Raw genomic sequence first — 57,671 nt, forward strand, 5'->3', positions numbered from 1 at the left:
GAACGAGCTGAGCATGGACACCATGACGTATCCCACGCCGGCGCGCACGCGTGCTGGAGAGGCGCCCAGCGTTAAAAGTACGTAAGACGCGACGAGGAAAACCTCGAATCCGACATAGAGATTAAAGAGGTCACCTGCCAGAAAAGACATGTTGACACCCATGCTGAGCAGCAGATACGTGGGTAAGAAGACCGCCACCGGCTCATCCTTCTCGCCATCGCGAATCCCCTGACCAATCGCGTACCACATCACGCAGAATAGGACCATGGAAGAAACCATCAGCATCAGGGTGGAAAGCCGATCCGCCACCAGGCTAATGCCCACGGGGGCGTCCCATCCGCCGATTTGAAGAGTCTGAATTCCTTCTTGATCCACGACAAAAAGCATGATTACGGCCAAGACAATGAGCGCAAAGAGGGTAAGCGCTGTGACTATGCGTTGGATGCGTAGGTGCCTTGTTGCTGCTAATGCTATGCCCGCTCCCACGGCGGGGAGCACAATGGGGAGCGGTATAAGGACTGGTATTGCGCCAAGGAGGCTTTGAAAGGTAATCATTGGTCCTCCAGAGGGGCTTCGAAACAACGAGGGCCGAATGCATCGCCAAGCTCTGTGACGCGTCCCGTGGCTGGGTCATCAGAAAGATCATGATCGGGGGCTGCTGAAGGCAACGGCGGACGAGCCGCAACTGCAGCATCCTCAACGTCATCTTCCACCACATCTTGAGTGCGATAACGATACTGCCTATACGCAAGGGCGAGGATGAACGCAGTAAGCGCCATGGAAATCACAATCGCGGTAAGGATCATGGCCTGAGCTAACGGATCTGCAACCGTATCTCCGTAAAGGGCAGATTCTCGCCCCTTGATTGGCGGCGAGCCTGGCGCACCACCAGCCATGAGCACAAGGATGTTTACGCCGTTGCCCATAAGCAACAGACCTAGCATCATCTTGGTCATAGCCCTGTCCAACACAAGGTAAGCACCGGCTGACACAAGCACGCCCGCGGTAAGGAGTAATGAGAGGTTGACCAGCATTTAATTCTCCTTTCCTACACGAGCTTTGAGCTTTTTTACACGTTCCCGTGCGCGCTGTTTACGCAGTTCCTCATCCAAATCGAGTTGGCCTCCCAAGGATGTGAGAATGTGCAACACCAATCCGATAACTATCAGGTAGACGCCGGCGTCGAAAAGCAAAGCGCTGACCACATGTATGTCTCCTATTCCCGGGATATGCAGATCCCAGGTATAAGAGGTAAGGGGCGGATCGCCGATAAAAACCGGCCAGATAACGGCGGCAGCAGTGAGCAATGCGCCGATGCCTAGGACTCGGGAAGGATCGACGGGGAAAGTCTGCTCCAGCTCTTCACGGCCGCCAGCAAGATAACGCAGTGCAAGCGCGAGAGCTGCGACAAGTCCGCCTGCAAATCCGCCACCGGGAGCATTGTGGCCCGCAAAGAAGAAATAGGCGGAAAGAACCATCATGACAGGGAACAACAGACGAGTGGATACGTCCACCATGAGCGAGCGGTTACGTGCGGCCTCAGAAGAAAGCCATCCGCCGGAATCGTGCAAAGTGGGGCGGTGGGAATCCCTCTGGAAGCTCTTAGTGCGATAAATCAGGGAAGAAACACCAATGGCGGCGATGATAAGAACAGTACTTTCACCAAAGGTATCCCACGCGCGGATATCCACCAATAACACGTTAACGGCGTTTGCCCCATGACCAATGTCTTGAGCCAAATCAGGGATAACCGAGCTTACGGGAGCCTCTGTCCTGGCATTTATGGCAAATACAGTAAGGACGACGGCGGTAAAACCTACAGCTGCTGCGAGCCATGCGCGCAACCGATTAGCGCGGTGCGAAGGCTGCCACTGAGTACGCGCCGGGAGACGACGAAGCACCAGCATGAATACCACCACGGTGATGGTTTCCACCAGCATCTGAGTAAGCGCGAGGTCTGGGGCGCCATGCAGCGCAAAAATTATGGTGGCGCCGTATCCAGTCATTCCCACCATAATGAGAGCGGAAAGTCGGTTGGATTGGACGGTAGCACCGATGGCCATCACGATCATGATGCCGGCGACGATTGCTTGCAGCGGAGTATCCCACAAGATCATGTGGACGTCGTTGCGCTCTCCGCTGAGTAATGCGACGAGTGGGACAAGAACAAAGACCGCGAAGATAGAGCCTGAGTTAATAACGAGCGAGCCTCTTTGAGTGGATGCGGTTAAGCGCAACGAGGAGGTCCGAAGAATATCTAAGACGCGGTCATACGCCGCGCTAGCGTTTCCGAGAGCCGGCTCGGCGAAGTGCAGCTTGGCAACGGTTTCTCGTTGCCAGTACATGACCGCCCCGATCCCCACGATCGCCGCACTCAACGCGAGCGGAAGGCTAAACCCATGCCACAACGCCAGGTGCGCTTGGGCAGCGAAAATTGAGGTTGTGTGGGCGCTGAGAAGAGTGCCTAACGGTTGAGGGAACACCCCGAGGAGAGCCGTGATCACCATTAATATCGCGGGAGGAAGCCACAAGAATAGCTCGATGCGGTGCATCTTGAGTACTGGTTGGGAAACGATCCCGTCTTTGGTGGCAAACGCCCCGAAGAGAAAGCGAAGGCTATATGCCATGGTGAGAATTGAGCCCGCCACTATCCCCACGAGGGTTATCTGACCTGGCAATCCTACGATAGCGTGTTCATGAAGAACCGCCTCAAGGGCGGCTTCTTTAGCTACAAAACCGAACAACGGAGGGATGCCCGCCATCGACGCGGCGGCCAGCGTGGCTATCCCCATTAAAACTGGTTGTTTGCGCCCCAACCCGGAGAGCTTGCGGATATCGCGGGTGCCCGTCGTATGGTCGATGGCCCCCACGACCATAAAGAGCGTTGCCTTAAACATGGCATGAGCAAAGGTTAGCGTAAGGCCAGCTACCATGGCTGCGTGTGAGCCAATGCCTATGAGTATGGTGATAAAGCCCAGCTGACTGACGGTGCCATACGCCAAAATCAGCTTAAGATCTGTCTGGCGTAAGGATATCCAGCCGCCCAAGAGCATGGTGAAAATCCCTAGAGAAATCACCACCAGGTACCAGACTCGCGAGAAGGCAAAATCGGGAGCTAACCGAGCAATGAGATAGATCCCCGCTTTCACCATCGCCGCGGAATGCAAATAAGCAGATACCGGCGTTGGCGCAGCCATAGCCCCGGGTAGCCAAAAGTGGGTTGGTGCGATGGCGGATTTAGATAACGCGCCCGCGAGGATAAGCACCAGGGCATAAGAGATGTGGTGGGTCCCTTCCAGATTGGCGTTGGCAAGCCCCGACAACTCCCAGATACCCGTCTGGCGACCTAATAAAATGATGCCCACCAGCATTGATAACCCGCCCAAAGTGGTGATCATCAGTGCTTGTATAGCAGCGTGGCGTGAAGACGCTCGCTCTCCGTAGTAGCCCACCAATAAGAAGCTGAGGACAGACGTAATCTCCCAGAAAACGTAGAGCAGCAGCATATTATCTGAGATCACAAGCCCATACATGGCCATGGCAAAACTAGATAGTTGTGCAGCAAAAGGCTGTAACCGGCGGGGTACTGAATCAAAGTAATGCCAGCAATACAACAAGACCAAGCCGCCGATGCCCAAGATGATCAGGCTGAACAAGGCGGAAAGGGAGTCGAGCCGGAACGTCAGATCTAAATGTGTACTGCTCATCCACCCGTAATGCGCTGTGAGAGCTTTTCCGGAAGAAAAATCACCGTTGAGCAGCTTGCCCAGGACCCACGCGAACCCGACGAAGGGCGTAATGGAAAGAAGACCGAAAGCCGGTCTTCCAAAAAACTTAACCGCAATGGGGGCGACAATGGCAGTCACCGCGAGAGCTAGCAGCAATACGAGCACAGGACGAAACGATCCTTTGATGTGGTGGATGTACAAGGCGAGGTAGAAGCGCGTGCAATGTATAAACGCAGCCGGATTGAAAAGTCGTATCGAAGTGTAGTTTTGCGTCATACATCGGCGCAGCTCACTCTTGTTATCTTAGCGCAGCTTTGGGGGAGTGTGAGCTGGGGAATAAAAATGAAGAGTTTTGCCAGCAAACCTTTCTGGGGTAGCTGAATAATTGAGCAAAAACAGGACGCTAAAACTAAGAATTTAATTTACTAATTTTAGTTATTTTAAACATTGTGACATAAATATATAGAAGACATGCTGCATGCCTGTATCTCGGCGAAAAGAACTCAACTAAGGCAAAACTGAAAATGAAAAATCCCTCAAAGGGGCAGACTAAGAGTTTGCTCCAGAGCATTGTGGCAATTGTGCTAACTGCCCTGCTCATAATGTCAGTCTCGGTGTATGCCGGGAAGGTCCCTCAATCTTTAGCTCAGCCAACTTGTGTTGGAAATTGGGAGAACCTTCATTGGGTTGAAGGCGGGGGCGTCCGCTCTAATAGCTATACAAATGCTGGAGAGACTGCTCTTGCTGAATTTGACTGGAAAGTTCCCAACACCGCTAAAAAGGGTGATCAAATCACTTTTACGCTTCCTCCCCAGCTGAAAATGGCTACGGGGGCAGAGCGGAGTTTCACGCTGCGTGATGCCTCTGGTCGTGAGGTGGGAACCGCCGACTGGTCGGGTAAGAATCTGACCATCACACTTTCTGGTTTTGCTGGGACGCACTTTGACGTGCATGGCAAAGTGAAAGTGTCACTTCAATGGGACAGATCGCAGATCGATACTGCGACGGGATATGACTCTTCTGTTCACGGAGCGCTTCGGTTTTCTGGGTGTGGTAACGGGGAATTGGAGGGTGTCTACCCGAAAGACGGGCCAAGTGGAAACACTCATGAAACTCAAAAAGCTGGACATTATCAAGGAAAGAAAACTGTAGGCGGAGTAGATATTTATCTGACCGATTGGACCGTTTGGATTAGTGGGAAGACTAAAGGAAATGAAACTTATGAAGGTGGTTTTCGCGTAACAGATAAAGCACCTGCCGGCCATAAGTTTGCCTGTGATTCTGCAAAGACATCCCCTAGTGCTGCTGTAGAAGTAGGGGTGTGGTCTAATAACTTTTTCTATTCAGGAAAGATCATTAACGCCAATCACTATCCTGATGGTGGGCGCTATGTCGGCTTCCAAGGTCTCCAGAATAATTCTATTGGGCATAACTTTATTGTTACCTGCTCAGAGCAAGAGATAACTTTTGAGTTCCCTTATGGGGTGTCTCCGCAAACCGGGCCGCTAGTTCGCTTCAGTACTTATACAGAGGTTAAGCCAGAGGCTTTTAGTACGCAGTCCAATACTGCCAATGTAAATGGAAAAGACTACACCGGTCACGCAGTGATCCCCGGATCTGGTGGATTTGGTACTGGTAAACTAGGTGGCTTCACAGTACGGAAAGTTGTTATCGGTAGCGGGGTAAATATACCGAAAGAATTTACTTTTGAGTACAAGTGCGAGCAGCCGGATGGTTCTAGAACCTTGGCAGGGGAATTTAAAGTTAAGGGGAACGGGACGGACTACCAGCATTTTAATTCTCTAGAGAAGGGTATGGTCTGTGAAGTTAAAGAAAAGAATGATCAGGTAGGTTCTCCAAGGCCGGAATTGTCATGGATTATCGATGGTCACTCGGCATCCGCAGCTATTTTTACGGTTCGTGACCCTAAAGAAAGCTCAGTAGACCTTATCGCCACAAACACCTACCCCAAGGACCCAGAAGCAGAATTCGGAGTTTTTGGCATTGAAAAGCAATTGGTAGGTGAGCGGAGTGTTATTGATGGGCTAAAAGACCGGGAATTCAATTTCAGCTATTCCTGCGGTGATGAGCCTTCTCAGAGTGTAAAAGTTTCTGCGCACAAGCCGTTCGTCTCTGACAAAAAGTACCCAGTGGGTACCAAGTGCGTTGTTAAAGAGCTTGAAGAGGGCGCAGAGGTAGCGCAACACGTTTGGTCTCATACGCTAACGCCTCGTGATGGGGTTGTAACCATTACACAAGGCCAAACCGCTAAGGTCGTCGCAACTAATATTTACACTCCTGTGCCAAAGGGGGCCTTCACCGTTAAGAAGCTCCTAGAAGGCGACGCTAAGATAATGGCCGATCCTCAATATCAGCGCAAAGAATTCTCGGGTGCATACAAATGCGGAGGGTCTGGTTGGAGGCCGTTTAAGGTATCCGCGGAGAAGCCTTTTGTCTCACCAACGTTCCCAGAAAACACCGAGTGCGAGGTTAAAGAGCTGGCTGAAGACACTGCTATTCCTGGATATGACTGGACCTCTTCTGTAGAAAACAGCAAGTTCACAATCGGCAAGGATAAAAAGCAGAGTATTGATGTAAAGATCATTAATACTTACAAGTCAAAGCTTGGTGGATTTGCGCTGACTAAGACTGTTGAGGGACCTGCGGCTGATGTAGTTAAAGATATTGATTACACATTTAACTATGTATGTGGAGAAAAGACAGGAGTACTTTCTCTCCGCGCAGGCAGCACGGTGGAAAGTCCCAAAGACATCCCGGTAGGAACGCACTGCAAGATCTTTGAGGCTTCTTTCGACTTCCCTCGTGGGACGGGTGTGGGTCGGCAGTATAACCAACAATGGTGAATTCACTGTTGAAGGCGAAAAGACGGTTCAAGTAACTGCAACTAATACTTTTGATTACAGCGAAGGCGGTTTTGCCATCAGCAAGACCGTAGGCGGAGACGCGAAGGACCTTGCTGAGCTGGCAAAGCTTCCTTTTGAGTTCACCTATTCCTGCAAGCCACCTACTGGCGGAGCCGCAATCACGGGTTCGGTTTCAGTTCTCAATGGGCAGACTAAGCATGTTCAGGAAATACCAGTGGGCTCTGAATGTGAAGTGACAGAATCAGAGGTTCACCATGCTGGATCTGAATGGTCGGTTGAGCTTTCTGGTGAAGATATTTCTGTCACCGGCGCAACTGCAAAGTTCACAGTCCCATCTGAGAATGAGCCTGCAATCCTGATTAAGGCGCGTAATACGTTTACCCAGGAAAAAGGTATTTTTGTGATCAGCAAGGTCGTTGAGGCTGAAGAGGGACTAGCTGTTCCTAAAGACTTCAAATTTGCTTGGACATGCGGAAATCTGAGTGGAGAAAGCACTGTTTCCGTTGTCAACGGCCGGGGCTCGGTTGTGATACCTAAAGACATAGCTGTAGGCACGGAATGCGTTGTATCTGAAAAAGATGCATCCATACCGGGCGCGTCTCTTATTACAACCTGGGAGAACCAACGATTTACTATTGATAAGAAAGACCAGGTAGTAATCGTAACGGCTACCAATACCTACAAAGCGAATACAGGTGGGTTTATTATTCGCAAGCAGCTGGTGGGCAGCGCAGCGGATAAGGCAAAAGATAAAGTTTTTATGTTCGATTACGTCTGCACAAAGCAGGACAAAGAAACTGCCAGGGGAACACTCAACATTAAAGGCGAGGGCTCTTCTGATCCTGTAACTGGTCTTGCTGATGGATCAGAATGCGCAATAACGGAACGAGACGCGCGTATCGACGGCACGAATTGGAAGCACACTATTTCCAACGACGGAAAAATTAGTATTGTTGGCGGGAACCCAGAGGTGACTGTCTTTGCGGTTAATGGCTATGAAAAGCCACCGTTCTCTCCGCTGGTTCCACTCATTCCTTTAATACCGCTGATCCCGCTTCTGCCATTGGTGATTACCCCGATAGCGCCGCCTAGCTCATCTGTTGCTCCACCGCAAGCAGAGCCGAAAGCTCCTGAGGTGCAACAGCCCGAGCAGAAGCAGGCTAATAAACCGCGGACTCCTTTGGCTAAGACCGGTGCGAGCGTTATGGGCCTTGCGTTTGCGAGTGCCTTGCTTATCGCTGGTGGCGTGTTTGTTTTACGCAGAGGAAAGAAGAAAAGCTGACCTTAGATTAGCCACTGATTAATTGAGCATGAGGCCCTGATCCTAAAGCATGACGGATCAGGGCCTTTGCCGTGCAAACTATCCGAAAAGAAGCTCAGATGCAGAGCTTAGTGCGGCAGCCGCAGAGTGTTCAGGGCTGCCGCCAAAACCTAAGGCCCAGTGCTGGCGATGGTTGTGAGCGGTCAGCAAAAAAGTCACAGTGGACTCGAATATTTCAAACTGGTGGAAGAAAGAATTTCTGCGCGGCGCCCTGCATCGGCCAAGATTTGGGTGCAGGCGGCGATGGGGCCGGATGCCATGATTGGACGAACTTCCGTGACTCTTCCGCTAGCTGTATGCCGTTGGAGCTCAACGGTATAGGAGATGTGGTTGCCGGGTAGCTTATGTGCACTGGTGATGTGAACGCGGACTTGTGAAGCCGGTGCATAGGTAGCAATGAATGTTCGCCACTGCATACCGCGTGCTTCTTCCCTTAATCCTTTGGGTAATTTATGCCCAAAGCGCGCCTGGAAAGGGTCATCAGCAAATACTCGTGTTGAGCTGGGGAAGGGGCGGGATGGCGTCGAAAGCGATCTGCGGGTATGGAGAGTCTGCGATGAGGTAAAAGTAGGCATTGATTGCGGTCCTTATGTGAAGCGGATAGAGCTTATGGACCGACTTTGGATGCGGACTGTCTCCCGAATGTGGGAGTCAGTCCTCTTATCCCACAGACGGGCACACGGCTGTGGCTGTTGCCAGCACTAGCCGTGCGCTCTGGGGGATAATAATGATGTGGATCACACCTGCGATGCTAACGGGGATGAGAGCAGGGCGCAAGGGTTTTGAGGATCGGGGGGGATAAAAGAGCAGGTCTTCCCCCGATGGACAAACGGGCTATTTTCCGTACGTTAATAGGAAAGAAGCTTCGGCGACTGCAATATCGCGGATTTCATTAGGATCTACAGACTCGTTGGGGGAGTGGATCGTTGATTGCGGCTCTTCCACTCCAAAAAGTGCTAGTTCTGCATGCGGCATGATCCCTAATAGCTCAGAACATAGCGGGATGGAACCGCCGGAACCGATGTGCACAGTGTCATCTTTACCGTAAGCGTTGGCCAGGCAAGCATTGAAAAGGGACATTGCGGGGCCGTCGGTAATGGCCTCAAACGGCTCATTTGCGTCGTCGTAGCTGGCCTCAATATGTGCTCCCCACGGAACATGAGCTTTGAGATGTGCAATAAGCGCTTCTGCAACCTCGGTGGCTTTTAGTCCCGGTGGAACGCGGAGATTGAGCCGTGCGCTAGCTACGGGAGGAACAGCGTTGACTGCCTTTTCTACGGGTGTGGATGTAAAACCTGTGATGGAAATTGCTGGACGCGCCCAGACCATGTCTGCAGGATCATCGTCCTCTGTTCCCATGATGTGCGTGCCGTCGAGCATGGTGGAGTCTGAACGGAAGCTCTCGCGGTCGTAGTTTCCTCCCGGCCACTTTGCAGAGCAGTCGACGCCGTCTATGACGGTGCGTCCGTACTCGTCTTTGAGGGAATCAAGCAGGCGGATAAGGGCGGCAGCTGCATCGGGGGCGGCGCCACCGAAGGAACCGGAATGAACTGCGGCATTCAAAGTTTTAAGCGTTACTGTGATTTGTGCGCCGCCGCGAAGAGTGGTGGTGAGAGTGGGAACGCCCACTGCCTGGTTACCGGAATCTGCGATCAGGATAACGTCCGATTTGAAGAGCTCAGGTTGGGAGTGAATAAGCGAGCTGAGCTCAGCGCCTCCCTGTTCTTCGGATCCTTCTACTAGGAATTTGATGCCTAGATCGGTGCCTCCGAGCTCCTGCACGGCGCGGAGCACGGCAAGATGCATGACCAGGTTGCCTTTGCAATCGGCGGCGCCGCGAGCGTACCAGCGTCCGTTGCGTTCGGTGAGCGTAAAAGCGTCGCTAGTCCAGTCGGCGGGATTTCCGGCCGGGACTACGTCATAATGCGAGTACAGCAGAACCGTCGGAGCATCCCCGACAGCCTCCTTGGTGCCCAATACAGTGGTGGCTCCGCCCTCATAGGGGTATTCGGTTACCTCTAACCCAACTTTGGTGAGCGCATCTACAACCCACGCGCATGCGGCAGCGTGGTCTTCGGCGCATTCTGGGGTGGAGTGCACAGAATTGTAGGACGTAATCTCGCTGAGGTCCTTAAAGATGGCGTCCCTTTGCTTCTCGACGAGCGGACGCACCTTGTTCACGATGTCTGTAATCATGGTGTCTAGTGTAGGCGGGTTCTTGCACTCGCATGGGGAGACTGCTAAAACGGTCTTTAGCACTTTAATGATTCGAGTGCTAGATAAATCGAAACTTTCGAGACATATCAGCGGGTGAGGTTGGTTTACACTCGGCCCACCGTGCCGTCGCGGGCGCCTGCTGGATCGTCGAGACGTGAGTGTCGTCCTATATATAAGGAGCACAAACTTTCATGGCAAAGATTATTGCCTTTGATGAGGAAGCACGCCGGGGCCTTGAAAAGGGCCTGAACACCTTGGCTGATGCAGTTAAGGTCACTCTTGGGCCTAAGGGCCGTAACGTTGTTCTAGAAAAGAGCTGGGGCGCCCCGACTATCACCAACGACGGTGTCTCTATCGCTCGCGAAATTGAGCTCGAGGACCCGTATGAGAAGATCGGCGCTGAGCTGGTTAAAGAAGTAGCTAAGAAGACTGATGACGTTGCTGGCGACGGCACCACCACCGCTACTGTTCTGGCTCAGGCGCTTGTCCGCGAGGGTCTACGCAACGTTGCTGCAGGCTCTAACCCAATGGGAATCAAGCGCGGTATCGAGCAGGCCGTGGCTAAGGTGACCGAGAGCCTTCTGCAGAACGCTAAGGAAGTGGAAACTGAAGAGCAGATCGCTGCGACAGCTGGTATTTCTGCCGCCGATCCAGCAATTGGCGCTCAGATTGCCAAGGCTATGTACGCAGTGGGCAACGGAACCCTGAACAAGGAATCCGTAATCACAGTCGAAGAATCCAATACCTTTGGTGTTGATCTTGAGGTTACCGAGGGCATGCGCTTTGATAAGGGCTACATCTCTGGTTACTTTGCTACTGACATGGAGCGCCTTGAGGCAGTGCTAGAGGATCCATACATCCTTTTGGTCTCTGGCAAGATCTCCAACATCAAGGACCTTTTGCCATTGCTGGAAAAGGTTATGCAGGCTGGCAAACCGCTGCTGATTATCGCTGAGGACGTTGAGGGAGAGGCTCTCTCCACTCTGGTTGTGAACAAGATCCGCGGTACCTTCAAGTCTGTTGCTGTGAAGGCACCTGGCTTTGGTGATCGTCGTAAAGCACAGCTGCAGGATATGGCTATCCTCACCGGCGGACAGGTTATCTCTGAAGAGGTTGGCCTTTCCCTGGAGACCGCTGATATTCCGCTGCTTGGTCGCGCACGCAAGGTTGTTGTGACCAAGGATGAGACCACCATCGTTGAGGGTGCAGGATCCCCCGAACAGATCGAGGGACGCGTCAACCAGATCCGCGCTGAGATTGAAAACTCGGATTCTGAGTACGACCGTGAGAAGCTGCAAGAGCGCCTGGCCAAGCTAGCTGGCGGCGTTGCAGTGATCAAGGTTGGCGCAGCTACTGAGGTGGAGCTCACCGAGCGTAAGCACCGCATTGAAGACGCAGTACGTAATGCTAAGGCAGCCGTTGAAGAGGGCATTGTTGCCGGCGGCGGTGTTGCTTTGCTGCAGGCAGCACATGTTCTTGATGGCGATCTTGGCCTCACTGGTGATGAGGCTACTGGTGTGAAGATCGTCCGCGAGGCACTTTCTGCACCGCTGAAGCAGATTGCTCTTAACGCTGGCCTGGAGCCTGGCGTTGTGGCTAACAACGTTTCTAATCTCCCTGCGGGTGAAGGCCTGAATGCTGCTACCGGTGAATACGTTGACCTAATGGCTGCAGGCATCAATGATCCGGTGAAGGTTACTCGCTCTGCACTGCAGAACGCTGCATCCATCGCAGCTTTGTTCCTTACCACTGAGGCAGTAGTTGCCGACAAACCGGAGCCTGCTGCTCCTGCTATGCCTGGCGCCGATGAGATGGGCGGAATGGGCTTCTAAGCCACTTTATTGCGCCTTATAAAGGCCCGTCCCCGGAGAAGCTTGGGGACGGGCCTTTTGTTGGGCCTCATAAGCTATGAAGGGGTTATAAGTCAATACTAGAGGGATAATGATAATGGATGGGTGCAAAAATACAATGCGGGGGAGAACTTTTTGCAGGCAAAAATGCTTAAAGATCGGTTTATTTTCTAGGAGTTCTGCAGAGAGTTAACCCAAATGGGGGTATTTTTAAGGGCTGGGTGTTTAGATCTGTGTCACCCTCATTGCGGGGTGAGGTATGTTGTCAGACCTATGGCTGTATGAGGCTTTGCGTATCTCTACCTAGGGAAACGTAATCTGCATGGGGAAGTGAAAACGTTACACAGGAAAAATCACTGTTTGAGCTGCTATTAAAAAGTTTTTAAGGGTCTGTGACTTGGCTAGCGCGGTTACTGCTTCGGTGTTATGGTTCATAGCGAGCCATCGGAGGCGGGGGGGTGCAGCCACGTCTCGGTGGGAAAGTTTTCCACCCCGGAACCCTCCGGGATTACTTCTAGGAGTACATATGTCTTCTGAATTGGTTTCTCTCTCTTCGGACATTCTCGGCACTTTTGCTGATTTTAAGTTCGACAAGATCGCTAAGGCTGTGCAGGCTGTTGTAGAGACCGCTCTTGAGTGGGCTCGTCTGAACCCAATCGACAAAGTTTTCAAGTAAATAACAGTCGGCTAAAATACCAAAATTTTTTCTTATCCTAGTAGGAGATAGTAATGAATATTGTTCAGATGGCTAATGATCTAGTGCTCGGCCTGCAGCGTCTTGGTAACTTCTTCGAGGGTTATGACGCACTCGTGAAGCTCGGTAGGTTTGTCTTGAGCGGTGGCCTTGCTGAGCGCCTTGATGACTGGAGCTCTCAGCTTTCTAGCACTCTCTTCTCTTCGCGCTTGAGCTAATAAGAGTCTTTGCGTTAATAAAAATCCCGTTGATTCTCCCAGTTTTTGGGATGATCAACGGGACTTTTATGTGTGCGTTTTCATGGCTGCTCGTTTAAAACGCTCGGTGATTATTTATCCCTATAGCCGGGTTTCTATTGGTAGAGGACAGTAAGATGATGAATATGAGCGCATCTGATAAAGAGTTACCGATCATAGACCTTGCGGCAATCGAGGGCTATATAGTTGATGACTCGGATGAAGATGATCCTGTCCTCCTAGCCCCAGATGGAAATCCAGTGGACACATGGAAAGAGTCTTACCCTTATCCCGAGCGTATGTCTAGAGAAGAGTACGAGCACACCAAGCGTGCTCTGCAGATTGAGCTATTAAAGTGGCAGAACTGGACAAAAGATACCGGGCAGCGGCATATCATCCTATTTGAGGGACGCGATGCTGCCGGTAAGGGGGGTACTATCAAGCGTTTTAATGAGCACCTCAACCCCCGTGGTGCTCGTACTGTAGCTCTAGAAAAGCCCTCGCCACGGGAATCTACGTCATGGTATTTCCAACGCTATATCGAGCATTTTCCGTGCGCTGGTGAAATCGTCTTCTTTGATCGCTCGTGGTACAACCGCTCGGGTGTGGAACGCGTGATGGGCTTTTGTACGGAATCGCAGCACGCAGAATTCCTGAGAGAGGTGCCGATGTTAGAGAACATGATTTTGGGCTCCGGCATCTCGCTTACTAAATTTTGGTTTTCCGTGACTCAGAAGGAGCAGCGGACGCGGTTTGCTATTAGGCAGGTTGATCCTGTGCGGCAATGGAAGCTTTCGCCCATGGATCTTGCGTCCTTGGATAAATGGGACAGCTATACCCGGGCAAAAGAAGAACAGTTCCGCTACACGGACACGGATGAGTCTCCTTGGATTACGATTCGCTCCAATGATAAGAAGCGGGCTCGTATTAACGCGATGAGGTACATCCTGAGCAAGTTTGAGTACACAAATAAGGATTATGACGTTGTGGGCATTCCCGATCCCAATATTGTGATGCGGGGGCGGGACAGGATAGGGGATTAAATAACAAAGGTATGGGCGTGCAAATATTATTTGCACGCCCATACCTTTAACTTTGGTTTAAGAGCCCGGAAGAACTCTTAAATTACTCAGCAGAAAGCCTATCCTTGGCGAAGGAGAAAAAGTTTCCAATGTTGACGAAAATATCCTTGAAGGAATCCCAGCCCACGGAGAAGTAATCCTTTGGCTCGGAAGAGAGGAGGTCAAGATCGAGGACGCTGAGGAGGAAATCGTGAATGGCAGTGAACATGAGTATTCCTTTCGGTCGAGGGTCACGCGGAATGGTGATATGTTATCCCGCGTTCAATGGGCACTTTACCGACTTTTTGGAGGGGAGGTAGCCGTTCCTGGAATTTTTTGGCAAAATTTTATGAAAAACTTCTATTATATAATAAAAATATCACAGGTGACAACCATAGGAAGGTAAAATACCCCTAATGGGATGTGGAAAATTAATTACCCTGTGGGGGTAATGTATGTTCCTGGGTCAAGTGCAATGAGGGTATTGCGCTTGATTTATTGCCTGAAAGACGCGGATGGGGGACGAAGAGTGCCCCTGCTCCCATTAAAACGCCACTGGATGTGACGTCTTAAGCCTTTCATGGTGAGTATCGGATGAGCTACTGACACTGTTACGCAATTTTGCGGAAAATTTGGTGACGTGTGAACAAAAATTGGTTCAGCTGGGGTTCCATGGCTCGATAGGATTTCCTTGCCAGCGAGTGTGGGCAGGCACTTGGTCACCGCGCATGACGAGCGAACCTGGACCGATAGTGGCGCCGTTAGCAAGCTTGGAAGCGGGGAGTGCCACAGAATGTGCGGCTAGAGTAGCTCCAGGCTGGAGAATGAGGGAGTCTAGGCTCATCACACGGTCTTGGAAGAGGTGAGTCTGCGCGACAACACCGGGGCCGATGGTAGCGCCAGCGCCGATCCGGCATAGGTCTGTCTCGGGGAGCCAATACGTCTCAATCCAGGCGCCCTTGCCTATTTTTGCTCCGAGCACGCGTAACCCAATATTCAGGGATCCCGTTCCTAGCGTGTGGTTAAAGAACCAGGGGGCTGCAACTACCTCCACAAAAGTATCTTGAAGCTCATTGAGCCATACAAACCAACTCCAGAGGGGATGGTCGCCTGAACGATGGCGGCCAACGCACAGCCACTTCATCCCAGCGGTGATCAGTAGCGCGGTGATTCCAGCGACTATAAGGACCACGCCGCCGAGCAGGATTGCTGCTCCAATGCCTAGTCTGATCAGCACAATCTGTAGGGTGGCTAGCACGATGGTGGCAAGGACGCCGCTGGTGATAGGGGCGAGCAATCGGAGAGTCTCTATAACACCGCGGAGAATCCGCAGCCGGAGAAGCGGCTTATATGTGCTGTTTTCTGAGGCATCTGTGGTGATGGTGACTCGGCGCATGCGTTCTGGTGGGGATCCCCACCAGTTGGATCCCGCCTTGGATTTTTTGGGGGTGGAAGAAAGTACCGCTACCAGGGAATTTTTGGCCAATTTCCGTTGCGGCCCAGCGATACCAGAATTGCCCACAAAAGAGCGCTTACCTATTTTGGTTGCTCCGGCGAGCATCCAGCCGCCGCCGAGCTCGTAGCCGCCGATGAGGGTGTCGTCTGCAAGGAAGGATCCGTCGCGAATATCCACAAAAGCGGGCACCATCACAGAGGTGGAGATTTCTACGTCTTTGCCTACCGTCGCCCCGAGGCTGCGGAACCACAAAGGCGTGAGCTGTGCTGCGTAGAGAGGGAAAAGGTAGGTGCGAGCGTCATCCATGAGCCTTTGAATAAACCACACTCGCCAACCGGTAGCGGAACGGACTGGTGCAACGCCGGGAGTGAGCCGCAGACTTAAAAGCCGGACGAGTATCCAGATGCAAAGCCCATAAAAGGCGAAGGCTATAAGTGTTCCTGCAGGGGCGGCGCTTAATAAACCTAGAAAAGGGTTGGCGCCGCTGCCCTGAACAGCAGCGATCATTGCCGATCCTCCTAGGCCGACCGCACATAAGGGAAGCGCTGCGAGGAAGAGCGAGGATGCGCCGTAGATAAGAACCCAGTGGGGGCGGCGCGGCGGAGGCGTGTCGGAGAAGCGATGCTTGGATCGCCCCACCTTGTGCGCGGGTGAACCAGACCATCGGGCGTTGGCTTTTACGGGTTTGTCTCCGGTGACCGTAGAACCAGCTTCTACGTGGGCGTTGTTTCCTATGAGGGCTCCCGGCATGAGCACCGAGCGGGCACCGATGCGGGCGTTTTTACCCACATGGATTGCACCGATATGGATATGTTGGGCATCGACCCAATAGCCAGATAAATCCACTTCAGGTTCTATGGAGCAGTTATCCTCTAGCGTCAGAAGCCCCGTAACCGGTGGAATTGCATGCAGGTTCACGCCGTTGCCTACTCGCGCACCAAGTATGCGAGCGTAGTAATTTACCCACGTGGCACCCGCGATGGATCGAGACCCGGAAGCATTGGCAATGCGTTCTGCTGCCCAGACCCGGAGGTGTGTTCGCCCTGCGCGAGGGTAGGAACCTGGCATGATGCCATGAGTGAGCAGCCGTGCGGCGTAACCGCCAACCAATAATCTGCCAGCCGGGGTAACAAAGGCGAGGAATACAAAGACTAGAGGCCATGGAGCATGTCGCGCCCAACTGATCCCCGCACCGGCGGCAATATTATTGATGAGCAATAAGCAAGCTACCCACTGCAGGGATATGAGCGTTACCGCAGCTAGCTGAACCAACCCTTGCACTGCGCGGGCTCGCGCTGATACTAGCTGAACGGGAGTCTCTTGGAGGGCAGGGGCGGCATGGATGCTTTCTACCCGCTGGGCAAGTGCGCCAAGGCGTGGATGATCATAAAGATCGCGTACGGCGATGGTGGGTACTCGCTCGCGGATGCGCCCTATCAACGTAGCGGCCGCTAAAGAGGATCCGCCAAGGGAGAAAAAGTCTGCGTTGGCGTCAGAGACGTCCATTCCCAGCACATCTACCCATATCTTTGCTAGCCATTGCTCGGTATCAGTAAGTCCCACTGCTGTGACGTCCGAATGGATAGGCCAGGGCAATGCGCGCTTATCTACCTTCCCGGATGCTGTAGTGGGGAGCTCCTCAAGTACGCAGAGACGAGGAACAAGAGCCGCCGGCATAGCATTACTGAGAACGCTGCGGGCGTGGTGGTGATCGAATTCTAGGGTTTCATCGGTGAGCGAAAGATAACCGACCAAAACGCTGTCTCCGGCACCAGTTTTTTGCACAACCACCGTGGATTGGCGCACGTTAGGTAACGCGGCTAGATGCGCGTCGACCTCGCCGAGCTCGATGCGTCGTCCGCCGATCTTTACCTGGTCATCTACCCGGCCAACAAAAAGCAAGCCCTCTTCAGTGAGCTTTACATGGTCGCCGGAACGGTAAGCACGCGACCAGCCAAGTTCTGCGGTGTATTTTTCTGCATCTTTTTGGGGATCCAGATAACGCGCTAGCCCCACTCCGCCGATAACAAGTTCACCTATCTCACCGTTTTTTACCGGGACACCCTGCGCATCTACTACCGCGAGGTCCCAGCCCGCGAGCGGAAAGCCGATAGACACGGGGCGGTGAGGGCTCAGTAGCGCTGCGCATGCAACCACCGTGGTCTCAGTGGGGCCGTAGGTATTCCAGACCTCCCGCTCCGATGCAGATAATTTCTCTACAAGTTCTGTAGAGCACGCTTCTCCTCCCAAGATAAGGAGTCTGACGCTCTCTAGGGCCTCGGTGGGCCATAGTCCGGCCAAAGTGGGCACGGTAGAGACCACAGTGATGTCTCGTCGGATAAGCCAAGGGCCCAGATCCATTCCGGAACGCACCAGGGAACGCGGGGCCGGTACTAGGCAGGCGCCGTGTGCCCACGCCAGCCACATCTCCTCGCACGAGGCATCGAAGGCGACAGAAAGACCTGCCAATACTCGGTCGTCGGGGCCAAGAGGCGCGTCCTGTAGAAAAAGCTGGGACTCTGCGTCGACAAAAGCGGCGGCGCTGCGGTGCGAGACAGCCACACCCTTGGGCTTTCCGGTAGAGCCAGAGGTGAAGATAATCCATGCGGTGTCCTCCAACGCGGGGACAGCTGCTGTGATGGGGTCGGCCTCCCGGAGGGAGTGGAAGCCGTGGTCATTATAAAAGCCCTGAATTTCAGCCTCACCAAAAACAAGCTCTGCGCGTTCATCCGGGTCGTCGGCGTCTACCGGAACATAGGCCGCTCCGGCTGCGAGGATAGACAAAATAGCGATATAGAGCTCGCTGTGACCTGATGCCATTCGCACACCAATGCGGCTTCCGGGGCCCACCCCTGCCGCATGGAGTTGCTGTGCACATGCGTGAACGCGCTCTGAGAGCTCGTGATATGTGATGACTGTGCCGTCGTCGATAGCAGCGGCTTCCGGGAACGTGGTTGCCGTTTGAAGGAAGATATCGTAGAGCGTTCGTGGTGCGGGGGCCTGATGAGAACGCAGGTATGCAGAAGAGATCAACTAATCCTCATTTGCCGTGATGATTGCCGCCGCTAGTTTACGCAAGTGCTTGAGCTGTTTTGCCGTTGAATCATCGAGTGCGGCATCCTCTGCCTGAGTGACTACTTCCGCGAGGTGGGGATGAACGGTTTTTCCCTTCTTAGTAGCCTTGACAATCTGGCGCCGCCGGTCATGAGGGTCGCGTTCCCTGGTAGTCCAAGATTTTGCCTCTAGGGAGTCGATAAGCCGAACCATGTCGGAGGCGTCTATCCCTAGGGCATCGCACAAGGTGGCCTGGGTGGGAACATCGCCAGAAACAAGACACGTGAGCACCCAATACTCCCGCAGCGTTACGCCTTCATGCGACAGCGCTTCTTCTACACAGTCACGGGTGCGGCGGCGTAGATGCTCTAGTTGGAAAGAGGGTGATTGGAGAAGAGCAGCGGGAATATCAGCAACCATATAGATAGGTTTATCACAGTCTTAGGGAGTTGGCTGCCCTAATGCGGCTAAACGTTGTTCGGCCCACTCAACTGCCGGAAGGAAGGATGAGGCCAGTACGTGTATGTGGCCGGAAAGCTTATCCAATGCGGGCGATGGATCCTCCCAATACGTGACGTCCGCGCCCTGGGAAAGCCAGCCGTTAACCATAATGCGGGCTTGTTCCGCGGGAATGATGCCGTCATTAAGCCCCTGTGCCACAAACACGGGAATGTCGGGGGCTGTGAGGCCGATTTGTTGCTCGGAAATGGCGCGTTGGAAGACGTCATCGGATATGAGGCTGGTCAAGCGTTGTCCGGATACAGTGAGGATACTGGTATCCGGAAGTGGCATGGTAAGCAAGCTTTCGGGGAGGCAATCGCGGCTTGTTTGATCAAGCCATACTTGCCCTCGTGTGTTGAGGAAATTGTGAATGGGCTCGCGAATCTCAGGGTAAATCTCATACATCCCGGTGATAACGTACCCCAGTGCTCCGGTGAGGGCGGTGCCTTCCAAAGAACTAGACACGGAGAGCAGGTTAGCGGGTACGCCGCCGGCATACGCTAGTACCACGTTCACGTCGGGAGCATAAGCGCGGTGCATTTCTGCTGCCGCTGCGGATGCACCGCCGCCCTGGGAATACCCCCAGGGGATGATGGGGGTGTGATTGTTTACGTCCGGCAGATTCAGCGTGGTGATAGCGCGACCTAGGTCCAGCAGGGCTGCTCCTTGGGCTTTCCTGTTCATATACGTGTGATTGCCGGGGGTTCCCAGACCTTGATAATCGGTTACCGCTACGGTCCAGCCGCGATTAAGCAGGGCAGCGGCGGAAAACATTTCATATTCCCCGCCCATCGTGAGCAGCTTTGAGGGGGCACAGGAATCCCCGGCGCCTTGTGTTCCTGGAGCTAGGAGCGCTACGGGGCGTGGACCTGGGCCGCGCCACGGGGCAGTTGGCAGGAGCACGGCGCCGGTGACGGGGGTGGAAAAACCATTAGGGTGGGTGGACGTGTAGGCGATGCGCTTCATCTTTACCAGTACGTCGAGGACTGGCATCGGGACGTCGCGCTGGCTTAAGACCGTGCCCGGGGTGGTGTTCTCCGCAGAGGGGATAGAAGTATAAAAACCGTCTGGGTCGGTATAGGGAATGACCTGTGCTGTAGCTGGAGTGAATCCCACGCAGAAGACCGCGAGGGCTGCTGTAATGAGGGGTTTAAGGAACGTTCCTTGAAAGCGAGAGGGAAAAAGCATAGACGCGACCACTTCTAGGTAGTTTTGTTCTTAAAAGTAATTAGTCTTTGAATACTAGGCGCCAACAAAGACTCTTTCGGGCAAGACACGCGGCAAATGTGGGGGTATCGGATGGTGGGAATCAAAAGCAATGTTCTTCTATCACGGTTGTCAGGCGTATGTTCTAGCCCATAGGGATACGTGAGACGGATCGCATAAATAGGCAACGTTGCTTAATTCGTAGAACTACGTATTTCCGTTACCGTCATAAGAATTCGAATCGAGGACACCGTGGCTGAACCACACTTGGGAGAAAATCGCCCCCTCCTGCCAGCGAGGGAGCCACAAATTGCCGAGTCGAAGACGCCGAAAGACCGAACTCACTGGCTTTATATAGCAGTGATTATCGCGGTTATCGCAGGTATCGCTTTCGGCCTTATCGCTCCAGACCTTGCCAAAAACTTTAAAGTTATTGGCACGATGTTCGTGTCCTTGATCAAGATGATGATCTCCCCGGTGATCTTCTGCACGATTGTTTTGGGCATTGGTTCTGTGCGCGCTGCCGCCTCGGTGGGCAAAGCTGGCGGATTGGCTTTGACGTACTTCATCGTCATGTCTACGTTTGCTCTTGCAGTGGGACTACTGGTGGGCAATCTCATCGAACCGGGTAGTGGCTTGGACATTGAGGCCACCGCGGGCGAGGGGGCGGCTTTTGCTGATAAAGCCGAGCATGGAACGGGTCTGGTCGGCTTTGTTCAGTCGATCATCCCGGAGACAGTCATTTCTTCTCTCACCTCAGGCTCGGTGCTGCAGACGCTCTTTGTGGCGCTCCTTGCAGGCTTTGCCGTCCAGGGGATGGGCAAGGCCGGCGAGCCTATTTTGCGGGGCATTGCGCATCTGCAAAAACTGGTGTTCAAGATGCTCACCATGATTTTGTGGGTAGCGCCCATTGGCGCATTTGGCGCCATCGCAGGCGTAGTGGGAGCAACGGGATTTGAAGCCGTTAAACAGCTTGCAATCTTGATGCTGGCCTTCTACATCACATGTTTGCTGTTCATCTTTGTAGTGCTGGGAGCTATCCTGCGCATTGGGGCAGGCTTTAACATATGGAAGCTCTTGAAATACCTGGGGCGCGAATTGCTGCTCATCGTGGCCACCTCCTCTTCCGAGTCTGCGCTGCCAAACCTGATGCGCAAGATGGAGCACGTGGGAGTGGATAAATCCACAGTGGGAATTGTTGTCCCTACCGGTTATTCCTTTAACCTCGACGGCACGGCTATCTACCTCACCATGTCAGCCATCTTTATCTCAGATGCAATGAACAAGCCGCTTACCCTGAGCGAGCAGATAGGCCTCTTGGTCTTCATGATTATCGCGTCTAAAGGCGCGGCAGGAGTGTCTGGGGCTGGCATTGCGACGCTTGCAGCAGGGTTGCACGCACACCGCCCAGAGCTTCTCGACGGCGTTGGCGTGATCGTAGGCATCGACCGCTTCATGTCTGAGGCCCGCGCCCTCACTAACTTCAGCGGTAACGCTGTGGCTACGATCCTGGTGGGACGCTGGACCAACACTCTCGACGTACAGCGGGCGCATGACGTACTTGACGGAAAACTCCCTTATATAGAGTCCACCGACGATAGCGATGTGCACTTTAGTAATCCCACAGTGAGCAACCCGGCGCACGCCACGCTGCAACCTACCCCGCAGGTAGACTTGACGCATTACTCTAAATAAAAAAGTCTAGGCCTTAGGCCTAGACTTTTTGTCTTTATTCTGTGGGAAGTCCTGCGCCGACCCAACCATCGGTGCCCTCGGCAACGTTGATGGCTTTGATATCACGGGCGGTGAGATATTCCACCACGCGGGCGCTACGCCCACCAGACTTACAAATCACATACACGTCTTGTTCGGTGTCTACCTCATCGAGACGCACAGTAAATTCGCTCATCGGAATGTTGACGGCACCTAGCGCATGAACCTCGGCGTATTCGTCGGCCTCGCGGACGTCGATAAGCTGGGCGCCTTCGGGGATGTCGCGTACAGAGACTTCCACGTTAAGCTTTAAACCGCTCGATAGCCTCGGCGTGGATCTTTTCTGCCTCAGCCTTATCGCCCCAGCCGGAGCCTGTGACTTCCTTGTTTGGCTCGAGATCCTTGTAGTGAACAAAGAAGTGCTCGATCTCATTGCGCAGGAACTCAGAAACATCGGTGATGTCTTGAATATGATCCCAGCGAACGTCATCGATGACGCAGAGCAGCTTATCGTCGCCGCCTGCCTCATCAGTCATCTTGAACACGCCAACCGGGCGTGCCTTAACAATCACACCAGGAAATACTGGCTCAGGAAGGATGACTAGAGCATCCAAGGGGTCGCCGTCCTCGCCAAGAGTGTGATCGATGAAGCCGTAGTCCAGCGGATACGCCATGGGGGTGAACAGGTAGCGGTCGAGATAAACCTTGCCAGTCTCATGGTCGACCTCGTACTTGTTACGGGAACCCTTAGGGATCTCGATGGTGACTTCCATGGTCATGCGATGCTCCTTAATAGAATCGGAATACTACCGTACTAGGATAGCGGCAATGAAGAAGTGGTGGATGTCAACAGTGGTAGTAACTGTCGCAGTTATAGCGACGGTGGTGTTCGCTGTTGCAAATGTGCTAGTCCATGATCCGGTGCAAGTGGACAAACCGGAACGCGGTATCACGGCTCTTGAAGCTCGAAATGTGGACAATACTGGCTTGAAGGCCACCTTGGACGCAATGGCGCACGACAGGCGTTTGGGCAATTTTGGAGCGATGATCACTGACATCACCACAGGTGAAGTGGTCCTTTCTCAGAACGCGGAGGTCGCCCTGACTCCGGCCTCGTCAACAAAATTACTAACGGCAGCAGCCGCACTCTATGAGCTAGGCCCACAGGACCGGATAGTCACAGAAGTACGGAAGAAAGACCGGACGGTAATAATCAAGGGATCTGGAGACGTGTGGATGACGCACGAGCAGATTGATTCCTTGGCTGCACAAATTGGCACGGGGGTAGACACCGTGCTGGTCAATGCCACCGCTTGGAAAGACAAGCTTCTTCCCGGATGGGATCCCGCTGACGTAGATGCTGGTTTTGTGGCCCCACTGGAGCCGGTGATGCTCTATGGCGGACGGTTAGGAGGAACCTCCGGCGATGTGCCTAGAAGCCACCGCCCGGCCTTTGACGTAGCAGAGGCCCTGGCGCAACGCCTAGGCGCTGGAACCGTCGGTTACACGGATTCCAATGACGGCGATGTGGTAGCCCACACTGAGTCGCCAACACTGCAAAAACGTATCTCTATGATGATGGAAGACTCCGACAACGTGATGGCTGAGGCCATTGGGCGAGAGCTATCTGCGGAACATCCCGTGGAAGCAACGCTGGATGTGCTGCGGAAAAATGGCATAGATGTGAGCGGATCAACGGTGGTGGACAACTCTGGATTGAGCCTGGGCAACCAGATCACTCCAAAGCTGCTTAATCAGGTGGCCGCTTCTTCAGTGCTTGCGCTACCAGTGGCCGGGGGCACCGGAACATTAGAAAATCGGTTTAATAACACACCAGGAGCCGGGTGGGTTCGTGCTAAAACCGGCACGCTCACTGGAGTTTCTGCCCTGGCCGGAGTTGTGCCGTCGAAAAGCGGGCATGTGTATAGCTTTGCCATGATTTCTAACGGCTCGGAGATTAGGCAGGCTCGCGCGGCTCTCGATGCTATAGCGAATGCGGTGCGTGAGTCCTAGATGTTCTGGCCACGAAAAAGCCCCAGATTTATGGCCTGCCGTGTCGCGGTGCGGGCAGTAACCGACCGAGACGTTGTAGTAGGCCTTTCAGGTGGCCCGGATTCTCTGGCGCTGGTAGCCGCGTTGGTTGCGGAGAAATACCAGGTACTAGCGGTGTGCGTGGATCATGATTTACAGCCGGGGTCGAATCGCGTGGCGGAACACGCCGCGGATACCGTACGCAGGTTGGGCGCGCAGGCCACTGTGGTTCGGGTGGACGTAGATAGAAATGGCAGCCTGGAGGCAAACGCGCGCCGGGCACGATACGAGGCGCTGCGGAAGTTTGGAAAGCCAGTAGTAGTGGGGCACACCGCGGATGACCACGCTGAGACACTCTTGTTGGGAGCGTTGCGCGGTAAAGCCGCAGGCATGCTAGTCCAAGGAACCGTATGGCGTCCTTTCTTGACCGTGCGGCGCGCAGATACGGTGGGCGCGTGCGAGGAATTAGGGTTAGAACCGTGGAACGATCCGCATAATAACCAAAAGGAATTTCGACGCGTGGCTATCCGGCAACAGGTGCTTCCGTTGCTCGCTGACATCATTGGTGGGGATCCGGTTCCCGCCTTGGCACGGGCCGCCACCAATATTGCGCACGATGATGAGGCCCTGCACGTTAGCGACGCAACGCTAGAAGAACTAGAAGCAGCGCATCCAGCTTTTCGACGCCGCTACCTCACTGCTTTTCTCCACAAAAACGGTGCCCCTGTCACAGGCGCTAATATCGACGCAATAGAACGCCTGGTCACTGATTGGCATGGCCAAGGTGGCATAGCGGTTGGTAACGGGTTGGAAGTAATCCGCAAAGATGGCAAACTTTTGTCGAAAGAAAGGTGACAGATGCACGACAAGAAGGATTATCAAGTGCCCGTCAACTCCTACGGAGATGATGTTGAAGCCATCCTTGTGAGCGAAGAAGAGCTCCAGACCCGCATCAAGGAGATGGCGGCGCTGGTGTCTGATAAGTACCGCGAGGAAGAGGACGATCTGGTCTTGATCTGTGTGCTCAAGGGCGCGGTATTCTTCCTTACAGACTTTGCCCGGGCCCTTGACATCCCCTGCCAGATGGAATTTATGGCAGTTAGCTCCTACGGCAACTCCGCCACGTCTTCTGGCATGGTGCGGATTCTGAAAGATCTAGACCGCAACATTCAGGGCTGCAACGTAGTAATTATTGAGGACATCATTGATTCCGGCCTTACTCTGAAGTGGCTGATTCGCAATCTCAATGGGCGTAAACCAAAGTCCTTGGAGATCGTCGCGCTACTACGCAAACCCGAGGCAGTGAAGACGGATATAGACTGCCTTGATATCGGTTTTGATATTCCCAATGAATTTGTGATCGGTTACGGTCTAGACTTCGCAGAAAAGTACCGCGACTTACCGTTTGTTGCTTCGCTGCATCCTAAGGTTTACAAGTGAACAAAAAAATCCTGAAGTATTCGGTGATTGCCGCCATCATCTTGATGGCCATCTATGTTTTTACATTGCTAGGCAATGACTCTCGTGGCTATAAGCAGGTAGACACGTCAGTTGCTATCACCCAGTTGGACAAGAAAAACGTTAAAGAAGTCCAAATTGATGACCGCGAACAGCGAATCCGCATCAAGCTTAAGAATGCCATCGACTACGAGGGCAACGAGGTTTCAGAGATCCTGGCTCGTTACCCTGCCCGTACGTCCCCTGAGATCTTTAGCAAGGTAGAAAAGTCCGAGGCGGAGAAGTACTCCACCAACGTGAACAAGGAGAACTTCCTTGTCTCCATACTCGGATACATCCTGCCGATGCTGATCGTTTTTGGCCTGATCATGTGGATGTTCTCCCGTATGCAGGGAAACAACATGTTCGGCTTTGGTGGCTCCCGGGCTAAGGAGCTCAACAAGGACATGCCCACCAACACGTTTGCAGATGTGGCGGGCGCAGAAGAAGCCGTGGATGAGCTCCATGAGATCAAGGACTTCTTGGAGGACCCATCCAGGTATGAGCAGTTGGGCGCAAAAATCCCACGTGGTGTTCTGCTCTACGGGCCTCCCGGTACCGGTAAGACCCTCTTGGCCAGGGCTGTTGCTGGAGAAGCCGGCGTGCCGTTCTACTCAATTTCTGGTTCTGACTTTGTAGAGATGTTTGTTGGCGTGGGCGCCTCCCGCGTGCGTGACCTCTTCAGGCAAGCCCGTGAGAACAGTCCCTGCATCATCTTCATTGATGAGATCGATGCCGTGGGCCGGCAGCGTGGGTCCGGCATGGGTGGCGGACACGACGAGCGTGAGCAGACGCTCAACCAGATGCTGGTAGAGATGGATGGTTTTGGTGACCGCGAGGGCGTGATCATCATGGCCGCTACTAACCGACCAGACATTTTGGATCCGGCTTTGCTGCGCCCTGGTCGTTTTGATCGCCAGATCCCTGTGAGCAACCCCGATCTCAAGGGACGCGAACAGATCCTTCGGGTTCACGCCAAGGGCAAGCCTTTTGCACCAGACGCAGACATAGAGTCGCTGGCTCGTCGTACCGCTGGTATGTCCGGTGCAGACCTGGCTAACGTGCTTAACGAGGCCGCTCTGCTCACAGCGCGCATTGGCAAGACCGTGATCACTGCCGACGCTCTGGAAGAAGCCACAGACCGAGTAGTGGGCGGTCCGCGCCGGTCCAAGGTCATTTCTGAAAAAGAAAAGAAAGTCACTGCTTACCACGAGGGCGGGCATACTCTCGCCGCATGGGCACTGAAGAACATTGAGCGGGTATACAAGGTCACTATTCTGGCGCGCGGTCGCACCGGCGGACACGCCATGACCGCACAAGAAGACGACAAAGGCATGTACAACCGTGATGAGCTATATGCGCGCCTCGTCTTTGCCATGGGTGGACGTGCCGCTGAAGAACTTGTGTTTGGCGAGCCCACTACTGGAGCATCCGCCGATATCGAGCAGGCAACCAAGATTGCTAAGGCCATGATCACCGAGTACGGCATGTCGCCGACCCTTGGAATGGTCAAATACGGTGAGGAACAAGGCGATCCCTTTGCCCGCGGTGGCGGCGGGGTGCTGGAGTACTCGCCAGAGATTGCGGCGCAGATTGACCGTGAGATGCAGTATCTACTCGATCGCGCGCATACCCAGGCGTACATGATCCTCGCGGAGTATCGCGACTATCTAGATCGTTTGGCAGAAAAATTGTTGGAGAAGGAAACTCTCCGCCGCCCAGATTTGGAAGACCTCTTCCACGGTATCGTCCCCCGCGAGGTAGGGGATGTCTTCCCAGATGAAGACGCCCGCTTCCCGCGTCAGGCAGGACGTGAGCCGGTAAAGACTCCCACGGAGTTGGCCATCGAGCGTGGCGAAGAACCTCCGAAGCCGTTCACGCTTCTCGACGCCTCCAAGGCTGAGCGGGCGCGTCGTCAAAGCGAAAGGGTCGATCGTGTTTGATCGCGTTCGCGCGGAAGCAGCAGTCCGGGAACTCCTCATTGCGGTGGGCGAGGACCCGGAGCGTGAAGGACTAAAAGAAACACCGGCACGCGTGGCCAAGGCCTACGCAGAGGTCTTTGCTGGTCTGCACACGGATCCTACGGAGGTCTTAAACAAGACCTTCAGCGAGGATCACCGTGAGCTAGTGCTGGTCCGAGACATTCCGATCTACTCAACGTGCGAGCACCACCTGGTGCCCTTCTTTGGCATCGCGCACATCGGATATATTCCGGGGGAGTCTGGCAAAGTGACGGGTCTTTCTAAATTGGCCCGTTTGGTGGACCTCTACGCCAAGCGCCCCCAGGTGCAGGAGCGGTTAACCTCCCAGGTGGCCGATGCGCTGGTGGAAAAGCTGGAAGCCCAGGCCGTGATCGTGGTGCTCGAATGCGAGCACCTATGCATGGCAATGCGCGGCATACGCAAACCAGGAGCCACTACCACAACGTCTGCGGTTCGAGGCGGTTTCCAAACTAATGCGGCCTCCCGTGCGGAGGTTCTGAGCCTTATTCGGAGCTGACATGACGGAAGTAATGGGAATCGTCAACGTAACCACCGATTCCTTTTCTGATGGTGGGAAATACCTTGACGTAGATTCCGCCGTGGCCCATGCCAAAAAACTTGTGGCAGAGGGCGCAGATATCATCGACGTGGGTGGGGAATCCACCCGACCAGGTGCTACTCGAGTGAGCGAAGAAGTAGAGCTCGCTCGAGTTATTCCTGTCATTACAGCTCTGCACGCTGAAGGAATTAAAACATCGGTGGACACCATGCGAGCCTCAGTTGCGGCTGCCGCCGCTGAGGCCGGGGCGGGCTTGCTTAATGACGTCTCCGGTGGCCTTGCAGACAAAAATATGTATTCAGTTATGGCTGATACCGAGCTTCCGGTGTGCCTGATGCATTGGAAGACAACAACCTTTGGAGATGCCTCAGGAGCGCACCATACCGATGTGGTGCGCGATGTCCGTGAAGGCTTGAACGTGCTCGTTGACAATGCCCTTGCCGCTGGTGTTGACGCGCAAGCTATTGCTATTGACCCAGGTCTCGGTTTTGCTAAAACTGCAGAGGACAATTGGGCCTTGCTCAATGCCCTTCCAGAATTTATGAGCAACTATCCGGTGTTGCTGGGGGCGTCGAGAAAGCGCTTTTTAGCTAGCCTAGGCGTAGACACAGACGCTGCTACTGCCGCAGTCACCGCAATCGCTGCTCATCATGGAGTGTGGTGCGTCCGGGTGCACAATGTGGCGCTATCCCGTGCTGCCGTAGATGTTGCGGCGAAATGGAGGAATCATGGATCGCATTGAACTTAAAGGTTTGAAGGGTTATGCCTACCACGGCGTCTTTGAGCATGAGAAACGTGAGGGGCAGGAGTTCCTCGTAGATATCACGTGCTGGCTTACCTTCCCTACCCAGGACGATCTCACCCAGACGGTTCATTATGGTGAGCTTGCGCAACTGGCGTATGGGATTCTTACTGGAGAGCCACGCGACTTGATCGAGACAGTCGCATCGGAAATCGCAGATACCGCGATGGAGACTTTCCCGATTTCACATATTGAAGTGACAGTCCATAAACCGCACGCGCCCATCCCACTGGAATTTGCTGATGTTGCTGTAGTCGCAAGGAGATAACATGAAGGCAGTTTTATCCATCGGGTCTAATATGGATGACCGCTATGCTTTGCTGAGGTCAGCGTATGAGGAATTCCTGCCTGATCTGGTTGCCGCATCCAGCATCTATGCCACCCCACCGTGGGGCGTAGAAGACCAGGATGAGTTCCTTAACGCGGTGCTCATCGTAGACGTGGATGAGACCCCGATGGAGCTGCTTAAACGCGGTCAAGCCCTAGAACAGGCCGCGGAGCGCAAGCGGATTCGACGCTGGGGGCCCCGGACACTCGACGTAGATATTGTGTGCATCGAGGGCGTTACATCGGATGATCCCGTGCTCACATTGCCGCACCCTTATGCCCACGAGCGTAATTTTGTGCTGGTGCCGTGGCTTGAGGCGGACCCTGATGCGACGCTCGATGGACGCCCATTATCGGAGCTGATCACGGGAACTTTTCCGATTGTGGGGACCTTATGAAACAGACCTCCATTCTGGGACTAGTAGGGGTTTTTCTCTTCTGTGTTATCGCATCCTTTATCTTGGTGATGCGATTCTATGGCGTGATGTCTTCGGTTCCTTTTGGAGTTGCTCTCTGCCTGTGGGGGATGACAGCGCTGTGTGTGTTATTGGCAGTGCGAGTGCGGTCGCGCATCAAAAATGACCAAATTGGGCAAGACCGCTCGCAGCTTAACCCGGTGACAGCTGCGCAATTTTTGGTAATAGGCAAAGCCTCTGCATGGACAGGCGCCATCTTTGGAGGAGGCTACGTGGGGCTAGGGATTTTTGTTCTGACGTCGCGTATTTCCGCACAGGATTTGCCCATAGTGATCGCCTCTGCGCTAGGTGGAGTAGCAATGTCCGCGGCAGGATATTGGCTAGAACGATCGTGTACGGTGCCGCCCACGGATGCAGTGCGGTAGTTTGGATGGCATGAAGGACAACGGGCAGAAGTTACTCATTGCGCTTGTCGTGCTGTCTTTGGTGGCAAGCATAATTATGCTGTTCACTGGTAACCAGGGAGTGCTCAAGCTCGCATTACTTGCGGCGCTCTGGGCAGCTGTCCTCGGATTCTTTTTGGTGGGCCGGTACCGTGCGCAGGCAGAAGCTCTGGAGCAACGGGTCAAGGAGCAGGAAACCTTGGCTCAGATTAGGGAGCAGGTGGAACAAGTCCGGGCTCAACTGGAAAACCTCACCGGACAAGTATTTGTTGAGCCGACGATGATTCAAGCGCAGGCTACCCGGATTCCAGAGATTGAGCAGGCTAGTGATCAGGAAAAGGCTGAGGAACTGCGTGCTGCCGCGTTTAGGAATGCCGTGGCTTCTGAGACCAATAGCTTTGCCAAGGTAGATTGGGTCCCCACACAGCCTGAACCGCATGGCCGGCGCCGACGAGAAGAACGATCAGATTCGGTCTCCGTCGCTGACTTGTTAAAGCGCAACCGGTGAGGCCGGTTCTTTCGATCAGCGGAAACAATGAGCTTGTTACCCAGCTGGTCGCGGTAGGGCATCGTCGGGTACACGAAGACGCAGAATTAGCTTTTGATGAGCCCGCTTGGGACGGCATCGTGGGGCGACTCCCCGGCATGTCCTTTGTTATTAAGGAACTAAAGCCGGAGATTTATGCTGTTTCCGCTACACATGAGGTTGCTGCGACCGTCGCGGAGCTATTACTTGCAGAGCTTGGTATTCAGGCTATCCATGTGGCACAGGATAAGTGGCCCGAGTTTCTTGCTGGTCTTGTACAAATACAGCAGTTAGAACAGATGCGTGATTCAGCGCGCGCGTTGCTTCAGCCCATGTTGGGCGATATTACTGAGGAATTGTTGTAAGGGAATTATGTTTCAATTTGGCCAGGCGCAGGTTTTTGATGATATCGCGATGCTGAGTCGTGCTTTTAAAAAGCAAGGAAAGCCCGTTGTGATGGTCTCTATCGGCACCCAGGTGCATGCCGGCCATGTAGCGCTACTCCGCACGGCAAGACGAATCCCGGGAGCAGTGGTGGTGGTTGTGGCGCGAGAAAACCAGCCAACGTTCGCAGCAGAGCGCGTCGATGCCGTCTACATTGATCGTGACGAGCCAGCGCGCACGCTTATCGACGCCAATCCTCGGCTGACGCGTCGGATAGCGTTGCTTAATCTGGTAGGCCCTACGGATGTTATTTACGGCGAGGATGATTATGCATTCTTGTTGCACACGCAGCGCGCAATCACCGATCTACGCATACCGGTAAAGGTCCACTCAGTCCCCACGGTGCGGATGCCAGATGGGATAGCTATTTCTTCCCGTAACTCCCTTATCCCCACCGAGGACCGACAGAAAGCATTAGCGCTTTCTGCTGCGGTCACCGCGGGGGCGTTACGGGGCGTCGAGGCTGCAAAGCAGGTGCTTGCTGCAGCGGGAGTGGAGCCAGATTATGTCCGCTGTGAAGATAACCGCGTGTATGTGGCGGCTACCTTTGGCGGAGTTCAGCTGATCGATAGTGCTAGTGATCTGAACCAGGAATAACAGTCGTGTGATCGCGAGGCTCTTCCACGTAGAGCGGCATGTCCTTCTTGGCCTGGTAGAAAGGCTCGTTGATCGGCGCGAGAGGTTCCACGCCCTTGATAAGGTCGGCGGCCTTTTCCGCCATCATGATGACAGGCGCGTAGATATTTCCATTAGTGATGATTGGCATGACGGAAGCGTCACAGACATAGAGTCCTTTTATTCCGTGAACCTGCATAGTGTCCGGATCCACAACCGCGTATTCATCGTCAGCAGAACCCATTTTCGCAGTACAGGACGGGTGTAGTGCGGTTTCGGCGTCGTTACGCACCCATTCCAGGATCTCTTCATCGGTCTGCACTTCTGGGCCGGGGGAAATTTCTCCGTCTGTAAATTCCTTCATTGCCGGGGTATCTAGCAACTTGCGGGAAGTTCGGACGGCTTCTACCCACTCACGGCGGTCCTGGTCAGTGGCCAAGTAATTAAAGATAATTTCTGGCTTTTCCTTGGGATCCGGTGAGGTGATGTGAACGTGACCGAGGGTATCGGAGTACATCGGCCCGACATGGAATTGGAAGCCGTGCTCGCCCTCCGGCTGGGTGCCGTCGTAGCGAATTGCCATCGGCAGGAAGTGGAACATGAGGTTGGGATAGGCCTCGTCATCATTGGAACGGGCAAAACCACCGGCCTCAAAGTGGGAGGATGCCACAGGGCCCTTCTTAGTAAGCAGCCACTGGAGACCAATCTTGGGTCGGTTGATCATCTTGTAATACGGTTGTGAGCTCACCGGCTGGGTGCAGTTGTACTGCACATACACCTCAAGATGGTCTTGAAGATTAGCGCCGACGCCGGGAAGATGCTTGAGAACTTTTACTCCGGCTTTCTCCAGGACTTTACGGTCACCAATGCCGCTTACCTGCAATAACTGGGGTGTATTGAAGGCGCCGCCGCAAAGAATCACCTTATCCGCGTGGACTCGGCGTGTCTTTCCCTTCCACTCATATTCCACTCCGGTGGCTTGGTCGCCGGTGAAAAGGATGCGAGTGGTGAAAGCCCGGGTGCGCACATCGAGGTTCTTGCGAGACTTGATCGGATGCAAATAAGCGCGAGCTGCGGAGAACCTCTTGCCCTTGAAAATGTTGCGATCAAAGGGGGCAAAGCCCTCTTGGCGGTAACCATTGACATCATTAGTCAGCGTGTATCCGGCTTCCTGTACGGAACGGAAGAAGGCCTGGAAAAGCGGATTTGTGGCGGGACCACGGGTAAGCTTCAGCGGCCCATCATGGCCGCGGCGTGGGTCCTTTGGATCGGCTGCTAGCGCGGTTTCCATCTTGTTAAAGTAGGGCAGTACGTGCGCATAGTCCCAGTTTTGCATGCCTGGGAGCTTTCCCCATTTCTCATAGTCCATGGGATTTCCGCGCTGGAAAATCATGCCATTGATAGAGCTGGAGCCGCCGAGAACTTTGCCGCGTGCGTGGTAGATGCGGCGCCCGTTCATTTCCGGTTCTGGTTCGGACTCATAGGCCCAGTCGTAGTACTTGTTGCCGATCGGGAAAGAGAATGCCGCGGGCATATGAATAAAAAGATCCCAGAGGGAATCAGAACGCCCGGCTTCTAGCACCATCACCGAGGAGCCATCTTCGCTGAGTCGGTTAGCTAGGACAGAACCCGCGGAGCCGCCACCCACGATCACCACATCACGATGCCGATCCTCAACCGTTTCTCCAGCCGTATCATGCGAAAACAAAAGGTGTCCTTTCTGAATCGTTTCTGTCCAGTCTGCCAGCGTTCGAATATTCCGGCCACGGCTCTGTGTATTCTCGGGTCAGACCCACCTCGCGGAAAAATATGCAGTTCACCGCAATATTTCGGGTGGAAAACTATTGGATAGTGGCAGGTCATACGGTGTAGTTCCTGTCGAATGGAAGAAATTATTGAGGAGTTATCCGGTCATGCCAAACGCAGCATTGGGGGATGAGAATGGAAAAGACTCTCCACCCATAAATGGGGGTAAAGTTCTTGTTGGCTCCTACAACGTAGGAACTAGCGGGGTCCCTCCCGCGCGGACTAATTGGCCCGTCTTCCTCGCCTCAGCGGCGGGCATCCTTGCCGTTACGTTGTGGGCGTTTATTGGTAGAGAATCCGCGGAAAAAGCACTTGGGAGCATTACTACGTGGATTGCCGATAATTTTGGATGGTTTTACATCCTGACCGCCACGGTAGTGATCGTGTTTATTCTGGGGGTAGCTTTCTCGGGTGCGGGAAAGATCCGACTAGGCCCGGATCACTCTCGCCCGCAGTTCAAACTATTCTCATGGTCGGCGATGCTCTTTGCCGCTGGCATTGGCGTGGACCTCATGTTTTTCTCCGTTGCAGAGCCAGTAGCTCAGTACTACGGGGCCGCCCGTGGGCAGCGGTGAAAACCGCGAGGCGGCAAAAGAAGCGGTTGTCTGGGCGCTATTCCACTACGGATTTACCGGGTGGGCCATGTACTCGCTGATGGGGATGGCATTTGGCTATTACGCGTACCGGTTGAATATGCCGCTTGCTATTCGCTCGGCATTGTATCCGCTCGTCGGCAAGCGTATCCATGGCCCGATCGGTGATTCTGTAGACGTGGCGGCCATGCTGGGAACAGTGTTTGGCATCGCGGCATCGCTGGGTATCGGCGTGGTGCAGCTCAATTACGGCATCAAAGTGCTCTTTGGGGTGGAAGAGGGTGCTACGTGGCAGATTATCCTAGTTGTTGTTTCCGTGGCTATCGCGACGCTGTCTGCCGTATCCGGCGTGGATAAAGGCATCAAAATGCTCAGCGAAATCAATGTGGTTTTGGCGATTGCTCTGATGGTCTATGTTGTTGTTGCTGGCAAGACGGCCTTTCTTCTCGACGCTCTGGTGATGAACATCGGGGACTACGTGGCCTCTTTGCCCGGCATGACTATGGATACCTACGCCTTTACCGATGACCCTGAGCATACAAAAGCCTGGTTGGGGTCCTGGACGCTGTTCTTCTGGGCATGGTGGGTAGCCTGGGCTCCTTTTGTTGGCTTATTCCTTGCTCGTATCTCTCGGGGACGCACCTTGCGTCAGTTTGTCTTTGGAACGTTGAGCGTGCCTTTTCTCTTTATCCTGTTGTGGATGAGCTTCTTTGGTAATTCTGCGCTCGACATCGTAAGAGGCGGCAATGATGAGTTCGGACATGCTGCGGCAGAGGAACCGCAGCGCGGATTCTATGATTTGCTGGCTACATATCCTGGAGCTACTGCCATTATCGCCCTGGCCACCTTGATTGGTCTGCTGCTTTATATCACTTCTGCCGACTCGGGTGCATTAGTGATGAGTAATTTCACCTCCACCACTACGCATTCGAGTCAGGACGGGCCCGTATGGTCGCGCATCTTCTGGGCGGTGCTGGTTGGTGCCCTTACCGTGGTTTTGCTGCAAATCGACGGCGTGAGCACCGTGCAGTCTGCGACAGTGGTTATGGGACTGCCGTTTACCGTGGTGATGTATCTGATTATGTTGGGGCTAGTGAGGTCTTTTAGATTAGAGCGCGCCCAAGTAGATGCGCGGACGATCTCCATGCATGGGGCTATGTCCGGGCGCAGTTCTGATGGCAGCACGTGGCGCCGGAGGCTCAGCCGCGCCAACACCTGGCCTAATGCGGCAAAGGCGCAACGGTTCCTGGAAGAGGTAGCCACCCCGGCGCTCAAGCAGGTGGCTCAGGAGCTATGCGATCGCGGCCTAGACGCCGCGTTGGTTGCCACCGATGTTCCAGAATCCCCGGTAGGAAGCCTTGACCTCACGGTTAACCTGGGCGACGAGCAAAACTTCCGCTATCAGCTCTTTGCTGTTTCTAACCCCGTGCCGTCCTTTACCAAGAACCCCGGAAAAGAACACTATTACCGTATCGAGGTCTTCGATCTCACAGGATCCCTCGGCTATGACGTCTTTGGGTACACGGGTGAGCAGCTGATTGATAACGTGCTCGATTTGTACGAGCGACATTTGGAATTTCTACACATGCAAAAAGACCTGCCAGGAAGCTCTGATCTCAGCGACGGCGCACAGCCGGTACGCTTCTGGCGCGAAGACCAATAAGGAGAATTTATGCTTTTTGATCCAACCACATCCTCCCTGCTCAAAGACGCTTATGCTAACGGGATCGCGACACTTTTTATTGATGGCCAGTGGGTTCCAGCACTGGATGGTGAGACCCGTGTGATTACCAATCCTGCTGACCGCAGCGTGGTAGGGACTGTTTCTGAGGCATCTGAGGTGGATACAGAGAAGGCGATTAGCGCCGCGCGCCGGGCTTTTGACACTGGCGAATGGGCGCCCGCAGCGGAACGCGGCAAGATCCTTTTAAAAGTGGCAGATGCGATCAGGGAGAACAAAGATCAGCTGGCGCGCGCAGAGTCTGCGGATACTGGCAAGCGGCTCGTGGAATCTGAATTAGACATGGATGATATTGCCAATGCCTTTGATTACTTTGGCACCCTGGCTCAGCATTCTGCAGGACGAGTAGTGGATCCAGGAGATCCAAACGTGCGCTCGCGTATCGACGCCGAACCTATAGGCGTGTGCGGTCTTATCACCCCGTGGAATTATCCACTGCTTCAAGTCGCATGGAAGGTTGCTCCGGCATTGGCTGCCGGTAACACTTTTGTGTTAAAACAAGCCGAGCTCACCCCGCACACCGCCATGATGCTTATGACCATCCTGACACAGGCGGGCGTTCCGGCGGGCGTGGCCAACCTGATCACTGGGGCCGGGGCACGCTGTGGAAACCCACTATCTGTGAGCCCAGACGTAGATATGGTTTCTTTTACCGGCGGGCTTGAGACCGGAAAAATTATTGCGCGCAATGCTGCTGAGACCGTCAAACGCGTGGCCTTGGAGCTGGGCGGTAAAAACCCCAATGTGATCTTTGCCGATGCCGATTTTGATGCCGCAGTGGATAACGCTCTTAACGCTGCCTTTGTGCACTCAGGGCAAGTATGCTCGGCAGGCTCACGGCTTATCGTGGAGGAATCGATCCACGATAAATTTGTTGCAGAGCTGGTCAATCGTGCGGAAAAAATTCGCCTGGGTGGGCCGCTGGATAAGGACGCAGAGACCGGGCCACTCATCTCGGCGGAGCATCGTGAAAAAGTGCATGCATACGTTGAACACGCTAAAGAGCAAGGAGCGCGGGTTCTCACCGGAGGGCTCCCCGAGGAGATGGGTGGCGAGTTTTATCTGCCCACAGTCATCGACGGCTGCACCCGCGAGATGGATTGCGTGCACGATGAGGCATTCGGGCCTACCGTGACCGTGGAGACCTTCCAAACGGAAGAAGAAGCCGTAGAGATTGCCAATGATACAAACTACGGATTAGCCGGAGCCGTGTGGACGCGTGATGCCGGCAAGGCAGAGCGCATGGCTCGTGCGATGCGCCACGGGACTATCTGGATAAACGATTTCCACCCCTACCTGCCGCAAGCGGAGTGGGGTGGAATGAAACAATCAGGGAACGGTCGGGAGCTTGGTCCTACGGGCCTGGCCGAGTACCAAGAACTTAAACACGTGTACCACAATATCGCGCCGGGTGTTACCGGCTGGTTTGCTGGTTAGACGGAGACCTTTTCTTCAGCGACGGTGCGTTTTGCGTTGAACTGGACGGCGTCGAGAAGCTTTTCTTGCTTTGCGACGATAGCCGGGACAAGTACCTGGCCCGTCACGTTCACTGCGGTGCGACCCATATCAACAATCGGCTCGATGGCGAGCAAGAGACCAACGCCTTCCAGGGGAAGTCCCAGGGTAGACAGCGTCAGCGTCAGCATTACGGTAGCGCCCGTGGTGCCGGCGGTGGCTGCTGAGCCGAGGACGGAAACGACGGCGATTAAAACGTAATCGGTGAAGTTAAGTGGAACGCCGTAGAACTGAGAAACAAATATTGCGGCTACGGCAGGGTATACAGCGGCGCATCCATCCATCTTGGTGGTTGCTCCCAGCGGCACGGCAAAGGAAGCATAGTGCTTGGGAACGCCGATGGCCTCTGCGGTCTGCTCGGTGACTGGCATGACTCCCATGGAGGAGCGAGTGACAAGGCCTAGGGAGGTCACTGGCCAGACACGACGATAGAACTGGGCGACGTTAAGGCCGTGGAGCTTTAAGGTCACTGGATAGATTACGAGCAAGACGATAGCTAGGCCGACATAGACGGTGAGAACAAATTTGCCCAGGGCTCCCATGGCGCCGAAACCATAGGTGGCCACAGCCTTTCCAATCAACGCAGCGGTGCCGATGGGTGCAAGTCTAATAATCCACCACAGCACTTTCTGGATGATCTCCAGCAGGGAGCGGTTGAAATTAATAAATGGCTCGGCCTTCTCGCCGACCTTTACTGCCGCAATCCCTAGGGCGATGGCTACTACCAGAAGCTGCAGCACATTGAAGCTTAGGCTGGTGGAAGCCACCCCATCTACCACTTTGGTGTGGGCTTCTAATCCCACGAGGTTGGTGGGAACAATTCCTTCGAGGAATGACCACCAAGATCCGACGGAAGAGGGAGCTGCTGAAGTGTCTTGTAAACCGGAAGTCTCGCCGGGTTTAAAGATCAAACCAACGCCTATGCCCGCAAGGACGGAGAAAAACGCGGTGATGGCAAACCAGACGAGGGTTTTTACTGCTAAACGCGCGGCATTGGTCACCTGGCGCAGGTTAGCAATGGAGGTGATAACGGCCGTCATAACTAGCGGCGGGATTAAGACCTTTAAGAGAGTGACATAATCGCCGCCCACGGTGGTGAGTGCGGTGGTGAGCCAGTTTCCCTCTGGCATTGAGCTGGCTATAAGGCCGAGGATGACCCCGGCGATAAGGCCGTAGATCACCTGTGCTCCAAAGCTAGTCCACTTCATGATTCCCCTTTGATTGTTTTTGTTTCCTCTGGCACAACGTTAGTACAGGAATGTCTATTCCCAAAAGACAGGTTAGTCTATAAAACTAAAGGGGAATTGCAGGGAATTGGCGTTTTTACTGGCAAGACGTAACTCTGTACAGAGCGGTCTGGGGCTAGCTCGGGGTTGATTTTTGTGGCCTGCCGGGCTTGGGGATTTCTCCGACATTTTTGGGAAGCCGTCCCGCTTTGCGGAGCTGGTCGCGCAGCATCACCTCGATCTGCGCATTGACGCTGCGCGCCTCGTCATGAGCCCAGCGGGCGATTGCCTCGGCCACTGCCGGGTCAATGCGGAGAGGAATGCTTTTTCTGGGCATTAGGTGTATAAGCTGCCTGTATTAATCATGGGTTGGGCGTTGTTGTCGGAGCATAGAACTACGAGCAGATTGGAGACCATGGCCGCGCGGCGTTCTGGATCGAGTTCCACAATATCGCGTGATTCTAGCTGAGCAAGTGCGCTCTCCACCATGGAGACAGCACCTTCCACGATGGTCTCGCGGGCGTCGACAATCGCGTTTGCTTGTTGGCGTTGAAGCATGGCCTGGGCAATTTCTGGAGCGTAGGACAGGTTGGAAATTCGCGCCTCAACGATTTCTAATCCTGCAACCGCAACCCGGGCGGCGACTTCGTCGGCAAGCTCTTTGGAGACGAGCTCGGTAGATCCTGATAGTGAGGGGAGGTTTGTTGTTCCGCCGTCGTAGGGGTGAGTGGTGGCTACGTGGCGTAGCGCGGACTCTGCCTGTGAGTGGATGAATTCATCCATGTCCTCCACAGCAAAGGTCGCCTTGGCGGTATCGGCAACCTGCCAGACGATGATTGCGCCAATGTTAACGGGATTGCCGTTGAGGTCATTGACCTTGATTTCATTGGTCTCAAAGTTGCGCACTCGGACTGAGACCTTGGCGGAGTTGCTGAGCGGCGGGTTGAGGGAGAGGCCGGTTGCTCGGTTTGTGCCTAGGTATCGTCCAAAGAACTGCACGACCAGGGTGTGGCCGGGGGAGATGACCTTGATCATTCCGGCAAGGATGGAGAACAGGACAAGGAGCACGATGCCGCATATCAGCAGGAATGCGCCACCACTGTTTCCTTGGTTGAGGTGGTGAATGCCAAGTGCTACAAGCGCCATTGATCCGGGAAATCCGATGACAGCGGCGACTGCGGCGATGGCCGCGATGTTGCTGCCTTCCACCCAAGGAGTTTTTTCGGTGATATCAACTTGGGCACCTTCATGGCCTACTGGGCGATCGGTGACTGTTGTCATGCGCTTCCTTTCAGTGAGGGAAAAGTGATATCAGATTAAAAAATGTGATATCACTTTGTCAACGGGGGAGGGTTGGTTAGGTTACTGCACGTGGACTACCCTTATATCCCGTGAGCGAGCAAAAAAAATCCCCAAACGTACCAGAACAGCTACGTATTCGTCGCGATAAGCGCCAGAAGCTTATCGACGCCGGCGTGGACGCCTACCCGGTGATTGTTGATCGGACTACCTTGATTACCGACCTACGGAAGAAATATCAGGTCCTTGGGGAAGATGAAGCTGGCAAGGAGGGGGGAGTTACCTACCTCACTGCTGGTGATGAAACCCACGATGAGGTCGCTATTGCAGGCCGAGTCCTTTTTGTTCGTAATACTGGCAAACTGTGCTTTGCGGCTCTCCAAGAAGGTAACGGTGAGCATATTCAGGCAATGCTCTCTCTAGCGGAGGTCGGTGCCGATGCCTTGGCTGATTGGAAAGCCCACGTGGATCTCGGCGACATCGTCTCTGTTCGTGGACGAGTTATTGCCTCTAAGCGGGGTGAGCTCTCTGTAATGGTTCAATCATGGCAGATGGCATCTAAGTCTCTCAGACCACTGCCCGTTGCCTTTGCGGATATGAGCGAGGATACCCGTATCCGTCACCGCTATACCGACCTGATCATGCGAGAAGAAGCCCGTAACAACGCTCTAACTCGCATCAAGGTGATGCGTTCTCTACGCAATTTCCTGGAGTCGCGTGGCTTCCTGGAGGTGGAGACACCGATGCTCCAGACCCTTCATGGCGGCGCAGCGGCGCGTCCCTTTGAAACCCACTCGAATGCTCTGGATATTGACCTCTATCTGCGTATTGCCCCTGAGCTCTACCTCAAGCGTTGCGTGGTGGGCGGCATTGAGCGGGTCTTCGAGGTAAACCGGAATTTCCGCAATGAAGGCGTGGATTCTTCCCATAGCCCGGAGTTCTCCATGCTGGAGACCTATCAGGCGTACGGAACTTACGATGACGGCGCAAAGCTGCATCAAGACATGATCCAGTACATTGCTAAGGACGTGTTTGGCTCGACCACGGTCACGTTGGCGGACGGCACGGAATATGACCTTGGTGGTGAATGGCCTTCTATTGAGATGTATCCGTCCCTTAATGAGGCGCTTGCCCGTAAGTTCCCGGGGCAGCCAGAGGTTACAATCCACTCTACTGTGGAGGAACTGGGCGGTATTGCCAAGGCCATTGGGCTAGAACCGGGCAAAGGCTGGGGCCACGGTAAGTTTGTAGAGGAAATTTGGGAGTTTCTGTGTGAGGATCAGCTGACTGGTCCAATTTTTGTGCGTGACTTCCCCGTGGAAACCTCTCCGCTCACTCGCGATCATCGCTCTAAAGAGGGCGTGACTGAAAAGTGGGATCTTTACGTCCGTGGTTTTGAGCTAGCTACCGGTTACTCTGAGCTGGTTGATCCAGTGATTCAGCGTGAACGTTTTGAGGATCAGGCTCGTCTTGCCGCTGGCGGTGATGATGAGGCTATGGTGTTGGATGAAGACTTCCTTACCGCGATGGAACAGGGTATGCCCCCGACCTCTGGTACGGGAATGGGAATTGACCGGCTTTTGATGGCTCTTACGGGTCTGGGTATTCGTGAGACCGTGCTTTTCCCGATGGTAAAACCGGAAAACTAAAACCTTTAGAGAGTTGGTCCCCTAAAAATGCCTCATAACGGGTGCTTTTAGGGGACCAACTCTATCTTGTGGGACTGGCCTTCTGTGGTCCAATAGGGATGACTAGGTGCCATGTGACATAGTGTGGTTATATAAAAGTATTCTATGCTTCAGGACGATATTTATTATCTCCAGTTAATGTTCTTATTGGTCGTGATGGAGATTATTGGGGCGTAGACGCACTGTATCCTAGAAAGAGAGTGGCCAAAATGACTTCTGATCAAAAGTTATCGTTCAATCGCCAGATCATAGTACGCGTTTTATACATCATTGCATATTTCTTCCTGGTAGCGGGCCTACCTATGATCGTGGGAGACGATTGGGGCGAACTGGCCGTCTACATTGGTACAGGCGTAGCAGCTGTTCTCGGATTATTTCTCTTTAGGGATCGGGTAATCGCCGGTTTGAAAAGTCTGAAAGAAAAGCGCCTAAAACTCGTGCTTTCTGTTATAGGTTTCATTGTCTTTCAGGCTGTTGTAGTTGCTATCGCGACAAAGGTTGTTCCTGGTTTTGGAGATAGTGCAAACCAGTCGGCCGCTAAAGATGCCATCAATGGCTCTCTCATGGTAGCCACGATTCTGACTCTGGCAGTGTTTGCACCGATTGCTGAAGAGCTAGTATTCCGCGAGGCTATGATGGGCTGGGCTCCGGGTAAAGTCTCCTTAACTATTGCAACGCTCGTATCGGGTCTCCTCTTTGTGTATCTCCACGCATCGTTCACCCTCACAGGGTTCATTTATTATCTCCCGGGCACGGCCTCGCTTATTGCTATATACCTTCTTTTTAAGAGGAACATAGCAGCATCAATGATCGCCCACATCGCGTTCAACTCATTGTCGGCCATCGGCGTGGTCACTGCTGGAATGGGCTAAGCCGCCTCGTAGTTTTAATATGAAATTCCGTCACGTTTCCGTGGCGGAATTTTTGTATTCTGCTGGTTAAACCTGCTGCTCCAGCCAATTAAGCATTGTCTTCCTGAGCTCTGGTGCCTCGGGCTCGTTGAATATTTCATGGAAAGCCCCGTCGACTGTGATGAGCTGGGTATGCGCTAGGTTTGCCAGGGTTTCTGAGCCTCGAATGTCTGCGAGTTTGTCGGCTGTGCCATGCGCAATAAAAAGTGGCACGTGTGCGGGCCAGGAGTGGTGGAGTACTTGTGTTCCTGTGATCGCTAGGGAGGCAGCAGTAAGCAAAGGAACAGGGCCACGATAATTGAGCGGATCGGAATCATAGTCGGAGACAATGGCGGGGTCGTGGGAGATGTCGGCACTGGAAAGTTTGACTGTGGGGAGATTGGGGATGGCTGTGGCCAGTAGTCGCAGTGCCTTTGCCAAAGGTAAGGGAACAGCTGGGAATTGACGTAACGCCGGAGCAGAGAGCATGACTGCAGAAATTCCAGAAGGATCCTTTTGCGCAGAGGCTGCTGTGATTACCCCACCCATCGAATGGCCTAAAAGGGCGAGGCTATGGGTGCGCATGTTCTGGGAGACTGCTGCGCGGACGGCGAGGTGGTCGTCGATAAGCTGGGCAACGTCAACGCATGCTTGTGGCCGCGCTGTGTCGTATGCAGTGCCATGTTGCCGTAGATCGTAGGAAGCGACGTCGTAGCCGGCGTCAAGAAAGGCCTTGATAAGCGGTTGATACCTGCCGGAATGTTCCGCGTATCCGTGAGTAATCAGGACTGTCATCCGGGGCGAAAGTGGCGTGTGGTGATAGCGGATATCCATACGTAAAGTATGGCAGCTTATGCGCACAGGAATGTGCGCGCGATCTGGCTTGCGCAAAAATGCAAACGATTTCCTCCACGTCAAAGGGGGTAAGAGAGTGGCAACCTTCACAGGGTTCTTCTTATGGATATAACCAGTGACGCGCTAATGTGTGGTGCAGCGAACATTGCTAGATCACGTACTAGGGAGTCACCTTGAAAAAGATCATCCTCGACTGCGACCCGGGGCATGATGATGCCATTGCAATCCTGCTTGCTTGGGGAAGTCCCGATATTGACCTCCTTGCGGTTACCACCGTGGCTGGGAACCAGACACTGGAAAAAGTAACTACAAATGCTCGCGCGATGGCGCGGGTAGCGGGGATTACGGGGGTGCCTTTTGCCGCTGGTGCAGATCATCCTTTGCTCGGGCCACAGCTCATTCCTGAGGAAATTCATGGTGATTCTGGCCTAGACGGCCCTCAACTCCCAGCCCCGGGAGTGGAACTTGATCCACGCCACGCTGTGAACCTGATCGCGGATGTGGTTAAAGAACATGAGCCAGGAAGCATCACTTTGGTTCCCACGGGAGCGCTGACCAACATTGCTTTGTTTGCACGGATGTATCCGGAGCTGGTTGAGCGCGTGGCTGGAGTAACCCTCATGGGCGGGGGACACCATACCGGGAACATGACTCCTGCGGCTGAGTTTAATATCCTTGCAGACCCTGAGGCGGCACGGATTGTTTTTGAAGCCGGGTGGAATATAACCATGGTGGGTCTGGATGTTACGCACAAAGTACTGGCGGTTCCCGAACGCCTTCAGCAGCTTGTCGACGTCAACACCGACGTTTCTGCTTTTGTTGCGGAACTTATCGACTTTTTTGGTGCTTCCTATAAACGTGAGCGTCGCTACCCCGGGCCACCGATGCATGACCCTCTCGCCGTTGCGGCGGTGGCCAATCCCTCAGTTATCCGTACTGTTGCAGCCCCAATTTATGTGGAAACCCAAGGCGACTATGCCCGTGGGCAAACGATTGTGGACTTGCGTAGAACATGGACACACTCAGATCCATCGACGCTGGCCCAGCTCGACGATTTTGAGGAAACCCCACGGCATCATGTTGCAGTCGACGCTGACTGTGACCTGTTCTGGTCGATGTTGACGCAGGCGCTTGCCAACGTCGGAAATACAAATTTTGCGGATTAAGCGGACTAATCCGTTCTTTAATTACACAGGTAACTTTATGACTCTCCAAGACCCAGTAGATACCTGCAAGGGCGGTATCGCCCTTCTTATGACGGTTCTGCTTACAGCAGCAATCGCCTTTCAACTTAATGCCTCAATGCTATCCCCGGTGCTCGCCACCATGGCAAGGGAACTCGGGACCGATGAGGCAACTGTTGGCCTCACCCAAACGGCCTTCTTTACCGGCGGGGCTATGTGCGGTCTCTTCCTTCCCCGGCTGTCCGACATCGTGGGGCGCCGCAAAATTCTTGTGATCATGCTTGCCGTTATGGCTATCGGTGGCCTTATGGCGGCTCTTGCTCCCAACATCACGGTGTTGGCTATCGCTCGTGCCCTGCAGGGTATTTCTGGACCAACTATCCCTATGACCCTGATTATTCTGCGGAGTCAAGTGCGTGACCAGGTGCGGCTGGGAACCCTCATGGGAATCATTGCAGCTGTCAACGGCGGCATCGCAGGCATTGACGTTATTGCCTCGGGATGGATGGCGGAGCACCTCGGATTCCGCTCGGTATTTTGGCTTATTGCCATCGTCGGCCTTATTGCCACCGTTGTTGTTGCTCTTTGGGCACCAGAATCTAAGCCATCCGACAACGTGAAAATGGATTGGGTGGGCGCCGCAATTCTGGTGGTTTCTGTCCTCAGCATTACTTTGGCAGCCAACGAGGCCGGTAAAGCTGCGGCCGCTAACTGGATGCTCGTTGTTGGCCTAATTCTTTTCGGGCTCGCAGTATTTGCAGTGTTCTGGAAATGGGAGAACAAACACGACCAACCTATGGTTGCTCCCAAGTATCTGGCGCGTCGGCAAACTTGGGGTTTGCTACTAACCACCGTTCTCACCATGACGGGTGTCTTTGCTGCGGTGAACGGTGTAGCTATTTCACTTGCACAGAACCCTGACGCCGGCTTTGGTCTTCCGGCTGACCTAGCCAGCCTGATGTTGCTTACGCCTTATGCCCTCATCGGCTGGCTCGTGGGGCCTTTTGCAGGACGTTGGGCGCCGCGCATAGGCTACAGCCGACTTCTCCGGATTGGTAATGCTTCCTCCGCAGTTCTCCTGCTTGTCTTGGCCCTGGCTGGAAGCACATCCAAGGTGGTACTTATCGCGTCAGTGGTCCTGTTAGGTATTACGTACGCCGGAATTGGCAATATTGTGTTGAATAACCTGGGCGTGGTGAACTCGCCTGCGGATAATGAGGGATTCCTCCCCGGTATGAACTCTGCGGCCTTTAACCTAGGCGCTGGAATTTCCTTCGCGGTGCTTCCGGTATTCATGGTTGCGGGCTCGCCAGCAGGGTCGGACTCTACCGCCGGATACACTACGGCGTTTATCGTGGGTGCGATAATTCTTGGTTTGTCTGTGGCTACGAGCTTCTTTATCCCTAAGCGTGTCGACGCTTAAAACAAAAACCAGTGTGCCCCGGTGTCATATGACACCGGGGCACACTTTTATGCGTATGCGCGGAGTGAGGAGGTGCTAGAGCGAGGACGCGGCGATCGCTGCGGCAGTTTTGGTGCGGCGCCTTAGCCATAAAATCAAACGCTCAAGGAACGCCAAGACTATGGCCAGGATAAAGAATCCTAGGTAAACGCCGGCCATATTGCGCAGGGCTATGGGAAGCCCAAGATTGGTGGCATCAATAAAGAAGTACGGATACCAGCCGGTGGTAGCACCGCGATAGAAAGTCAGAATCGACCAGATCACTGGTATCCCCAGCGCGCCGATGATGGAACTGAGCTGGAACGTGGGGCGTCCGCGGATGGTGAGCAGCCAGTAAAGGGGGACTGCTATAGGCATAAAGGTGTGCTGGATGGGGCTGCTAATTGCCCAGAGTCCGTGCAATTCTCCGCCAAGAAGCGTGTTATAAACCACCCCGGTGACCACCAGCATGGATACGGCGTCGACAGTCAGCCAGCGGGGAGTTCGGCCCGCGCGCAAGAGATAGAAGGTGCCAACGATATTGGACCACATTGTGAAAAAGGAGAACTCAGCGATGAGGGCTTTGGCTGGGGTATCAAAAGCGGGCCAATCAGTAAAAGGCTCCGTTGCAGTCTGGTAACCCGCAATCACGATGCCAATAAGGCCAACAAGACCGAGAAGACGTCCGAGTGTATTCACCGGCAAAACTATACGCCTTGTAAGAGCTAATTCAAGTGAACACATTGGGCAAGGCGTTATATGACATCGCCATGTGTGTTCGCTACCGGCGTACACCTATAAAAGTGCAGGTTAACTGAGTTATTGCAGGGTGATAAGGGGTGGTTTTGCTTGCTAGTGCAAGGAAATGTCAAGGCACAGCGTTACAGTGGGTGACATTAGCGGGGCAAACTATGAAAAAGAGGTGCAACCATGTTCGAGAGGTTTACTGATCGTGCACGTCGCGTGATCGTCCTGGCGCAGGAAGAAGCGCGCGGCCTTAACCACAATTACATCGGCACTGAGCACATCCTGCTCGGACTTATCCATGAGGGTGAGGGCGTTGCTGCAAAGGCCCTCGAGTCCATGGGCATCTCCTTGGAAGCGGTTCGCCAAGAAGTAGAAGAAATCATCGGGCATGGTTCCGAGCCTCCAGTTGGGCACATCCCTTTTACCCCCCGTGCAAAGAAAGTCCTTGAACTTTCCTTACGTGAGGGACTACAGATGGGACATAAGTACATCGGTACTGAGTTCCTGCTGTTGGGCTTGATCCGAGAAGGCGAAGGCGTCGCGGCTCAGGTATTGGTAAAACTTGGTGCAGATCTACCGCGGGTGCGCCAGCAAGTTATTCAGCTGCTTTCGGGCTATGCGGGCGGGGAGAGCCCCGAGAACAATGAGTCTGGCGGAGAGGCTGTTGGTGCTGGTACCGGTGCAGCCCGTGCCGGCCGCGGATCCGGCGCTGGCGATCGTTCCAATTCTTTGGTCTTGGATCAATTTGGTCGGAACCTCACTCAGGCTGCCAAGGACGGCAAGCTGGACCCGGTTGTAGGCCGCGAGAAAGAAATCGAGCGCATCATGCAGGTTCTTTCGCGCCGCACCAAAAACAATCCCGTTTTGATCGGTGAGCCCGGTGTGGGAAAGACCGCCGTGGTCGAGGGACTGGCGCTAGATATTGTCAACGGCAAGGTGCCCGAGACTCTGAAGGATAAGCAGCTGTATTCCTTAGACCTAGGCTCCTTGGTCGCGGGGTCTCGTTATCGCGGTGACTTTGAGGAACGCCTGAAGAAGGTCCTCAAAGAGATTAATCAGCGCGGCGACATCATTTTGTTTATCGACGAGATCCACACCCTGGTGGGCGCCGGTGCGGCTGAAGGCGCTATCGACGCTGCTAGCCTGCTTAAGCCAAAGCTTGCTCGCGGAGAGCTGCAGACCATCGGAGCGACGACTCTCGACGAGTACCGTAAGCACATTGAGAAGGACGCTGCCCTTGAGCGTCGTTTCCAGCCAGTCAACGTGCCGGAACCAAGCGTGGAAATGACCATTGAGATTCTCAAGGGCCTGCGCGACCGCTACGAGGCACACCACCGCGTGTCCATCACAGACGGTGCGCTCGCTGCCGCGGCACAGTTGTCAGATCGCTATATCAATGACCGCTTTTTGCCTGATAAAGCAGTTGACCTTATAGATGAAGCCGGAGCGCGTATGCGCATCCAGCGCATGACCGCCCCTGAGTCGATCCGCAAGGTCGATGACCGCATCGCGGAGGTACGTCGGGAAAAAGAAGCTGCTATTGATGCGCAGGACTTTGAAAAAGCCGCTGGCTTGCGTGACACCGAGCGGAAGCTGAACGAGGAACGCGCGGAGAAAGAAAAGCAATGGCGTTCTGGCGATCTGGAAGAAATCGCTGAAGTCGGCGAGGAGCAGATCGCGGAGGTTCTGGGCAACTGGACCGGAATTCCAGTGTTTAAGCTGACGGAAGAAGAGTCTTCTCGTCTGCTGCGCATGGAGGATGAGTTGCACAAGCGCATTATTGGGCAGGAGGACGCAGTTAAGGCTGTATCCCGTGCTATCCGCCGTACGCGCGCCGGACTGAAAGATCCGCGCCGTCCTTCGGGCTCCTTCATCTTTGCTGGCCCATCCGGTGTGGGTAAGACCGAGCTCTCTAAAGCATTGGCTAATTTCCTCTTTGGTGATGACGATGCGCTGATTCAGATCGATATGGGCGAGTTCCATGATCGTTTCACCGCCTCGCGCCTGTTCGGTGCGCCTCCCGGATACGTTGGTTATGAGGAAGGCGGCCAGCTTACAGAGAAGGTACGTCGCAAGCCTTTCAGCGTTGTGCTTTTCGACGAGATCGAGAAGGCCCACAAGGAGATCTACAACACGCTGCTGCAGGTGCTTGAAGACGGACGGCTTACCGACGGCCAAGGGCGCGTGGTGGACTTCAAGAACACCGTTCTGATCTTCACATCAAACCTGGGTACGCAGGATATCTCCAAGGCCGTGGGCATGGGCTTTAGCTCAGTCGGCGAGCATGATGCGGATGGCCAGTACTCCCGAATGAAGCAGAAGGTTAATGATGAGCTGAAGAAGCACTTCCGCCCTGAATTCCTTAACCGCATCGATGAGGTCGTGGTCTTCCATCAGCTAACTCAAGACCAGATCGTCCAGATGGTGGACCTATTGGTTAGCCGCGTGGCAAAGGCCTTGGCTCAGAAAGACATGGGTATCGAGCTCACCGAGAAGGCAAAGAGCCTCTTGGCACGTAGAGGATTCGATCCGGTACTGGGCGCGCGTCCATTGCGTCGCACGATTCAGCGTGAGATCGAGGATGCGCTCTCTGAAAAGATTCTCTTTGGAGAGGTCGGCGCCGGCGAGATTGTCACGGTAGATGTTGAAGGCTGGGATGGAGAATCCAAGGATACGGACAAAGCTGTTTTCACATTCGTGCCGCGTCCTAAGCCACTGCCGGATTTTGCTACGGAATCTCCTGAGGTAGTGGAGGCTCAGCAAGCTGTGGTCGACGCTGCAGATGACCCAGAGATGGTTCCTGAAGCTGATTTTGACGTAGAGGAAGCCAAGGAATCCTAACCATGGGTATTACGTATCGTAAGCGCAAAAAGATCGGTAAAAACAGTTGGCTGAATCTTTCAGGTTCGGGAGCATCGGCCAGCACCAAGATAGGTCCGGTAACGCTGAATAGCCGTGGCGGCGTGTACGTAAAGCTGCCGGGTGGGCTTAGCTTTAGAGGCCGTTGGAAGTAACAAAAGTGAGGTAGCGTCAGTCCTTTGGGCTGGCGCTACTATCGTTTTATGAACGATCGCAATCAGTACCGAATGGAAATGGAAGCGGACGCTGTGATCCGTTTGGGCATATTACTGATGAGCGCAGGGACTAGCGGCTATCGGGTAACCCGGGCGATGAAGCAAGCCGCACGGGCTCTGGGATTTGATCGAATTGACGCGGTGGTGGGGATTACACAAATTACCTCGACTTTTCATCGAGGCGATAATTTTCGGACAATAGTGGCACGTGCTCAGAGCCCGGCTGTGGATGCCTCACGGATCGAGGCACTAGAGTCTTTGTCCAATAGTTTGTACCGTCAAATCACTGCGGAAGATCTCAATTCCGCTCTGGATAAAATCGTTAATAATGTGGGCAGTCGTTGGAGCATACCGGTAGTTTCTTTAGCCTCTGCATTGGCCTGCGCCAGTTTTGCGATATTGAACCATTTTGCGGTTGTGGAGGCCCTCCTGGTGGCTGTCTCTGCAGGCCTAGGGCAGGCGGTTCGAACAATACTCCTTCAAAAGCGCATACATCAGCTTGGATGCGTAGTCGCAGCGGGGGTCGTTGCATGCCTAACATTCTTTGCCATCGCGCGTATCCTCGCTCATACCGATGTGGGGGAAACTCCGAATTTTACCGCCGGTTATGTGGCTGCGGTGCTCTTTTTAGTACCAGGTTTTCCGCTGTTCTCCGCGATGATTGACCTTGGCCGTTTTGACTTTGATGCTGGTGTCTCCCGGTTAGTCTATGCGGTAACGGTTACCTTAACGGCAACTTTTTCAGTAGCGATGATCAGCAGGGCTACCGGCCTTGACCCAGTCCCAGTGATGGTTGAGCCGGGTGATAGTTGGTTGATTGCGCTTTTTGCCAGTTTTATCGGTATCGGGGGCTTTGCTCTCCTTTTTAATAGTTCACGACGCATGGCTTTGGTAGCAGCCGCGGTGGGAACGACGGCGAACATGATAAAGCTATTGTTGGAGGCGAATAACGCTACTGACTATGTCTCAGTGTTCATTGCGGGATTGATTGTTGGTTTGTTGGGAGCGTTGGCGTCGAAAAGCGTGGGCCTGCCCAGGATCACAACGATCGTGCCGGCAGCCGTGATCTTGATACCCGGTACCGCGATGTTTAGGGCTGTGTACTACCTGAACAAAGGCGATATGGATCAAGCCCTGGTCAACACTGCCACCGCGATGATGGTGGTTCTATCCATTTCGGCGGGGCTGGGGTTGGCACGATTGCTCACGGATAAAACATGGGCGTACGGAAAACTCGCGGAGTTTGACAAGCTAAGCCATAATTAAGCGCCTACCTGGGCAGATGGAAAAAACCGTCTGAGTTTTGTTCAGCGAGGCCATCTTCCAACAAAGAAAAAAGTGCGCGGGATCGTTGCGCAGCATCCGGCCATACTACGTCGATACTGCTGCGGGGGACAGGCGATTCAGCAGATCGCAAGAGTGCCATGATGAGGCCGCGAACCTGGCGGTCGGTGCCCACAAACTTTTGTACGCGCTTCTTTTTAGCTGCCAGCTCTTCTTCACTGGGCCGGGGAGCGCCCGCGGCTATCCATGCACATTGTGAGCGCACTGGGCAGACCTCGCAGGCGGGCGTGGGAGTGCAGATAAGCGCACCGAGTTCCATGAGCGCCACAGAAAACTCAGGAGCATTGTGCTCTGGCAATAAGGCTTGTACCTCTGCGATTTCTTTTTTGGAGGGATTTCCCGCAAGATAGCGACCAAGATAAAGGCGGTGGTAAACCCGTCTGACGTTGGTGTCCACCACAGCTACTCGCTGTCCAAAGGAAAAAGCTGCCACTGCGCGAGCGGTGTAATCGCCAATACCTGGCAGCGCAAGAAGTTTTTCCACATCTGCTGGGACTTCTCCGTCAAGAACTGCGACTATCTGTTGAGCACATTGATGTAGTCGCAACGCCCGGCGTGGATAACCAAGGCTGCCCCATGCTCGAAGAACCTCGTCCTTGGGGGCTTGCGCAAAGTCCCGAGGAGTGGGCCATTTTTCCATCCACTGCGCCCATATGGGTTCAACGCGCGCCACGGGAGTTTGCTGGCTCATGACTTCACTGAGAAGAATTCCCCACGGAGAGGTTTCGGGGGTACGCCAAATAATTGCACGGGCGTTAGCACGATACCAGCGCAAAAGTGCTGTGATGATGTTGTTTTTCTCTGATGCATTCATATTCGTGGGTATCCAGTGTAACCCCCTACCTGAGTGCAATGTCACATTTATGAGGCGAGGAATGCAACAATATATGGCATGTCGTACGGATATAACCCTCATTCCCCTCGCGATCCTGAACAAGCGTGGGCTCTGCTTCTTGAGGGCAATGCGCGATTTGCCTCGGGGAATCCTCAGCGTCCTAACCAGGACGTGGCGCGTCGAGATGAAATAAAAAAAGGCCAGGCCCCGAGGACGTGTGTTTTTACGTGCTGTGACTCGCGTGTCCCCGTGGAAATGCTTTTCGACGCCGGCTTTGGAGACATCTTTGTTATCCGAACAGCGGGTGAGGTGATTGACACCGGAGTATTAGCCTCGCTTGAATTTGCCGTTGCCGGACTGGGCGTGGAAGTAGTTGTGGTTTTGGGGCATGAATCGTGTGGCGCCGTGGCGGCTACCGCAAAAGTTATCGAGGGCGATGGGGCACCGGCTGGTTTTCAACGTGCGTTGGTTGGACAGATCGCACCAAGCATTTTAGAGTCTAAAAACGCAGGTAGTAGCGATCATGCGGATTTTGAGCGCCACCATGCTACAGCTACGGTCACGCGAATTCTCCAGACTTCCCCGGCCATCTGCAAAGCGGTGGAAGAGCATCGCACGGCTTTGGTTTCCGCGCGGTATCGGCTATCCGACGGCAAGGTGGAAACCCTGCATACGATCGGATTTTAAGAAAGACTCGTGAAGACACGCCACGATGTTCCCCAGATGACCACGGAAAACACTTAGTCTGAGTACGTGGATCGACGAAGCGAACAACATGAGAACCGGAGGCTGCCCGAGGTCTACTATCAGCGGCGTCGAGCAGCCGCCGTGGTGGCACTTGTGGTTGTGGTTCTCCTCATTGTGTGGGTTCTTTCAACCATCGGTGGAGGAGACACCGAGAACACCAATGTAGCCGAATCCGGGGCCTCATCCTCAGCGACGGCAACCAGCTCTGCACGAGCCTCTGAGACATCCGGCCGCAGCTCAGAAAAGAGCACAGAGTCAAAGAGCACGGAGTCGCAAAAGCCGTCTGCTGAACCCACTAGCAGCGTTGCCGCTGACGCGAAGACAACGTGTGCAGTAGAGGACCTTGTTGTTTCCGCGGCCAGCGATCAGGCGAATTATGATGCTAAGGCACAGCCAAAGTTCTTTATGACGGTAAAAAACCCGACTAAAGCAGACTGTGGGATTAACGCAGACGAAAATCCGCTGCGGTTTGAGGTTTATAACCTTGCAACAAACCAGCGAATCTGGTCAGACATTGACTGCAATCAGCCTGTAGCTAAAGGAAAGACCACCTTCAAAGCCGGCGAAGAACGCTACTTTGAGGCGATCTGGTCTAGGACAGGTAGTGCGCCAAAGCAATGTTCGGGCCGGCAACCAGTGCCTGCCGGAAGCTATTATCTCCACACTGTTATTGGCGGTAACCCCTCCCCGGCCTATACCTTTAACCTTCAGTAGTATCGATCCTTAAAACGCGGCATCCAGGGCTTCTTGGATGTCGCGAACTTTTTTAATGGCTATTCCTGTTGTCTTGACGGTGCCGGCCGGGATTATGGCGGAGGTGTATCCGAGCCGTTTTGCCTCTGCAAGACGACGATCAATATTAGGGACCGGTCTGATTTCCCCGGCCAGCCCTACTTCCCCTAAAACAATTGTTTTAGGAGGCAAGGGGGTGCGCATGAGTGCGCTAGCAGTGGCAAGCGCAATGGCCAGGTCCGTGGCGGGTTCTCCAACCTTCATGCCTCCGACGGTGGCCACATAGACCTCATTATTATGTGTTTTCTTGCCCGCCCTGGCGGCAAGAACCGCAAGAACCATGGGGACTCTCGTAGGGTCGAGTCCGGTGACCGCGCGACGAGGATTTTTAGCTTCAGTGGGGACCACAAGGGACTGTACCTCAGCAACTATAGGGCGCACCCCGTCCATGGCCACTGTGACGGCTGTGCCGTCGGGTGTGGTGCCGTGATGTGAAAGGAATAGCCCGGAGGGGTCGGGTACCTCATGGATCCCATCAGATTGTTGCTCAAAGCAGCCGACTTCATCGGTGGCTCCAAAGCGGTTTTTGATTCCACGCAGCATGCGGAGGCTGGAATGCCTATCGCCTTCAAAATTCAGCACTACGTCTACAAGATGCTCTAAGACACGGGGACCCGCCACATTTCCATCTTTAGTAACGTGCCCCACCAGGAGGATAGGAATTCCTGTGGTCTTTGCAAGGCTTGTTAAAGCAGCAGTTACCGCGCGCGACTGCGCGACACCGCCAGCGACGCCTTCCACGCCTGCGGCTTGCATGGTCTGTACAGAGTCTACGATAAGTAGGCTCGGTTTTAGCTGTTCTACATGGCCAAAAACGATATCAAGGTGGGACTCCGCAGCAAGATAGAGGGTTTTCTGCAGCGCTCCAGTGCGTTCCGCTCGCATTCTCACTTGTCCGGCAGATTCTTCTGCTGTGACATAGAGTGCGATTCGGGTGGAGTCACCGTCGGGTTGTTGGGCCCACTTACTTGCGACTTCTAATAAAAGCGTTGATTTACCCACGCCGGGTTCGCCTGCCAGCAGCACCACTGACCCTGGAACAATGCCGGTTCCTAATACTCGGTCAAGTTCGCTGATGCCAGTTGAGCGAGTAATTGATGTATGCGCATTAATGCTAGTGATTGACACGGCGGGTGAAGTTGGCGTGAGACCCATGGGCCTCAATGAGACACTTGGGGCGCTTGTGGGAGTGCTCAAGCGCTGTTCCTCCATGGTTCCCCAGGACCCACATTCGGGGCAGCGTCCTAACCATTTGGGGGAGGAGTACCCGCATTCTTTGCATGCGTGAATGCTGCGCGCTTTTTTAGCCATGAGAACACCATAGGGCACCTCCATGACATTGGTGCCCCTGGATGTTCGAATACTGCGCGTTACATGAAAATGACTTGAAATAACATCTAAAAATGCATAATTACTGGTAGCTGCATTGTGTAGATATTAAAAAAATTTAGATGGCAGGTTTCCTAAAATTAAAATTATAGTTTCCTAAAGGATAGATTTGTTGAAAATTATGCTGATGGCAGCCTCTTTGACTTTTGTGTGTTCTGAGCAGCAGATGTTGGTTTGCGGAAAATGTGGAAAGAGTTTTCGCTATTTGAGAATGGCAACTACTATGAGAGGAGTAAATTAAAAATAGGTTTAGGGAAAAGCTTAGGATTTATTCGGCTTGCTGTGGGGTCTCCGCAAAGCTGGATTTAGGTAGAGGTATACATGGGTGCGAGAAGAGTGCGAGATGCTGTAAGGGCGAGTTTTGCCTGCTCGTTTACTTGCATGGCGGTCGCGTTCTCTGCCCCGGCTATGGCACATAGTGCTCCTGAAGTTATAAGTGTTTCCTCCTCCCAGGCGGGATCTTCCTCCATGCTAGGGCTCCCTGCGCGAGTTGCCCCGCGGGATTTGAGTGCTTCCATTATTGACGTGAAAGTTTCTCCGACGGATGGGCAATCCAGCCGGGAGTTTCACATAGGGGAGGGGCAGCGTGTCAGCGTTGCTATCGCATGGAAGGACGCTGTGGGGGTCGCTGAAGGGGACGCGATCCACTACCAGTTGCCCAAGCAATTAGATATTGGGGACCCGCTTACTTTTGAGATCCCCGATCGTGCGTTGAATAGAGTGATCGCGCAAGGCGTTATTGACGCAAACAACCACCTAAGCATCACCTTTAACAAGGAAATAGCGGGCCAGACTTCCTCCGGTAGCGTTACGGTGAATGCCGCTGTGCTACAGCCGGATTCGGGCCCGGTCACCTTTGACTTGGGGCGATTTGGTCAGGTGCTGATACACGTGGATCCTAAGTCTCAAGAAATGTCTGATTTAGCGTTTCAGAGGTCTTATTTCTCAGGCCTAGAGGAGAGCTGGCTTCCTGATGCTGAGAAAACCGGCACTGAAAAGCCCGGTGATGATCTTCCTATAACTGATACTTTTTCAGAGGATCCTTTTAAGGATGTGACCGGCCCTAATGAAGGGCAAACAGAAACGCCGCAAGATCCCGAAGATACTCCCCTGAAGCCTGTCGGCGACCCTCCGGAAGACGAAGATGATGAGGAATATCTTCTCCCTATTTTTACCGAGGGCAAACCATTCCCCCTAGCCCCGCAAAAAAAGGAGCCGCAGGCGCCTGCGGAGGTAAAGGTTGAAAAAGCCTACAGTATCTGACCTGGACGTATCGGGGCTGACTTCTTTGCTTGACCTGCTGGGGGAAGAAGACGCGAAGGAAACTCGCACGGAGCGTGGAGTCGCGCCGACTGTGCCTGAGGTGCGCAAGCCTGAGGGGCATCGCGTTCAACATCCGGAATCGCATGTGCATCGAGATGCTCCTAAACAAGAGCTTCCTGCTGCCCCTGCTCCCCAACGGAAAACGGCTCGAGGAGAACGACCAGGCCACAGTGACGTGAGCGTTCAGGTGAATGCCGGCAGAGATAAGAGCGGGAAGCCAACTAAAGAGGTCAAAGTTGTGGATAAAGAGCCACAGCATACCGCTATGGCTGAGCCGCACCCACACCCACAGCAACTTGCCGATGGCCCATGGGTATTCCCCGGTGAGATGCATGGTATGCATGAAGCAGAAGGAGAGTTTATGGGAGGAATGCTTCCCACAGCCTTGGCTTTTAATGCCATTGGGTTCTTAGCTATAGCTGGCGGTATCGCAGTGCTGCGAAAGGTTAAGTAGAAAAAGTTAAGTAGAAACGCGTAAGGGCTTCCCCGTCATTATTAGTGGGGAAGCCCTTACGCGTTATGGTTAGCGATTAATGAGCGGCGGCGTGGCCACCGACCTCGCGATCCTGGGTGCCGGATTCAACAACCGGAGTGGAGATCGTTGCGGTGGTGGTGATGGTGCCGGAATCAAAGGAGAATACAACCTCCTTGTTGCCGCCGGCGGCCAGGCCGGTGTTAGCAATCGACGTGGAAACATGCTCGATGCAGATGTTCTTTGGCTTGGTGAGCTTAGCCACCTCAGAGGGAACATCTCCAACCAGCGAACAGTCCGAGTTGATTGTGGTATCGCCGGTGATTACTGCTTTTTCTCCGCCAACGGTGATGGACTTCAGGGTGTGGCGTGCGCTGCTGTTGTCTTGGTTGATGGCGGTGAACTTCACGCCAGCTTCGCCCTTGTCGGTGAAGTGAACAGTGACGTCGCGGACTGCGATGGTGCCGTTCTCAGTATCGGCTTGAGTTCCGTCCACGGCTGCGACCTGTGAAGAGGTCTGAGTGATCTGTCCTGCGCTGCAGGCTGCCAGGGCGATTGTGGAAACAGCAGCGACGGAGATCAAAGCGCCACGACGGGCGACAGACTTCATGGACTTCACTTGTTCGTCCTCCATAGGGGTGAGACTGTAGGGGGCGTGACGATTTTGAACAGAGGTTCGCCACATTTTTCGCTCTTCACTCTAGTATCTAGTGCTGCTGTTCACACACTTATTTGTGCAGGGTTGGAGCCAAACGGGGGGAAACTTTAGAACCATGGGAACTTTTTACTATGCAGTGGGGATCAGTCGAGTATTTTGCATGTTTCGCCGCACATTTTTCTAAAACAGAATCATTTATCGTTCAGACTGGGTAGAAATATTGCGCTCGGCTAAAAGTGCTGGTTGGAGTCATGGTAGAATACGGCGGTTAAACCCGAACGCTCAAGGAGTTTAGATGGAATTCAAGGTCGGCGATACCGTCGTTTATCCGCATCATGGTGCCGCAGTGATCGAGGCGATCGAACAGCGTGAAATGAACGGTGAGACCTTGGAATTCTTGGTCCTCCATATCAATCAGTCCGATCTCGTGGTTCGTGTCCCCTCCAAAAACGCTGAGTTGGTGGGCGTGCGTGACGTTGTAGACGATG

Annotated in this window: 51 protein-coding genes and 2 pseudogenes (2 of these 53 running past the window's edge); 33 read left to right on the forward strand and 20 right to left on the reverse strand. The window is 53.9% G+C overall.

The genetic code is table 11. From position 1 onward, the window contains the following. The 3 genes in view from CpATCC19410_RS04025 to CpATCC19410_RS04035 are tightly spaced (each overlapping or abutting the next) and all read right to left on the reverse strand, a layout consistent with a single transcriptional unit that may run on beyond the window. Window positions 1-555: the 5' portion of a Na+/H+ antiporter subunit D gene (locus CpATCC19410_RS04025; protein ID WP_013242666.1), read on the reverse strand. Its footprint begins 1,116 nt before the window's first position; 555 of the gene's 1,671 nt are visible here — the first part of the coding sequence; it begins with the start codon at window positions 553-555; its stop codon lies off the left edge, out of view. Then, on the reverse strand, window positions 552-1,034 hold the full coding sequence (locus tag CpATCC19410_RS04030; protein ID WP_013242665.1) for a Na(+)/H(+) antiporter subunit C: 483 nt from the start codon (window positions 1,032-1,034) through the stop codon (window positions 552-554). The genes CpATCC19410_RS04025 and CpATCC19410_RS04030 overlap by 4 nt, the downstream gene beginning before the upstream one ends. Further along, complete coding sequence (locus CpATCC19410_RS04035; protein ID WP_014401394.1) at window positions 1,035-3,893, reverse strand: Na+/H+ antiporter subunit A; 2,859 nt, start codon at window positions 3,891-3,893, stop codon at window positions 1,035-1,037. It abuts the gene before it with no gap. A 392-nt stretch (window positions 3,894-4,285) separates the two neighbouring features. Here CpATCC19410_RS04035 and CpATCC19410_RS04045 point away from each other — a divergent pair, with 392 nt between their 5' ends. Beyond that, the gene (locus tag CpATCC19410_RS04045) at window positions 4,286-6,592 is read left to right on the forward strand and encodes a DUF5979 domain-containing protein (RefSeq protein ID WP_257122209.1); all 2,307 of its coding nucleotides are present in this window, start codon (window positions 4,286-4,288) and stop codon (window positions 6,590-6,592) included. Beyond that, a complete protein-coding gene (locus CpATCC19410_RS04050) occupies window positions 6,552-7,895 on the forward strand; it encodes a DUF5979 domain-containing protein (protein ID WP_013242662.1) in 1,344 nt (447 codons plus the stop codon). The genes CpATCC19410_RS04045 and CpATCC19410_RS04050 overlap by 41 nt, the downstream gene beginning before the upstream one ends. A 78-nt stretch (window positions 7,896-7,973) precedes the next feature. On the opposite strand, the pseudogene CpATCC19410_RS04055 reads toward CpATCC19410_RS04050, so the two are convergent. Both CpATCC19410_RS04055 and CpATCC19410_RS04060 read right to left on the reverse strand, forming a co-directional pair. Beyond that, window positions 7,974-8,509, reverse strand: a pseudogene (locus CpATCC19410_RS04055) (acetyl-CoA acetyltransferase). A 259-nt stretch (window positions 8,510-8,768) separates the two neighbouring features. Beyond that, on the reverse strand, window positions 8,769-10,130 hold the full coding sequence (locus CpATCC19410_RS04060; protein ID WP_014401390.1) for a dipeptidase: 1,362 nt from the start codon (window positions 10,128-10,130) through the stop codon (window positions 8,769-8,771). A 212-nt stretch (window positions 10,131-10,342) separates the two neighbouring features. On the opposite strand from CpATCC19410_RS04060, the gene groL reads away from it, so the two are divergent. The 4 genes from groL to ppk2 all read left to right on the forward strand — a co-directional run bounded on the left by groL (window position 10,343) and on the right by ppk2 (window position 13,974). Beyond that, complete coding sequence (gene groL, locus CpATCC19410_RS04065) at window positions 10,343-11,983, forward strand: chaperonin GroEL (RefSeq protein ID WP_013242659.1); 1,641 nt, start codon at window positions 10,343-10,345, stop codon at window positions 11,981-11,983. 544 nt (window positions 11,984-12,527) lie between these two features. Then, window positions 12,528-12,677: a hypothetical protein gene (locus CpATCC19410_RS04070; RefSeq protein ID WP_013242658.1), complete on the forward strand. Its 150-nt coding sequence runs from the start codon at window positions 12,528-12,530 to the stop codon at window positions 12,675-12,677. 53 nt (window positions 12,678-12,730) lie between these two features. Further along, window positions 12,731-12,913 carry a hypothetical protein gene (locus CpATCC19410_RS04075; RefSeq protein ID WP_013242657.1) on the forward strand — a complete coding sequence of 61 codons (183 nt, stop codon included), beginning with the start codon at window positions 12,731-12,733 and terminating at the stop codon, window positions 12,911-12,913. A gap of 155 nt (window positions 12,914-13,068) precedes the next feature. Then, window positions 13,069-13,974, forward strand: a complete 906-nt coding sequence (gene ppk2, locus CpATCC19410_RS04080; RefSeq protein ID WP_013242656.1) for a polyphosphate kinase 2 — start codon at window positions 13,069-13,071, stop codon at window positions 13,972-13,974. A gap of 82 nt (window positions 13,975-14,056) precedes the next feature. On the opposite strand, the gene CpATCC19410_RS10820 is transcribed toward ppk2, so the two are convergent. From CpATCC19410_RS10820 to CpATCC19410_RS04095, 4 genes are all read right to left on the reverse strand, one after another. Continuing rightward, on the reverse strand, window positions 14,057-14,221 hold the full coding sequence (locus tag CpATCC19410_RS10820) for a hypothetical protein (protein WP_014300959.1): 165 nt from the start codon (window positions 14,219-14,221) through the stop codon (window positions 14,057-14,059). A gap of 429 nt (window positions 14,222-14,650) precedes the next feature. Continuing rightward, window positions 14,651-18,481 carry a Pls/PosA family non-ribosomal peptide synthetase gene (locus CpATCC19410_RS04085; RefSeq protein ID WP_014401388.1) on the reverse strand — a complete coding sequence of 1,277 codons (3,831 nt, stop codon included), beginning with the start codon at window positions 18,479-18,481 and terminating at the stop codon, window positions 14,651-14,653. Next, a complete protein-coding gene (locus CpATCC19410_RS04090; protein ID WP_013242654.1) occupies window positions 18,482-18,922 on the reverse strand; it encodes a MarR family winged helix-turn-helix transcriptional regulator in 441 nt (146 codons plus the stop codon). Between the two features lie 21 nt (window positions 18,923-18,943). After that, complete coding sequence (locus tag CpATCC19410_RS04095; protein ID WP_013242653.1) at window positions 18,944-20,191, reverse strand: lipase family protein; 1,248 nt, start codon at window positions 20,189-20,191, stop codon at window positions 18,944-18,946. A 270-nt stretch (window positions 20,192-20,461) separates the two neighbouring features. Between CpATCC19410_RS04095 and CpATCC19410_RS04105 the strand changes: the two genes are divergently transcribed. Beyond that, a complete protein-coding gene (locus CpATCC19410_RS04105; protein WP_013242652.1) occupies window positions 20,462-21,904 on the forward strand; it encodes a C4-dicarboxylate transporter DctA in 1,443 nt (480 codons plus the stop codon). 34 nt (window positions 21,905-21,938) lie between these two features. On the opposite strand, the gene CpATCC19410_RS04110 is transcribed toward CpATCC19410_RS04105, so the two are convergent. Together CpATCC19410_RS04110 and CpATCC19410_RS04115 are read right to left on the reverse strand one after the other, a co-directional pair. Then, window positions 21,939-22,223, reverse strand: a complete 285-nt coding sequence (locus CpATCC19410_RS04110; RefSeq protein WP_013242651.1) for a rhodanese-like domain-containing protein — start codon at window positions 22,221-22,223, stop codon at window positions 21,939-21,941. A gap of 1 nt (window position 22,224) precedes the next feature. Then, a complete protein-coding gene (locus CpATCC19410_RS04115) occupies window positions 22,225-22,701 on the reverse strand; it encodes an inorganic diphosphatase (RefSeq protein ID WP_013242650.1) in 477 nt (158 codons plus the stop codon). Window positions 22,702-22,750: 49 nt separating this feature from the next. Between CpATCC19410_RS04115 and dacB the strand changes: the two genes are divergently transcribed. From dacB to CpATCC19410_RS04175, 12 genes are read left to right on the forward strand one after another with little or no spacing between them, the layout of a single operon-like run. After that, on the forward strand, window positions 22,751-23,935 hold the full coding sequence (gene dacB / locus CpATCC19410_RS04120; RefSeq protein ID WP_014300957.1) for a D-alanyl-D-alanine carboxypeptidase/D-alanyl-D-alanine endopeptidase: 1,185 nt from the start codon (window positions 22,751-22,753) through the stop codon (window positions 23,933-23,935). 30 nt (window positions 23,936-23,965) lie between these two features. After that, window positions 23,966-24,808 carry a tRNA lysidine(34) synthetase TilS gene (tilS, locus tag CpATCC19410_RS04125; protein ID WP_014300956.1) on the forward strand — a complete coding sequence of 281 codons (843 nt, stop codon included), beginning with the start codon at window positions 23,966-23,968 and terminating at the stop codon, window positions 24,806-24,808. 3 nt (window positions 24,809-24,811) lie between these two features. Next, window positions 24,812-25,393, forward strand: coding sequence for a hypoxanthine phosphoribosyltransferase (gene hpt / locus CpATCC19410_RS04130; protein WP_014300955.1), 582 nt, complete (start codon window positions 24,812-24,814; stop codon window positions 25,391-25,393). Then, window positions 25,390-27,393, forward strand: a complete 2,004-nt coding sequence (gene ftsH, locus CpATCC19410_RS04135) for an ATP-dependent zinc metalloprotease FtsH (protein ID WP_013242646.1) — start codon at window positions 25,390-25,392, stop codon at window positions 27,391-27,393. Before hpt ends, ftsH begins: the two co-directional genes overlap by 4 nt. Beyond that, window positions 27,386-27,949, forward strand: coding sequence for a GTP cyclohydrolase I FolE (gene folE, locus CpATCC19410_RS04140; protein WP_013242645.1), 564 nt, complete (start codon window positions 27,386-27,388; stop codon window positions 27,947-27,949). The genes ftsH and folE overlap by 8 nt, the downstream gene beginning before the upstream one ends. Window position 27,950: 1 nt before the next feature. Then, complete coding sequence (folP, locus tag CpATCC19410_RS04145; protein WP_013242644.1) at window positions 27,951-28,733, forward strand: dihydropteroate synthase; 783 nt, start codon at window positions 27,951-27,953, stop codon at window positions 28,731-28,733. Continuing rightward, window positions 28,720-29,061: a dihydroneopterin aldolase gene (folB, locus tag CpATCC19410_RS04150; RefSeq protein WP_013242643.1), complete on the forward strand. Its 342-nt coding sequence runs from the start codon at window positions 28,720-28,722 to the stop codon at window positions 29,059-29,061. The genes folP and folB overlap by 14 nt, the downstream gene beginning before the upstream one ends. A gap of 1 nt (window position 29,062) precedes the next feature. Then, window positions 29,063-29,518: a 2-amino-4-hydroxy-6-hydroxymethyldihydropteridine diphosphokinase gene (gene folK / locus CpATCC19410_RS04155; protein WP_014300954.1), complete on the forward strand. Its 456-nt coding sequence runs from the start codon at window positions 29,063-29,065 to the stop codon at window positions 29,516-29,518. After that, entirely contained in the window at window positions 29,515-29,961 is a 447-nt protein-coding gene (locus CpATCC19410_RS04160; RefSeq protein ID WP_013242641.1) for a DUF3180 domain-containing protein, read from the forward strand. Before folK ends, CpATCC19410_RS04160 begins: the two co-directional genes overlap by 4 nt. A 10-nt stretch (window positions 29,962-29,971) precedes the next feature. After that, entirely contained in the window at window positions 29,972-30,487 is a 516-nt protein-coding gene (locus tag CpATCC19410_RS04165; RefSeq protein ID WP_014300953.1) for a DUF6779 domain-containing protein, read from the forward strand. After that, a complete protein-coding gene (locus CpATCC19410_RS04170; RefSeq protein ID WP_014300952.1) occupies window positions 30,484-30,870 on the forward strand; it encodes a hypothetical protein in 387 nt (128 codons plus the stop codon). Before CpATCC19410_RS04165 ends, CpATCC19410_RS04170 begins: the two co-directional genes overlap by 4 nt. A 7-nt stretch (window positions 30,871-30,877) precedes the next feature. Further along, a complete protein-coding gene (locus tag CpATCC19410_RS04175) occupies window positions 30,878-31,546 on the forward strand; it encodes a pantoate--beta-alanine ligase (RefSeq protein ID WP_013242638.1) in 669 nt (222 codons plus the stop codon). Here the strand turns inward: CpATCC19410_RS04175 and betA are convergent. Further along, a complete protein-coding gene (betA, locus tag CpATCC19410_RS04180) occupies window positions 31,524-33,272 on the reverse strand; it encodes a choline dehydrogenase (RefSeq protein WP_013242637.1) in 1,749 nt (582 codons plus the stop codon). The genes CpATCC19410_RS04175 and betA overlap by 23 nt on opposite strands. Window positions 33,273-33,477: 205 nt before the next feature. Here betA and betT point away from each other — a divergent pair. Together betT and CpATCC19410_RS04190 are read left to right on the forward strand one after the other, a co-directional pair. Beyond that, window positions 33,478-35,626, forward strand: a pseudogene (gene betT / locus CpATCC19410_RS04185) (choline BCCT transporter BetT). 9 nt (window positions 35,627-35,635) lie between these two features. Further along, the gene (locus CpATCC19410_RS04190) at window positions 35,636-37,141 is read left to right on the forward strand and encodes an aldehyde dehydrogenase family protein (protein ID WP_013242635.1); all 1,506 of its coding nucleotides are present in this window, start codon (window positions 35,636-35,638) and stop codon (window positions 37,139-37,141) included. Here CpATCC19410_RS04190 and CpATCC19410_RS04195 read toward each other — a convergent pair. The 3 genes from CpATCC19410_RS04195 to CpATCC19410_RS04205 all read right to left on the reverse strand — a co-directional run bounded on the left by CpATCC19410_RS04195 (window position 37,138) and on the right by CpATCC19410_RS04205 (window position 39,726). After that, the gene (locus tag CpATCC19410_RS04195; protein WP_013242634.1) at window positions 37,138-38,427 is read right to left on the reverse strand and encodes a dicarboxylate/amino acid:cation symporter; all 1,290 of its coding nucleotides are present in this window, start codon (window positions 38,425-38,427) and stop codon (window positions 37,138-37,140) included. The genes CpATCC19410_RS04190 and CpATCC19410_RS04195 overlap by 4 nt on opposite strands. 154 nt (window positions 38,428-38,581) lie before the next feature. Continuing rightward, window positions 38,582-38,782: a type II toxin-antitoxin system antitoxin gene (locus CpATCC19410_RS04200; RefSeq protein ID WP_013242633.1), complete on the reverse strand. Its 201-nt coding sequence runs from the start codon at window positions 38,780-38,782 to the stop codon at window positions 38,582-38,584. Then, the gene (locus CpATCC19410_RS04205; RefSeq protein ID WP_013242632.1) at window positions 38,782-39,726 is read right to left on the reverse strand and encodes an SPFH domain-containing protein; all 945 of its coding nucleotides are present in this window, start codon (window positions 39,724-39,726) and stop codon (window positions 38,782-38,784) included. Before CpATCC19410_RS04205 ends, CpATCC19410_RS04200 begins: the two co-directional genes overlap by 1 nt. 110 nt (window positions 39,727-39,836) lie before the next feature. On the opposite strand from CpATCC19410_RS04205, the gene lysS reads away from it, so the two are divergent. Further along, on the forward strand, window positions 39,837-41,393 hold the full coding sequence (gene lysS / locus CpATCC19410_RS04210) for a lysine--tRNA ligase (protein WP_014522471.1): 1,557 nt from the start codon (window positions 39,837-39,839) through the stop codon (window positions 41,391-41,393). A gap of 248 nt (window positions 41,394-41,641) precedes the next feature. Beyond that, window positions 41,642-42,304 (forward strand): CPBP family intramembrane glutamic endopeptidase, encoded by a 663-nt coding sequence (locus CpATCC19410_RS04215; protein WP_013242630.1) that lies wholly within the window; start codon window positions 41,642-41,644, stop codon window positions 42,302-42,304. Between the two features lie 66 nt (window positions 42,305-42,370). Here the strand turns inward: CpATCC19410_RS04215 and CpATCC19410_RS04220 are convergent, their stop codons facing one another. Next, a complete protein-coding gene (locus tag CpATCC19410_RS04220) occupies window positions 42,371-43,267 on the reverse strand; it encodes an alpha/beta fold hydrolase (protein WP_014300949.1) in 897 nt (298 codons plus the stop codon). Between the two features lie 83 nt (window positions 43,268-43,350). On the opposite strand from CpATCC19410_RS04220, the gene CpATCC19410_RS04225 reads away from it, so the two are divergent. Both CpATCC19410_RS04225 and CpATCC19410_RS04230 read left to right on the forward strand, forming a co-directional pair. Beyond that, a complete protein-coding gene (locus CpATCC19410_RS04225; protein WP_013242628.1) occupies window positions 43,351-44,343 on the forward strand; it encodes a nucleoside hydrolase in 993 nt (330 codons plus the stop codon). A gap of 37 nt (window positions 44,344-44,380) precedes the next feature. Then, window positions 44,381-45,784: an MFS transporter gene (locus tag CpATCC19410_RS04230; RefSeq protein WP_014401380.1), complete on the forward strand. Its 1,404-nt coding sequence runs from the start codon at window positions 44,381-44,383 to the stop codon at window positions 45,782-45,784. A gap of 75 nt (window positions 45,785-45,859) precedes the next feature. On the opposite strand, the gene CpATCC19410_RS04235 is transcribed toward CpATCC19410_RS04230, so the two are convergent. Next, the gene (locus CpATCC19410_RS04235; protein WP_013242626.1) at window positions 45,860-46,546 is read right to left on the reverse strand and encodes a Pr6Pr family membrane protein; all 687 of its coding nucleotides are present in this window, start codon (window positions 46,544-46,546) and stop codon (window positions 45,860-45,862) included. A gap of 186 nt (window positions 46,547-46,732) precedes the next feature. Here CpATCC19410_RS04235 and CpATCC19410_RS04240 point away from each other — a divergent pair, with 186 nt between their 5' ends. The 3 genes from CpATCC19410_RS04240 to CpATCC19410_RS04250 are packed head-to-tail and all read left to right on the forward strand — an operon-like array spanning window position 46,733 to window position 50,889. Next, entirely contained in the window at window positions 46,733-49,390 is a 2,658-nt protein-coding gene (locus CpATCC19410_RS04240; protein ID WP_014522470.1) for an ATP-dependent Clp protease ATP-binding subunit, read from the forward strand. 2 nt (window positions 49,391-49,392) lie between these two features. Beyond that, window positions 49,393-49,563, forward strand: a complete 171-nt coding sequence (locus tag CpATCC19410_RS04245) for a DUF4236 domain-containing protein (RefSeq protein WP_013242624.1) — start codon at window positions 49,393-49,395, stop codon at window positions 49,561-49,563. A gap of 48 nt (window positions 49,564-49,611) precedes the next feature. Next, on the forward strand, window positions 49,612-50,889 hold the full coding sequence (locus tag CpATCC19410_RS04250; protein ID WP_014401378.1) for a threonine/serine exporter family protein: 1,278 nt from the start codon (window positions 49,612-49,614) through the stop codon (window positions 50,887-50,889). A 4-nt stretch (window positions 50,890-50,893) separates the two neighbouring features. Here the strand turns inward: CpATCC19410_RS04250 and CpATCC19410_RS04255 are convergent, their stop codons facing one another. Continuing rightward, window positions 50,894-51,781 carry an HhH-GPD family protein gene (locus CpATCC19410_RS04255; RefSeq protein WP_014401377.1) on the reverse strand — a complete coding sequence of 296 codons (888 nt, stop codon included), beginning with the start codon at window positions 51,779-51,781 and terminating at the stop codon, window positions 50,894-50,896. A gap of 78 nt (window positions 51,782-51,859) precedes the next feature. Between CpATCC19410_RS04255 and CpATCC19410_RS04260 the strand changes: the two genes are divergently transcribed. Then, the gene (locus CpATCC19410_RS04260) at window positions 51,860-52,489 is read left to right on the forward strand and encodes a carbonic anhydrase (RefSeq protein ID WP_013242621.1); all 630 of its coding nucleotides are present in this window, start codon (window positions 51,860-51,862) and stop codon (window positions 52,487-52,489) included. A gap of 66 nt (window positions 52,490-52,555) precedes the next feature. Next, the gene (locus CpATCC19410_RS04265) at window positions 52,556-53,263 is read left to right on the forward strand and encodes a hypothetical protein (RefSeq protein ID WP_013242620.1); all 708 of its coding nucleotides are present in this window, start codon (window positions 52,556-52,558) and stop codon (window positions 53,261-53,263) included. Window positions 53,264-53,272: 9 nt separating this feature from the next. Here CpATCC19410_RS04265 and radA read toward each other — a convergent pair whose 3' ends face one another. Continuing rightward, the gene (gene radA, locus CpATCC19410_RS04270; RefSeq protein ID WP_038616426.1) at window positions 53,273-54,652 is read right to left on the reverse strand and encodes a DNA repair protein RadA; all 1,380 of its coding nucleotides are present in this window, start codon (window positions 54,650-54,652) and stop codon (window positions 53,273-53,275) included. 459 nt (window positions 54,653-55,111) lie between these two features. Here radA and CpATCC19410_RS10950 point away from each other — a divergent pair, with 459 nt between their 5' ends. Next, window positions 55,112-55,993 (forward strand): Ig-like domain-containing protein, encoded by an 882-nt coding sequence (locus tag CpATCC19410_RS10950; RefSeq protein WP_231105465.1) that lies wholly within the window; start codon window positions 55,112-55,114, stop codon window positions 55,991-55,993. Next, complete coding sequence (locus CpATCC19410_RS10955) at window positions 55,971-56,507, forward strand: hypothetical protein (RefSeq protein WP_228026797.1); 537 nt, start codon at window positions 55,971-55,973, stop codon at window positions 56,505-56,507. The genes CpATCC19410_RS10950 and CpATCC19410_RS10955 overlap by 23 nt, the downstream gene beginning before the upstream one ends. A gap of 76 nt (window positions 56,508-56,583) precedes the next feature. Here the strand turns inward: CpATCC19410_RS10955 and CpATCC19410_RS04285 are convergent, their stop codons facing one another. After that, window positions 56,584-57,159, reverse strand: coding sequence for a hypothetical protein (locus CpATCC19410_RS04285; RefSeq protein WP_014522262.1), 576 nt, complete (start codon window positions 57,157-57,159; stop codon window positions 56,584-56,586). A 319-nt stretch (window positions 57,160-57,478) separates the two neighbouring features. Between CpATCC19410_RS04285 and CpATCC19410_RS04290 the strand changes: the two genes are divergently transcribed. After that, window positions 57,479-57,671 carry the 5' portion of a CarD family transcriptional regulator gene (locus CpATCC19410_RS04290; RefSeq protein WP_013242615.1) on the forward strand. 389 nt of this gene lie beyond the right edge of the window, so only the first 193 of its 582 coding nucleotides appear in the window; it begins with the start codon at window positions 57,479-57,481; its stop codon lies off the right edge, out of view.

The sequence above is a fragment of the Corynebacterium pseudotuberculosis genome (assembly GCF_002155265.1).
In the GTDB taxonomy this organism is placed as follows: Bacteria; Actinomycetota; Actinomycetes; order Mycobacteriales; family Mycobacteriaceae; genus Corynebacterium; species Corynebacterium pseudotuberculosis.

Excerpts from the sequence above, each read along its gene's own strand:
- CpATCC19410_RS04070 (WP_013242658.1), top strand. The coding sequence starts at position 12,528 with ATGTCTTCTGAATTGGTTTCTCTCTCTTCGGACATTCTCGGCACTTTT.
- CpATCC19410_RS04195 (WP_013242634.1), bottom strand. The coding sequence starts at position 38,427 with ATGAAGTGGACTAGCTTTGGAGCACAGGTGATCTACGGCCTTATCGCC.
- CpATCC19410_RS04190 (WP_013242635.1), top strand. The coding sequence starts at position 35,636 with ATGCTTTTTGATCCAACCACATCCTCCCTGCTCAAAGACGCTTATGCT.
- CpATCC19410_RS04165 (WP_014300953.1), top strand. The coding sequence starts at position 29,972 with ATGAAGGACAACGGGCAGAAGTTACTCATTGCGCTTGTCGTGCTGTCT.
- tilS (WP_014300956.1), top strand. The coding sequence starts at position 23,966 with ATGGCCTGCCGTGTCGCGGTGCGGGCAGTAACCGACCGAGACGTTGTA.
- CpATCC19410_RS04215 (WP_013242630.1), top strand. The coding sequence starts at position 41,642 with ATGACTTCTGATCAAAAGTTATCGTTCAATCGCCAGATCATAGTACGC.
- CpATCC19410_RS04235 (WP_013242626.1), bottom strand. The coding sequence starts at position 46,546 with ATGTGTTCACTTGAATTAGCTCTTACAAGGCGTATAGTTTTGCCGGTG.
- CpATCC19410_RS04250 (WP_014401378.1), top strand. The coding sequence starts at position 49,612 with ATGAACGATCGCAATCAGTACCGAATGGAAATGGAAGCGGACGCTGTG.
- folP (WP_013242644.1), top strand. The coding sequence starts at position 27,951 with ATGACGGAAGTAATGGGAATCGTCAACGTAACCACCGATTCCTTTTCT.
- CpATCC19410_RS04095 (WP_013242653.1), bottom strand. The coding sequence starts at position 20,191 with ATGCTTTTTCCCTCTCGCTTTCAAGGAACGTTCCTTAAACCCCTCATT.
- CpATCC19410_RS04160 (WP_013242641.1), top strand. The coding sequence starts at position 29,515 with ATGAAACAGACCTCCATTCTGGGACTAGTAGGGGTTTTTCTCTTCTGT.
- folB (WP_013242643.1), top strand. The coding sequence starts at position 28,720 with ATGGATCGCATTGAACTTAAAGGTTTGAAGGGTTATGCCTACCACGGC.
- CpATCC19410_RS04240 (WP_014522470.1), top strand. The coding sequence starts at position 46,733 with ATGTTCGAGAGGTTTACTGATCGTGCACGTCGCGTGATCGTCCTGGCG.
- CpATCC19410_RS04115 (WP_013242650.1), bottom strand. The coding sequence starts at position 22,701 with ATGACCATGGAAGTCACCATCGAGATCCCTAAGGGTTCCCGTAACAAG.
- CpATCC19410_RS04245 (WP_013242624.1), top strand. The coding sequence starts at position 49,393 with ATGGGTATTACGTATCGTAAGCGCAAAAAGATCGGTAAAAACAGTTGG.
- CpATCC19410_RS04090 (WP_013242654.1), bottom strand. The coding sequence starts at position 18,922 with ATGGTTGCTGATATTCCCGCTGCTCTTCTCCAATCACCCTCTTTCCAA.
- CpATCC19410_RS04230 (WP_014401380.1), top strand. The coding sequence starts at position 44,381 with ATGACTCTCCAAGACCCAGTAGATACCTGCAAGGGCGGTATCGCCCTT.
- CpATCC19410_RS04030 (WP_013242665.1), bottom strand. The coding sequence starts at position 1,034 with ATGCTGGTCAACCTCTCATTACTCCTTACCGCGGGCGTGCTTGTGTCA.
- dacB (WP_014300957.1), top strand. The coding sequence starts at position 22,751 with ATGAAGAAGTGGTGGATGTCAACAGTGGTAGTAACTGTCGCAGTTATA.
- CpATCC19410_RS04175 (WP_013242638.1), top strand. The coding sequence starts at position 30,878 with ATGTTTCAATTTGGCCAGGCGCAGGTTTTTGATGATATCGCGATGCTG.
- CpATCC19410_RS04255 (WP_014401377.1), bottom strand. The coding sequence starts at position 51,781 with ATGAATGCATCAGAGAAAAACAACATCATCACAGCACTTTTGCGCTGG.
- groL (WP_013242659.1), top strand. The coding sequence starts at position 10,343 with ATGGCAAAGATTATTGCCTTTGATGAGGAAGCACGCCGGGGCCTTGAA.
- folK (WP_014300954.1), top strand. The coding sequence starts at position 29,063 with ATGAAGGCAGTTTTATCCATCGGGTCTAATATGGATGACCGCTATGCT.
- radA (WP_038616426.1), bottom strand. The coding sequence starts at position 54,652 with ATGGCTAAAAAAGCGCGCAGCATTCACGCATGCAAAGAATGCGGGTAC.
- hpt (WP_014300955.1), top strand. The coding sequence starts at position 24,812 with ATGCACGACAAGAAGGATTATCAAGTGCCCGTCAACTCCTACGGAGAT.
- CpATCC19410_RS04205 (WP_013242632.1), bottom strand. The coding sequence starts at position 39,726 with ATGACAACAGTCACCGATCGCCCAGTAGGCCATGAAGGTGCCCAAGTT.
- CpATCC19410_RS10820 (WP_014300959.1), bottom strand. The coding sequence starts at position 14,221 with ATGTTCACTGCCATTCACGATTTCCTCCTCAGCGTCCTCGATCTTGAC.
- ppk2 (WP_013242656.1), top strand. The coding sequence starts at position 13,069 with ATGATGAATATGAGCGCATCTGATAAAGAGTTACCGATCATAGACCTT.
- CpATCC19410_RS04060 (WP_014401390.1), bottom strand. The coding sequence starts at position 10,130 with ATGATTACAGACATCGTGAACAAGGTGCGTCCGCTCGTCGAGAAGCAA.
- CpATCC19410_RS04200 (WP_013242633.1), bottom strand. The coding sequence starts at position 38,782 with ATGCCCAGAAAAAGCATTCCTCTCCGCATTGACCCGGCAGTGGCCGAG.
- CpATCC19410_RS04260 (WP_013242621.1), top strand. The coding sequence starts at position 51,860 with ATGTCGTACGGATATAACCCTCATTCCCCTCGCGATCCTGAACAAGCG.
- CpATCC19410_RS10950 (WP_231105465.1), top strand. The coding sequence starts at position 55,112 with ATGGCGGTCGCGTTCTCTGCCCCGGCTATGGCACATAGTGCTCCTGAA.
- CpATCC19410_RS04285 (WP_014522262.1), bottom strand. The coding sequence starts at position 57,159 with ATGGAGGACGAACAAGTGAAGTCCATGAAGTCTGTCGCCCGTCGTGGC.
- CpATCC19410_RS04075 (WP_013242657.1), top strand. The coding sequence starts at position 12,731 with ATGAATATTGTTCAGATGGCTAATGATCTAGTGCTCGGCCTGCAGCGT.